General features: G+C 73.1%; 43 protein-coding genes, 1 tRNA gene and 4 pseudogenes (2 of these 48 cut by a window edge). 26 read left to right on the forward strand and 22 right to left on the reverse strand.

The genetic code is table 11. From position 1 onward, the window contains the following. Positions 1 to 367, forward strand: the 3' end of a protein-coding gene (locus DBP14_RS00520; protein WP_129305082.1) for a glycerol-3-phosphate dehydrogenase/oxidase. Its footprint begins 1,211 nt before the window's first position; only the last 367 of its 1,578 coding nucleotides appear in the window; its start codon lies beyond the left edge, outside the window; it ends in the stop codon at positions 365 to 367. Between the two features lie 21 nt (positions 368 to 388). Here the strand turns inward: DBP14_RS00520 and DBP14_RS00525 are convergent, their stop codons facing one another. Beyond that, entirely contained in the window at positions 389 to 1,045 is a 657-nt protein-coding gene (locus DBP14_RS00525; RefSeq protein ID WP_129305083.1) for a family 16 glycosylhydrolase, read from the reverse strand. A 197-nt stretch (positions 1,046 to 1,242) separates the two neighbouring features. On the opposite strand from DBP14_RS00525, the gene DBP14_RS00530 reads away from it, so the two are divergent. The 6 genes and pseudogenes from DBP14_RS00530 to DBP14_RS00550 all read left to right on the forward strand — a co-directional run bounded on the left by DBP14_RS00530 (position 1,243) and on the right by DBP14_RS00550 (position 6,639). Further along, complete coding sequence (locus tag DBP14_RS00530; RefSeq protein WP_129305084.1) at positions 1,243 to 1,527, forward strand: hypothetical protein; 285 nt, start codon at positions 1,243 to 1,245, stop codon at positions 1,525 to 1,527. Positions 1,528 to 1,702: 175 nt separating this feature from the next. Further along, a complete protein-coding gene (locus DBP14_RS00535) occupies positions 1,703 to 2,491 on the forward strand; it encodes a polysaccharide deacetylase family protein (protein ID WP_129305085.1) in 789 nt (262 codons plus the stop codon). A 303-nt stretch (positions 2,492 to 2,794) separates the two neighbouring features. Further along, positions 2,795 to 3,550: a GNAT family N-acetyltransferase gene (locus tag DBP14_RS00540; protein WP_129305086.1), complete on the forward strand. Its 756-nt coding sequence runs from the start codon at positions 2,795 to 2,797 to the stop codon at positions 3,548 to 3,550. A gap of 165 nt (positions 3,551 to 3,715) precedes the next feature. Next, positions 3,716 to 3,810 (forward strand): annotated as a pseudogene (locus DBP14_RS35885). 65 nt (positions 3,811 to 3,875) lie between these two features. After that, positions 3,876 to 4,877, forward strand: a complete 1,002-nt coding sequence (locus tag DBP14_RS00545; RefSeq protein WP_129305087.1) for an aminoglycoside phosphotransferase family protein — start codon at positions 3,876 to 3,878, stop codon at positions 4,875 to 4,877. Positions 4,878 to 4,947: 70 nt separating this feature from the next. After that, positions 4,948 to 6,639, forward strand: a complete 1,692-nt coding sequence (locus DBP14_RS00550) for a N,N-dimethylformamidase beta subunit family domain-containing protein (protein WP_241740747.1) — start codon at positions 4,948 to 4,950, stop codon at positions 6,637 to 6,639. A 205-nt stretch (positions 6,640 to 6,844) separates the two neighbouring features. Here DBP14_RS00550 and DBP14_RS00555 read toward each other — a convergent pair whose 3' ends face one another. Then, a complete protein-coding gene (locus DBP14_RS00555; protein ID WP_129305088.1) occupies positions 6,845 to 8,890 on the reverse strand; it encodes an NAD(+) synthase in 2,046 nt (681 codons plus the stop codon). Positions 8,891 to 8,930: 40 nt separating this feature from the next. Beyond that, entirely contained in the window at positions 8,931 to 9,635 is a 705-nt protein-coding gene (locus tag DBP14_RS00560) for an SDR family oxidoreductase (RefSeq protein ID WP_129305089.1), read from the reverse strand. A gap of 182 nt (positions 9,636 to 9,817) precedes the next feature. Here DBP14_RS00560 and DBP14_RS00565 point away from each other — a divergent pair, with 182 nt between their 5' ends. Then, complete coding sequence (locus DBP14_RS00565; RefSeq protein WP_241740748.1) at positions 9,818 to 10,966, forward strand: sigma factor-like helix-turn-helix DNA-binding protein; 1,149 nt, start codon at positions 9,818 to 9,820, stop codon at positions 10,964 to 10,966. A 75-nt stretch (positions 10,967 to 11,041) separates the two neighbouring features. Here DBP14_RS00565 and bla read toward each other — a convergent pair whose 3' ends face one another. Then, positions 11,042 to 11,956: a class A beta-lactamase gene (bla, locus tag DBP14_RS00570; protein ID WP_129305090.1), complete on the reverse strand. Its 915-nt coding sequence runs from the start codon at positions 11,954 to 11,956 to the stop codon at positions 11,042 to 11,044. A gap of 143 nt (positions 11,957 to 12,099) precedes the next feature. Between bla and DBP14_RS00575 the strand changes: the two genes are divergently transcribed. After that, complete coding sequence (locus DBP14_RS00575; RefSeq protein ID WP_129305091.1) at positions 12,100 to 13,083, forward strand: LysR family transcriptional regulator; 984 nt, start codon at positions 12,100 to 12,102, stop codon at positions 13,081 to 13,083. Then, positions 13,080 to 14,015, forward strand: a complete 936-nt coding sequence (locus tag DBP14_RS00580) for a serine hydrolase (RefSeq protein ID WP_129305092.1) — start codon at positions 13,080 to 13,082, stop codon at positions 14,013 to 14,015. Before DBP14_RS00575 ends, DBP14_RS00580 begins: the two co-directional genes overlap by 4 nt. 271 nt (positions 14,016 to 14,286) lie before the next feature. Here DBP14_RS00580 and katG read toward each other — a convergent pair whose 3' ends face one another. Both katG and DBP14_RS00590 read right to left on the reverse strand, forming a co-directional pair. Further along, complete coding sequence (gene katG, locus DBP14_RS00585; protein ID WP_129305093.1) at positions 14,287 to 16,521, reverse strand: catalase/peroxidase HPI; 2,235 nt, start codon at positions 16,519 to 16,521, stop codon at positions 14,287 to 14,289. A 33-nt stretch (positions 16,522 to 16,554) separates the two neighbouring features. Continuing rightward, a complete protein-coding gene (locus DBP14_RS00590) occupies positions 16,555 to 16,992 on the reverse strand; it encodes a Fur family transcriptional regulator (RefSeq protein WP_129305094.1) in 438 nt (145 codons plus the stop codon). A gap of 321 nt (positions 16,993 to 17,313) precedes the next feature. Here DBP14_RS00590 and DBP14_RS35890 point away from each other — a divergent pair. From DBP14_RS35890 to DBP14_RS35895, 5 genes and pseudogenes are all read left to right on the forward strand, one after another. Continuing rightward, positions 17,314 to 17,408, forward strand: a pseudogene (locus DBP14_RS35890). An 83-nt stretch (positions 17,409 to 17,491) separates the two neighbouring features. Further along, the gene (locus DBP14_RS00595; protein WP_129305095.1) at positions 17,492 to 18,388 is read left to right on the forward strand and encodes a hypothetical protein; all 897 of its coding nucleotides are present in this window, start codon (positions 17,492 to 17,494) and stop codon (positions 18,386 to 18,388) included. Positions 18,389 to 18,443: 55 nt separating this feature from the next. Continuing rightward, a complete protein-coding gene (locus tag DBP14_RS00600; RefSeq protein ID WP_129305096.1) occupies positions 18,444 to 19,346 on the forward strand; it encodes a Ku protein in 903 nt (300 codons plus the stop codon). A gap of 235 nt (positions 19,347 to 19,581) precedes the next feature. Next, positions 19,582 to 20,778 carry an acyltransferase gene (locus tag DBP14_RS00605; RefSeq protein ID WP_129305097.1) on the forward strand — a complete coding sequence of 399 codons (1,197 nt, stop codon included), beginning with the start codon at positions 19,582 to 19,584 and terminating at the stop codon, positions 20,776 to 20,778. A gap of 96 nt (positions 20,779 to 20,874) precedes the next feature. Then, positions 20,875 to 20,972 (forward strand) — tRNA-Cys (locus DBP14_RS35895). Positions 20,973 to 21,029: 57 nt separating this feature from the next. On the opposite strand, the gene DBP14_RS00610 is transcribed toward DBP14_RS35895, so the two are convergent. The 6 genes from DBP14_RS00610 to DBP14_RS00635 form a co-directional block, all read right to left on the reverse strand. Continuing rightward, positions 21,030 to 21,272 (reverse strand): chaplin, encoded by a 243-nt coding sequence (locus DBP14_RS00610; RefSeq protein WP_129305098.1) that lies wholly within the window; start codon positions 21,270 to 21,272, stop codon positions 21,030 to 21,032. 201 nt (positions 21,273 to 21,473) lie between these two features. Then, on the reverse strand, positions 21,474 to 23,747 hold the full coding sequence (locus DBP14_RS00615; protein WP_129305099.1) for a catalase: 2,274 nt from the start codon (positions 23,745 to 23,747) through the stop codon (positions 21,474 to 21,476). A gap of 316 nt (positions 23,748 to 24,063) precedes the next feature. Next, a complete protein-coding gene (locus DBP14_RS00620) occupies positions 24,064 to 25,527 on the reverse strand; it encodes an aminotransferase class I/II-fold pyridoxal phosphate-dependent enzyme (RefSeq protein WP_129305100.1) in 1,464 nt (487 codons plus the stop codon). 144 nt (positions 25,528 to 25,671) lie between these two features. Beyond that, positions 25,672 to 28,215 carry a discoidin domain-containing protein gene (locus DBP14_RS00625; protein ID WP_129305101.1) on the reverse strand — a complete coding sequence of 848 codons (2,544 nt, stop codon included), beginning with the start codon at positions 28,213 to 28,215 and terminating at the stop codon, positions 25,672 to 25,674. Positions 28,216 to 28,421: 206 nt separating this feature from the next. After that, entirely contained in the window at positions 28,422 to 30,230 is a 1,809-nt protein-coding gene (locus DBP14_RS00630) for an RICIN domain-containing protein (protein WP_206739178.1), read from the reverse strand. A 125-nt stretch (positions 30,231 to 30,355) separates the two neighbouring features. Continuing rightward, entirely contained in the window at positions 30,356 to 31,522 is a 1,167-nt protein-coding gene (locus DBP14_RS00635; protein ID WP_129305102.1) for an FAD-dependent oxidoreductase, read from the reverse strand. Positions 31,523 to 31,904: 382 nt separating this feature from the next. Here DBP14_RS00635 and DBP14_RS00640 point away from each other — a divergent pair, with 382 nt between their 5' ends. Beyond that, complete coding sequence (locus DBP14_RS00640; protein WP_206739179.1) at positions 31,905 to 32,912, forward strand: Ppx/GppA family phosphatase; 1,008 nt, start codon at positions 31,905 to 31,907, stop codon at positions 32,910 to 32,912. A gap of 434 nt (positions 32,913 to 33,346) precedes the next feature. On the opposite strand, the gene DBP14_RS00645 is transcribed toward DBP14_RS00640, so the two are convergent. Next, complete coding sequence (locus DBP14_RS00645; protein WP_129305103.1) at positions 33,347 to 36,010, reverse strand: glycosyl hydrolase; 2,664 nt, start codon at positions 36,008 to 36,010, stop codon at positions 33,347 to 33,349. Positions 36,011 to 36,143: 133 nt separating this feature from the next. Beyond that, complete coding sequence (locus DBP14_RS00650; RefSeq protein ID WP_129305104.1) at positions 36,144 to 37,229, reverse strand: GNAT family N-acetyltransferase; 1,086 nt, start codon at positions 37,227 to 37,229, stop codon at positions 36,144 to 36,146. Positions 37,230 to 37,633: 404 nt separating this feature from the next. Here DBP14_RS00650 and DBP14_RS00655 point away from each other — a divergent pair, with 404 nt between their 5' ends. The 6 genes and pseudogenes from DBP14_RS00655 (at position 37,634) to DBP14_RS00680 (ending at position 44,926) form a co-directional block, all read left to right on the forward strand. After that, positions 37,634 to 38,062 carry a PaaI family thioesterase gene (locus DBP14_RS00655; RefSeq protein WP_129305105.1) on the forward strand — a complete coding sequence of 143 codons (429 nt, stop codon included), beginning with the start codon at positions 37,634 to 37,636 and terminating at the stop codon, positions 38,060 to 38,062. Between the two features lie 804 nt (positions 38,063 to 38,866). Continuing rightward, positions 38,867 to 40,822, forward strand: a pseudogene (locus DBP14_RS00660) (TIM-barrel domain-containing protein); the annotation flags it as partial. Positions 40,823 to 41,100: 278 nt separating this feature from the next. Continuing rightward, on the forward strand, positions 41,101 to 42,324 hold the full coding sequence (locus DBP14_RS00665; protein ID WP_129305106.1) for a carbohydrate-binding protein: 1,224 nt from the start codon (positions 41,101 to 41,103) through the stop codon (positions 42,322 to 42,324). Between the two features lie 108 nt (positions 42,325 to 42,432). After that, complete coding sequence (locus tag DBP14_RS00670; RefSeq protein WP_129305107.1) at positions 42,433 to 43,206, forward strand: polysaccharide lyase family 7 protein; 774 nt, start codon at positions 42,433 to 42,435, stop codon at positions 43,204 to 43,206. Between the two features lie 117 nt (positions 43,207 to 43,323). After that, entirely contained in the window at positions 43,324 to 43,788 is a 465-nt protein-coding gene (locus DBP14_RS00675) for a hypothetical protein (RefSeq protein WP_129305108.1), read from the forward strand. A 157-nt stretch (positions 43,789 to 43,945) separates the two neighbouring features. After that, complete coding sequence (locus DBP14_RS00680; protein ID WP_129305109.1) at positions 43,946 to 44,926, forward strand: hypothetical protein; 981 nt, start codon at positions 43,946 to 43,948, stop codon at positions 44,924 to 44,926. Positions 44,927 to 45,006: 80 nt separating this feature from the next. Here the strand turns inward: DBP14_RS00680 and DBP14_RS00685 are convergent, their stop codons facing one another. Next, a complete protein-coding gene (locus DBP14_RS00685) occupies positions 45,007 to 48,381 on the reverse strand; it encodes a pyruvate carboxylase (protein WP_129305110.1) in 3,375 nt (1,124 codons plus the stop codon). Between the two features lie 72 nt (positions 48,382 to 48,453). Next, on the reverse strand, positions 48,454 to 49,413 hold the full coding sequence (locus DBP14_RS00690) for a hypothetical protein (protein WP_241740749.1): 960 nt from the start codon (positions 49,411 to 49,413) through the stop codon (positions 48,454 to 48,456). 259 nt (positions 49,414 to 49,672) lie between these two features. Between DBP14_RS00690 and DBP14_RS00695 the strand changes: the two genes are divergently transcribed. Further along, positions 49,673 to 50,662, forward strand: coding sequence for an aldo/keto reductase (locus DBP14_RS00695; protein ID WP_129305111.1), 990 nt, complete (start codon positions 49,673 to 49,675; stop codon positions 50,660 to 50,662). 335 nt (positions 50,663 to 50,997) lie between these two features. Next, positions 50,998 to 51,462: pseudogene (locus DBP14_RS00700) on the forward strand (MFS transporter); the annotation flags it as partial. A gap of 250 nt (positions 51,463 to 51,712) precedes the next feature. On the opposite strand, the gene DBP14_RS00705 reads toward DBP14_RS00700, so the two are convergent. The 5 genes from DBP14_RS00705 to DBP14_RS00725 all read right to left on the reverse strand — a co-directional run bounded on the left by DBP14_RS00705 (position 51,713) and on the right by DBP14_RS00725 (position 55,292). After that, the gene (locus DBP14_RS00705; protein ID WP_129305112.1) at positions 51,713 to 52,456 is read right to left on the reverse strand and encodes a metallophosphoesterase; all 744 of its coding nucleotides are present in this window, start codon (positions 52,454 to 52,456) and stop codon (positions 51,713 to 51,715) included. After that, the gene (locus DBP14_RS00710) at positions 52,453 to 52,740 is read right to left on the reverse strand and encodes a BON domain-containing protein (RefSeq protein ID WP_129305113.1); all 288 of its coding nucleotides are present in this window, start codon (positions 52,738 to 52,740) and stop codon (positions 52,453 to 52,455) included. Before DBP14_RS00710 ends, DBP14_RS00705 begins: the two co-directional genes overlap by 4 nt. Further along, entirely contained in the window at positions 52,737 to 53,414 is a 678-nt protein-coding gene (locus DBP14_RS00715; protein WP_129305114.1) for a nucleotidyltransferase family protein, read from the reverse strand. The genes DBP14_RS00710 and DBP14_RS00715 overlap by 4 nt, the downstream gene beginning before the upstream one ends. A 112-nt stretch (positions 53,415 to 53,526) precedes the next feature. Beyond that, on the reverse strand, positions 53,527 to 54,342 hold the full coding sequence (locus DBP14_RS00720; protein WP_129305115.1) for an SAM-dependent methyltransferase: 816 nt from the start codon (positions 54,340 to 54,342) through the stop codon (positions 53,527 to 53,529). A gap of 74 nt (positions 54,343 to 54,416) precedes the next feature. Further along, positions 54,417 to 55,292, reverse strand: a complete 876-nt coding sequence (locus DBP14_RS00725; RefSeq protein WP_129305116.1) for a helix-turn-helix transcriptional regulator — start codon at positions 55,290 to 55,292, stop codon at positions 54,417 to 54,419. Positions 55,293 to 55,720: 428 nt separating this feature from the next. Here DBP14_RS00725 and DBP14_RS00730 point away from each other — a divergent pair, with 428 nt between their 5' ends. Together DBP14_RS00730 and DBP14_RS00735 are read left to right on the forward strand one after the other, a co-directional pair. Further along, positions 55,721 to 56,431 carry an ATP-binding protein gene (locus DBP14_RS00730; RefSeq protein ID WP_241740750.1) on the forward strand — a complete coding sequence of 237 codons (711 nt, stop codon included), beginning with the start codon at positions 55,721 to 55,723 and terminating at the stop codon, positions 56,429 to 56,431. Positions 56,432 to 56,703: 272 nt separating this feature from the next. After that, positions 56,704 to 57,501 (forward strand): SAM-dependent methyltransferase, encoded by a 798-nt coding sequence (locus tag DBP14_RS00735; RefSeq protein WP_129305118.1) that lies wholly within the window; start codon positions 56,704 to 56,706, stop codon positions 57,499 to 57,501. A 14-nt stretch (positions 57,502 to 57,515) separates the two neighbouring features. Here DBP14_RS00735 and DBP14_RS00740 read toward each other — a convergent pair whose 3' ends face one another. Next, a protein-coding gene (locus tag DBP14_RS00740; RefSeq protein ID WP_129305119.1) for a flavodoxin family protein crosses the window boundary here: on the reverse strand, positions 57,516 to 57,671 show its 3' portion. The gene runs 306 nt beyond the window's last position; 156 of the gene's 462 nt are visible here — the last part of the coding sequence; its start codon lies beyond the right edge, outside the window; the stop codon is at positions 57,516 to 57,518.

Consider the following 57,671-nt stretch of genomic DNA (forward strand, 5'->3'; position numbering starts at 1 on the left):
GGACGCGGCGGTCGCGGCCCGCGGTCTGTCCGCCGGCCCCTCCCCCACGGCCGGGCTCCCGCTGGTCGGCGCCGCCGCGCCCGAGCGGCTGCGCGGCCTGCCCGCCCCGCGCCGGCTGGTCCGGCGCCACGGCACCGAGGCGGTGGCCGTCCACGCCCTGGCCGCCGGCGATCCGGCCCTCGCCGAGCCGGTGCTGCCCGGACACCCGGTCACCCGCGCGGAACTCCTCTGGGCGGCCCGGCACGAGGGCGCCCTGGACGAGTCCGACGTGCTGGACCGCCGCACCCGCATCGGCGTGGTCCCGGAGGACCGGGCGCGGGCGCTGGAGGCGGCCCGGGAGTCGCTGGCACGGGCGGCGACGGTCTGACCGCCGCCGGCCGGGGTGTCGTCACGTTCCGGACTCCGGCGGGCTGACGGTGAGTCGGCTCACCTCGTACGACATCTCGGTCGTCCCGGGGTCGGGCGCCGGATGGTAACGGCCCGCGCACACGGACAGGTTGACGATGAGGTAGGCGTGCCAGCCGTGGCCCACGCCCCGCCGGTCGGCGAAGACCTGCTCGCCGTTCACCCACCAGACGACGGAGTGGACGCCGAACTCGGTGCGCAGGTCCACCCAGGCGTGGGGGTGGACGGCGTCGTCGCGGAACGAATGGCCCGCGCACCGGACGTGGTTGGTGAACTCCAGCAGGCCGGGGTTGTCCGGGTGGTACTCGAAGACGTCGATCTCCTGGTCGCCGTCGCGCCAGGTCCAGATGGCCGGCCAGGCCCCGGTCTCCTCGGGCAGCCGCACCCGCGCCTGGAGCACGTCCCCGGACCGCACCATGAAGGCGTCCTCGCTGCCCTCCGTGGTCAGCAGTCCCGTGTTCCACTTGCCGTCCGGGCGCTTCCTCGCCCGGAAGACGCCCGAGCGGCTGTAGTCGGGGTCGGCCACCAGGTGGTCCAGTTTGTCGTCGCCGGGATTCTCCGGGCCGCCGTCCGGGTAGGCCCAGGACCGCCCGGCGACCCACTGCCGGGTCGAGCTGAAGTCCGCTGTGAACACCCGCATGGCCGAAGGTTCACCGCCCTCGGCGCCGCCATGCGGACACGCCGGAAGAGCGGGCCGGTAACCACTCGTCCGGGTGACATGTCCGGGGCCTCGGGGGCGGGGACGCGTCCAGCCGACGCGTCCAACCCGGGTACGCCCCGCGGCGACACCCGCGCGGGGCGGCCCCCGCCGGACGCGATGATGGGAACCTGCGCCCCATGAACAACCTCCCTCCCAGCATCGACCAGTACGTCGACCAGGTCACCGCGGGTCCCGGCGGTGTGCTGACCTACGAGGCCGGCGTCCTCACCGGCACGCTCACCGTCGCCACGATCCTCCAGGCGCAGGGCCGTACCGTGCGCGTCGTCCTCCAGCAGTCCGGCGGCGAGACCTGGTACACCCTCGCCGGCAGCCCCGCCCCCATCCCGGCCGGGGGCCTCGCCGCCTACCACCGCGACCTGCTGGGCCGCATCCGCCGAGGGGGCGGCACCCGCGCCACCTAGTGCGTGTCGTCCCGGCGGAGGCGGAACTCGGCCACCCGGGCGGCGGGTTGACGCCACCATGTCCGCAATCGCTCGTTCAATTGTCCGTGATTGGTAACAGAGGGATCCGGCAGGGGTTCTGCCCCGTCCTCGCAGGTGCACGGATTTCATCGGGACGGCAAGGGGCGGGGCGAACATGGCGCGTCATGGCGGGCGGGGCTGGTACGGCCGGGTGGTTGCGGCGGCGGTCGGGGTGACGGCGGTGGCCGCCGCCACCTCGGTGTGGACCGCGCAGGCCGGCCAGAGCACCGGCGGCCATCGCCCGCCGGCCGGGGCTCACGCCGAAGCCCCGGCCCGGCACCACGCGGCCGAGCCCGCGACCGTCTCCCCCGTCATCGCGCACTCCTCGGACGGCGGGGCCCACGCGGTCAACATCACCATCGACGACGGCCCGGACCCCGTCTGGACGCCGCAGGTGCTGCAAGTGCTCCGGGAGAACGGGGTGAAGGCGACGTTCTGCATGATCGGCCCGCAGGCGCAGGCGCACCCCGACATGGTGAAGAAGGTCGTCGCGGCCGGCCACCGGCTGTGCGACCACACGGTCTCCCACGACGTGACCATGGACCACAAGTCCCAGGCGTACCAGTCCAAGGAGATCCTGGACGCCGAACGCATGATCACGACGGCGTCCGGCGGGGTGCGCCCGCAGTACTACCGCGCTCCCGGCGGCGCTTTCACGCCGTACAGCCGGCACCTGGCCGCCTCGCACGGAATGCGGCCGCTGGGCTGGAACATCGACTCCAAGGACTTCGAACGGCCCGGCACGGCGGCCATCGTGGCCACCGTGAAGAGCGAGATCACCAACGGCCCGACCCTGCTCTTCCACGACGCGGGCGGCGACCGGTCCGAGACGGTGGCCGCGCTGCGGCAGGTGCTCCCCTGGCTGAAGCAGCAGGGGTATTCTTTCGGCTTCCCGGTCCGCTGACGCCGACTCATCTACGGTCGGGCGGCGGACGCCCCAAGCGGCGGTGGGCCGGACGGTCCGCCGCCCCCATTGATCTTCTGCCTCCGTGCATGGAAGAGTGCGGCACGTCACCTCACCGCCCCCACCCCTGGCGAAGGACTGAAGCCAATGTCCCCGGCGTCCCGCAGCGGCCGCCGTCGGCGCTGAACCGCCTGCCCTCCGGCAGCGGCCCGGCGCCCTCAGGCACTCCCACGGCGGCCCCACGACAGCGGTGCCCGGCGCACCGCCTCCGGCTCTCCTGCCATCCAACGTGAGGTCATCATCGTGGACACCGATGTCCAGAGCTTTGCCGTCGCCCACCTGCGCCATCGTCCCGAGGCGCTCGAACTGTGCTGCTTCGTCGCGGGTTTCGACCCGACGTCGACCAGCCCCTACCTCAACTACGCGACCCCGCTGCCCGGCGCGCGTCCCGGCGGCCGGGACGTCGCCACGCTCGTCGAGGCGTTCCGCGACCGGGGACTTCGGCCCCGGCTGGAGTTCGCGCCGGACGCCGCACCGGAGGTGGAACCCGCTCTGCGGCGGGCTGGGTTCGTCACCGAGGCCGTGCACGAGTACCTCGTGTGCACGCCCTCCACGCTCGCCCCGCCGCCGGCCGCCGGATTCCGGGTGGAGACGCCGGCCGACGACGAGGAGTACCGGGCGATCGACGCCGCGCTGGCCGAGGCGTTCGCGGGTGACGCCGTCGCGTCGCCGGAAGGCGCCGCGCGCCTGCGGCGCGTCCAGGACGCCGGCGGTGCCGTGCGCTTCGTGCGGTCGCCGGACGGCGGGTGCGCCGGGGCGGCGATGTGCTCGGCGCCGGCCGAGGGCACGGCGGAGCTGGCCGGGGTGGGCACCCGACCCGCCCATCGGGGCCGTGGTGTCGCCGCGGCGGTGACCGCGGCGCTGGCCGGTGCCATGTTCGCCCGGGGCACGCGCTCGGTGTGGCTGGAGTACTCGGGCGAGGGGTCACGACGGGTCTACGAGCGCGTCGGCTTCCGGCCGCGCGGGACCCGTCTGTACCTGGTGTTCGGGGAATCGTGACGAGGTGACCGGCCCGGGTCCCGCCGGGGGGAGCGGGATCCGGGCCGGAAGAGCCGCAAGCCGGGGCACCGCGCGCGGGACGCGTCAGCGTCGTGCAAGCGCCGCGTCAGCGGGGGCTGCCACTGTTGTCCATGTGAACGGCACGGGGAACCGGGCCGGGAACGAGGAGAGGTGCCCGGAGTGGTTGATCGGGGACCAGGGAGCTCAGCTCACGGTCGGGCCTTTCGAGGCCCACGCAGGTTCGAATCCTGCCCTCTCCGCTCACGTACGGCAGGGACGCGGAAACCCGCTGGTCGGCCGCGGCCCGGGGTGCTGGGATGGCGCCATGCGACACGAGGCGTCGACGACCGTCGACCGGGGCCGGTACGAGGATGCCGTGACCCCCTGGGAAGAGGAGTCCTGGCGGACCGCGGCGTTCCGCTGGGTGGAGGACGAACTGGCCGCGCGCGGACGGCGGGTGGACGGCGCCTGGCAGGTGCGGGTGCGTCCCTGGTCCGTGCTGGTGCGGATCCCGGTCGCCGGGGGCGGGCCCGTCTGGTTCAAGGCCAATCCGCCCGCCAGCGCCTTCGAGGGCCCGCTGACCGCGGCCCTGGCCCGCCTGGTCCCCCGGCACGTGCTCCGGCCGCTGGCCGTCGACGCCGGGCGCGGCTGGTCCCTGCTGCCCGACGGCGGTGCCCTCTTCCGGGACGTGCTCGCGCGGGACGAGGCCGGCCCCGGCGCGTGGGAGGACCTCCTGCGGCAGTACGCGAGCATGCAGGTGGTCCTCGTCCCGCACGCCCGGGACCTCGAACTGCTCGGCGTGCCCAGTGCCCGGACCACCGCCCTGCCCGCCCTCTTCGACACGCTCCTCGCGGAGAACACCGCGCTCTCCCCCGAGCAGCGTGCCCGGCTCGGCGCGCTGCGGCCCCGGCTGGTGGAGTGGTGCGAGGAACTCGCGAGCCTGGGCATCCCCGACACCCTGGACCACGCGGACCTGCACGACGGGCAGTTGTTCCATCCCGAGCCGGGCCGGTTCACCTTCTTCGACTGGGGCGACGCGGCCGTCTCACACCCGTTCTGCAGCCTGCTCATCCCGGCCCAGTGGGCCGCCGAGCGCCACGGCCCCGCGATCCTGCCGCGGCTGCGGGACGCCTACCTGGAGCCGTGGACGGGCCACGGCCTCACGGCGGCGGAGCTGCGCAGCGCGGTCGGCCCGGCCTGGCGCCTGGGCGCCCTCGGCCGGGCGCGCGCCTGGGGACGGCTGTTCCCGACGGCGACGGACGCCGGCGCCGTGGCGGGGCACGCGGCCGAGTCGCTGATGCAGTTGTTCACGGAGCCGGCCCTGTAGCGGTTGCGCCGTACGGACCGGTCTCGGGACGCTGGACCGGGGGCCGAGCCGGGCGCATCCGGGAGGCGACGTGAGGCCAGCGCAGGACACCGGGGCGGCGGGCGGGCCCGAGCGCGGCTTGGGCGGGCCCGAGCCGGGTCCAAACGGCCCCCAGCTTGGTCCGGACGGGCCCCAGCCTGGTCCGGACGGGCCCGAGCCGAGCCCGGGCGAGCCCCAGCCCGGCCCAGGCGGACCCCACCCGGGCCGGCGGCGCTTCCTGGCCCTCGGTGCGGGCCTGGGACTCGGTACGACCGCCGCGTGCACGGCGCACCGGCGGCCGCCCGGCCGGGACCGGCGTGCCGGGCGTGCCCGGCCGGAGGCGGAGCGGGACGCCCCCGGCACCGCCGACTGGCGCCTCGGCCCGCCGGGGCCGCCCGACGCGATCACCGGCTACACCGACCGGGTGAGCGTGACCCCGGGTGAGGAACTCGGTCTGCACGTGTCCACCACCGCCGGTTCGTTCCGGGTGTCGGCGTTCCGCGTGGGCTGGTACGGCGGTCAGGAGGCCCGCCGGATATGGACCTCCTCCCGGATACCCGGCCGTACCCGGCCGGCCCCGCGAGTGCTGCCGGACACGCGCACCGTCCGCGCCGACTGGCCCCCGACACTCTCCGTGGACACCACCGGCTGGCCCGAGGGCGCCTACCTGCTGCGGCTGGAGGCGGACAGCGGCCACCAGCGGTACGTCCCGCTCGTCGTCCGCTCCACCGAGGCCGCCGGCCGCACGGTCCTGGTGCACGCGCCCGCCACCTGGCAGGCGTACAACCACTGGGGCGGCGCCAGCCTCTACGCCGGCGCGTCGGGCGCGTACGCGACCCGCTCGCTGGCGGTCAGCTTCGACCGGCCCTACGACGGCAACGGCGCGGAGAAGTTCCTGGTGTACGAGCGGGCCGCCGTGGTGCTGGCCGAGCGGCTGCGCATCCCCCTCGCCTACACCACGGGCGTCGACGTCCACCGCGACCCCTCGGTGCTGGCCGGGGCGCACACGGTCGTGTTCCTCGGGCACGACGAGTACTGGACGCCCGAGCGGCGGTCGTACGTCACCGCGGTCCGGGACGCCGGGACGAACCTGGTCTTCCTCGGCGCCAACACCTGCTTCCGGCGGGTCCGGCTGGAGGACTCCGGGCGGCAGGGAAACGGCCGTACGGTCGTCTGCTACAAGACCGCCTACCGTTTTGACCCCTGCTATCCGTCCCGGCCGGCCGAGGTGACCACCGACTACCGGCTGGCGCCCGCCGCCTCACCCGAGTCGTCGCTCACGGGCGTGCTCTACGACGGCTATCCGGTCGACGCCCCCTATGTCGTGCGCGCCGCCGGCCACTGGGTGTACGAGGGCACGGGTGTCCGCACCGGGGACGGCTTCGCCCATCTGGTGGGCGTCGAGTACGACCGGGTCTCCCCCGCCTTCCCCACCCCGGCGGCCCTGGAGATCACCGCCCACTCCCCCGTCGTCTGCGAGCGCCGTGCCGGTCACAGCGACTCGGCGTACTACACGGCCCCCGGCGGCGCGGGCGTGTTCGCCACCGGCACCATGCGCTGGGTGGAGGGTCTGCTGGCCGGGACGGGGACGCTCGGCCGCGACCACGGCATGGACGCGCGTACCCGTGCCTTCGTCACGCGGACCACGGAGAACGTGCTGGCCGCGTTCGCGCGGGGCCCGGCGGTGCGCCACTGCCCGCCGCCCCGCCCCAACGTGACCGACGTGTACGGCGCCCCGTCCTGACCGCCCGTCAGCACCGGGTCAGCGGCGCGTCAGCCGCTCCTGGCACTGTTGTCCATGTGAACGGCACGGGGAACCGGGCCGGGAACGAGGAGAGGTGCCCGGAGTGGCTGATCGGGGACCAGAGCACAGCTCACGGTCGGGTCTTTCGAGGCCCACGCAGGTTCGAATCCTGCCCTCTCCGCCCTGCCGCACGCTCAGGGGCCCGCTACTCCCCGACGCCCGGGACGTCCCAGCGGGCGAGGTCGCGCAGCCACGCCTCCGCCGTGCCGTCGGAGGGCGCGCGCCAGTCGCCGCGGGGCGAGAGCGAGCCGCCGGCCAGCACCTTCGGCCCGTTCGGCATGGCGGACCGCTTGAACTGCGCGAAGGCGAAGAAGCGGCGGCAGAAGTACTCCAGCCAGTGCCGGATCTCCGGCAGGCCGTACGCCTCGCGCTTGTTCTCGGGGAAGCCGGGCGGCCAGGCGCCGGCGTCCTTGTCGTGCCAGGCGTGCCAGGCGAGGAAGGCGATCTTCGAGGGCCGGAAGCCGTGCCGCAGGACGTGGAACAGGGTGAAGTCGTGCAGCGCGTAGGGGCCGATCTTCGACTCGGTGGACTGCAACTCCTCCCCCGGCACCAGTTCGGGGCTGATCTCGGTGTCGAGGATCGCGGCCAGCGTCTCGTTCGTGTCGCCCTCGAACTGGCCGCTGCTGATCACCCAGCGGATGAGGTGCTGGATCAGGGTCTTCGGCACGCCGGAGTTGACGTTGTAGTGGCTCATCTGGTCGCCGACGCCGTACGTGCACCAGCCGAGCGCCAGTTCGGAGAGATCGCCGGTGCCGAGGACGATGCCGCCGCGCTGGTTGGCCAGCCGGAACAGGTAGTCGGTGCGCAGTCCGGCCTGCACGTTCTCGAACGTGATGTCGTAGACGGGCTCCCCGGACGAGAAGGGATGGCCGATCTCCTGGAGCATGAGGCGGGCCGTCGGGGAGATGTCCAGCTCGGTCGCGGTGACACCGAGGGCGCGCATCAGCTTGTGGGCGTTGCCCTTGGTGTGCTCGCCGGTCGCGAAGCCGGGCAGGGTGAAGGCGAGGATGTCGCTGCGGGGGCGGCCTGCCCGGTCCATGGCCTTGGCGGCGACGATCAGCGCGTGCGTGGAGTCGAGGCCGCCGGAGACGCCGATGACGACCTTCGGCCCGCCGATGGCCGCGAGCCGCTGCTGGAGGGCGGCGACCTGGATGTTGTAGGCCTCGTAGCAGTCCTGGGCGAGCCGGTCGGCGTCGGCCGGGACGAACGGGAACCGCTCGACGCGGCGGCGCAGGCCGAGGTCCGTCGCGGGCGGGTCGAGCCGGAACCGCACCTCGCGGAAGCCGCTGGTCCGGGCGGCGTGGGTACGGCGGTTGTCGTCGAACGTGCCCATCCGCATGCGGGCCTGGCGCAGCAGGTCGAGGTCGATGTCGGCCACCGCGTACCGGTCGCCCTGCGGGAACCGGTCGGTCTCGGCGAGGAGGACACCGTCCTCGTAGATCATGGTCTGTCCGTCCCAGGACAGGTCGGTGGACGACTCGCCCAGGCCGGCAGCCGCGTAGACGTAGGCGGCGAGACAGCGCGCGGAGGCGGAGCGGCACAGCAGTCGGCGGTCCTCGGCGCGGCCGACGGTGATCGGGCTGCCCGAGAGGTTGAGCAGGACGGTCGCCCCGGCCAGGGCCGCCTCGGCGCTGGGGGGCACCGGCACCCACATGTCCTCGCAGATCTCGGTGTGCAGGACCAGTCCGGGCACGTCCTCGGCGGCGAAGAGCAGGTCGGTGCCGAAGGGCACGGCGCTGCCGCCGACCGTGAGGGTGCCGCCGCGCTCGTCGTCACCGGCGGCGATCTGCCGCTTCTCGTAGAACTCGCGGTAGTTGGGCAGGTAGGACTTGGGGGCGACGCCGAGGATCCGGCCGCGGTGCACGAGCACGGCGCAGTTGTAGACGCGGTGGCGGTGGCGCAGCGGGGCGCCGACGACGAGGACGGGCAGGAGGTCGGCGGAGCCGGCCACCACCGTCTGCAGGGCGGTCTCGATCTCGTCGAGCAGCGCGTCCTGCAGCAGGAGGTCCTCGATGGAGTAGCCGGACAGGCACAGTTCGGGGAACACGGCGACGGCGACGCCGTCCTCGGCGCAGTGGCGGGCCTGCCGCAGGACGGCCTCGGCGTTGGTGTGCGGCTCCGCGACGGCCGCGTGGCCGGTGCAGGCGGCGACGCGTGCGAAGCCGTGCTGGTAGATCGACGAGAAGTTCACCCGGTCATTTTATGATCAGTCGCCGCCGGCGCCCCGGGGATCACTTGTGGAACGCCTCCTTCTTGATCAGGCCGAGCATGGTCGGGGTGCCCTGTGTGGTGCGTACGTCGAGGAAGTCGTGGACGTGGCCGTCACCGGTGGCGGTGGCGGTGGCCGTGCTCAGCAGGGCATGCGCGAGGTCCGCGCGGGAGGTGTAGCGGCCGGGCAGCCGGGCGGGGGCGATCTCGTAGTCGCTGACCTCGGCCGCGTCGAACAGTCCGCTCGGCCGGATGACCGTCCAGGCGAGGCCGCTCGTCCGGACGACGTCCTCCATGCGCCGCATGTCGTCGTAGACGGTCCGGCCGACGACCCGGGAGAAGAACGGTTCCAGCACCCTGCTGAAGAAGAAGCCCTCTCCGGGCGCCGGCACGTCGAACAGGATCGTGGAGGTCACGCAGACGAGGCGGTCGACGCGGTGGCGGGTCATGGCCCGGCTGATGTGGGTGGCGCCGGCCGAGTACACGGTGACGGGGGCGCGGCCGTAGGGGACGCCGAGCGTGGAGATCACCGCGTCCTGCCCCTTGACGACGTGCTCGACCGCCGCGGCGTCGAGGACGTCGGCCTCCTCGACGCGCAGCCGGGGGTGGCTCAGCGGGAAACTGTCGGGGTGGCGGGTCACGGCGGTCACCTCGTGTCCGGCGGCGACGGCCTGCTCGGTGGTCTGCCGTCCGGTGGGTCCGTTGGCTCCGAAGACGACGAGTCTCATGGCGTTCTCCTCTGGTGGCGGTGTCCGGTCGCTGCCGTTGGAGAGGGAGCGGCGTCCCGCGGGTGTGACATCGCGGGCGCCGGATGAGACGTGCGGCACACCGGGGCCGGAGGACGTCACACGGGCGCGGGTGCGGGCCCTCTCAGGTGGGGAGGAGTTGTCAGCGGAGGCGAGGAGATGTCATGGCCGACGACCGGACGGATGCCGGGGCGGACACCGCCACGCGGGTGTTCCTCGACCACCGCGAGCTGCTGTTCGCCATCGCCTACAACATGCTGGGCACGGTCACGGACAGCGAGGACGTGCTCCAGGAGACCTGGCTGTCATGGGCGGGGCGCACGGCCCGTGCGGAAGTCCGGGGCGGGGGTGCGGGCGGCGCCGGAGCCGAGGGGGCTGGGGCGCCGGCGGACCCGGCCGACGGCGAGGGCGCGGTGACCGGTGGGGGCGCGGTGGCCGGTGCGGGCGGTACGGGCGGCGAGGGCCCGGCGGCCGGTGCGGGCCTGCCGGCCGGTGCCGGCGGCGGGCGGGCTGCTGGGGCCGCGCCCGTGATCGAGCATCCGCGGGCCTACCTCGTGCGGATCGCGGTGCGGCATGCCCTGGCGCGGCGGGAGAGCATCGCCCGGCGGCGGGAGACGTACGTCGGGCCGTGGCTGCCGGAACCCCTGGTCACGGGCGGCACCGCCGGCGATCCGGACGCCGCCGACGAGGCGGTGCGGCAGGAGTCGGTGTCGCTGGCGCTGCTCGTGGTCCTGGAGACGCTGACCCCCCTGGAGCGGGCGGTGTTCGTCCTGCACGAGGTGTTCGGCTACGCCCACACCGAGATCGCGGACATGCTGGGCCGCTCCCCGGCGGCCGTACGACAGCTCGCGCATCGCGCCCGGGGCCATGTGCGGGCGCGCCGCCCCCGCTACCGGGCCCACCCGCGGGTGCGGCGGCAGGTCACCGAGCGGTTCCTCGACGCGACGATCGGTGGCGACCTGGGCGCGCTCATGGAGATCCTGGCGCCGGACGCGACCCTGTGGACCGACGGCGGCGGCAAGGCTCCCGCGGCGCCGCGGCCGATCCGTGGCCGGGACAAGGTCGCCCGCGCCCTGACCGGGTTCGCCGCGCGTTCGGCGGAGGGGCTGGAGCTGCGGCACCGGGACGTCAACGGGGACGCGTCCGTGGTCGTGTTCGCGGACGGCGCTCCGCACGCGGTGATGGTGATGGACCTCGATCCGGACCGCGAGCAGGTCCGGGACGTCTACCTGGTCACCAACCCGGACAAGCTCTCGACGGCCGGCGGCCGGGCGGAGGAACGCGCGCCGGGGCGGCCGGCGCGCGGGGTCTGAGCGGGCCCGTCCTCAGCCGCGCGAGGTCTGCGCGGGCCCGTCCTCAGCCGCGTGAAGCCCGGCCGGCGGGCGTCCTCACTCGCCGGGCGCCAGGACGCGGGCCGCGAGCCGTGCCGCCTCGGCGATCAGGTCGTCGTCCACCGGCGCCTTCTTGGCGGGCTTCGCCGACAGCACGGCCAGGACGAGCGGCGTCTTCCGGGTGGTCCAGGCGATGCCGATGTCGTTGGCGCTGGCGTAGTCACCGGTGCCGGTCTTGTCGGCGACGGTCCAGTCCTGCGGCAGGCCCTTGCGGAAGCGTTTGGCGCTGGTGGTGTTCCCCTTCAGCCAGGTGAGGAGCTGCTCGCGGTCCGCGGGGGCCAGGACCCGTCCGAGCGCCACCTCCTCCAGGCTCCGCCCGACGGCCTCCGGGGTGGTCGTGTCGCGGAGGTCGCCGGGGATCGCCGAGTTGAGGTCGGTCTCCCAGCGGTCGAGGCGGGTCACCTCGTCGCCGATCGACCGCATGAACCGGGTGAGACCCGCGGGACCCCCGATCTGACGCAGCAGCAGATTGCCGGCGGCGTTGTCGCTGTACTGGATGGCGGCCGCGCACAGGTCCCCCACCGCCATACCCGCGTCGACGTGTTCCGCGGTCTTCGGCGAGTTGTCCAGGATGTCGCGCTGCGGGTAGTGGATCACCCGGTCCAGCGGCGCGCAGTCCGCGTGGTCACGGAGGACGGCGGCGGAGGCGAACGTCTTGAACGTCGAGCACATCGCGAACCGCTCCCCCGCACGGTAGGAGACGGTGTCCCCGGTGCGGACGTTGCGGGCGTACACGCCGAGGCGTGCGCCGTAATTCTGTTCCAGGTCGAGCAGCGCGTCGTCGGCCCGGAGCCGCCGGGACGCCCCGGTGGCCGCCGAGCCGGGCGCGGCCGGAGTGAGCAGCGAGGTGGCGGAGAGGGCGAGGCCGGCCCGGAACAGGCGGCGGCGCGGCATCGAGATGGGACGGGCCATGAGCGAGGACCTCCTCGTCATGCGTCGCCGGGGCGGACCGGTCGACGCCGTGGATCTTCGGTGCGCACAGCGAAACAGCCCGACCCCACCCATGTCCAAGAGTCAACTTTGAAGCTGCCATGCCTAATTGATATGAATGGCGAGTGGATCTTCTGGCGCATCTCGAGGCGTACGTCGCCACGGTCGACGAGAACGGCTTCTCCCGCGCGGCCGACCGGCTCGGCATCGCCCAGCCGCTGCTCAGCCGGCGGATCAAGACGCTGGAGGAGCACTTCGGCGGCCTGTTGTTCGACCGTTCGCGACGGCAGGTCACGACGACCGAGTTCGGCGTGCTGCTGCTTCCGTACGCCCGGGACGTGCTGGAGCGGGCCGAGCGGTTGCGGCAGGCCGCACGGGCGGCGCGGGGCGCGCGGGTGCACACGGTCGGGGTGCCCGCGGACTGCGACGCGGGGGCGCTGGGGCGGCTGATCCGGTCCGGCGCGGACCGGGGGTTCACCCTGGGGGTGCGGGAACTGCCGCCCGCCGCACGGGCGTCGGGGCTCGACGACGGCTCGCTCCGGTACGCGCTGGTGCGGGTCGCCCCGGAGAACGCACGGCTCCGGGTGCCCCTGGGTCTGGCGTCCTCCGATACGCCCCGGCCGGCGGCGGGCCGGGGCCGCCCCCGGACGGTCCACCTGGAGGACCTGCGGCCGCGCCGGGAGGCTTCGGACCCGGTCGGCGAACTGCCGTTCGCCCAGCCGCTGTTGCTGATGGAGGAGGACCAGGTGCCGTACCTGCGCGACCGTCTGGCGCGGGCCGTCGCCCGTGCCGGGCTGCCCGAAGGCGTGGTGCGGCCGGCCGACGCGGCGGCCTCCGCACTCGCCGAGACGCTGGCCGGCCGGGCGCGCCTGCTGTGCACCGAGCCGTTCGCCCGGCGTCACGCGGCAGCGTGGACGCCACTCGCCGACGCCTCCTTGCACCGCGGGTACGACGTGGGCGCCGCCCGGGACGGACACGGCGGCACGGGCACGCCGGGCTGGCTGGTGACGCTCCTGGCGGCCGCCGTGGGCGCCGTACCGGCCCCGCCCGGGGTGCCGGGGCCCGGTGCCGCCGTGGACGCCTCCGCGCGGCTGGCGGCCCGCGGATGAGCGCCGGCGAGCTCCGGCGCCCGGCCTGCGTCGCCGGTGACGTCGCACTGCTCGACGTCGCCGAAGCCGTCGCCGCCGACTGGTCGGCCCTCGGGGTGCGCGGCTCGTTCCTCGCCCGCCACATCGACACCGGCGAGCACCTCGGCTTCGACGTCGACGAGGTGATACCCCTCGCCTCGGTGGTGAAGGTCCCCCTCGCCCTGGTCGTACTCGACCGCATCGCGCGCGGGGAGCTGGACGCGGCCCGCCCGGTGACCGTGGACCCCGCCGGGAGCAGCGTGGGACCCACCGGGCTGGCGGCGTTCCGCCACCCGGCCACGGTGGCCGTCGGGGACCTGCTGCTGATGATGCTCTCGGTGAGCGACAACGCCGCCGCCGACGCCCTGTTCGACCTGGTGCCGGTCGCGGAGGTGGACGCGCGCCTGCGCGACCTGGGGTGCGAGGGCCTGCGGGTACGGCACCGGATGAACCACATGTACGAGTGCGCGGCCGGGGCGGCGGGGGACGACTTCTCCCTCGCCCTCGAACTCGCCGTGTCGGACGAGCGGGCGGGGCGGCACACCATCGAGACGCTCGACCCGGCGCACGCCAACACGGGGAGCGCGGCCGCGCTGGTCGACCTGGTGGAGCGGGTGTGGCGGGACGAGGTGTCGCGCCCGGAGGCGACCGCCGAGCTGCGGCGGCTGATGGGCCACCAGGTCTTCACCCAGCGCCTGGCCGGCGAACTGCGCGCGGACACGCTGAGGGTGAGCGGCAAGACCGGCACGTTCCTGCACCTGCGGCACGAGGTCGGGGTGGTCGAGGCCGCGTCCGGTGACCGCGTGGCACTCGCCGCCCTCACCCGCGCCGACCGCCGCGCGGGCCTCGCCCCGGACATCGACCTGGCGATCGCGGCGGCCGCCCGCCGCGCGTTCGAGGCACTGCGCCGCTGAGCCGCGAACCGACGCCGGGACCGACGGCGGGTGCGGGGAGAGCTCGTGAACGGGAGAGGACCGGGGGCGGATCGGCGTGAACCCGCTGGGTCCGGCACGGCACGGTGCGCGGGCGGCCAGGGCCGCCCCCGCGCAACACGCGCCGCGGGGAGGCGACGGCGGATTCGCGCGGGCCACCCCGCTGGCCGCGTCCGGGGCGCCTCACGAGGCGCACGCGCGAGGGCGCCCTGGCCGGCCTGTGCGGCCGGGCGGGCGCCCTCGGTGTGGTGGATCAGACGAGGTCGAACCGGTCCAGGTTCATGACCTTGTCCCAGGCGGCGACGAAGTCCTTGACGAACTTCTCCTTCGCGTCGTCGGAGGCGTAGACCTCGGCGAGCGCGCGCAGTTCGGAGTTGGAGCCGAAGACGAGGTCGGCGCGGCTGCCGGCCCACTTCAGCTCGCCCGTGGCGGCGTCGCGGCCCTCGAACGTGGTCTGGTCCTCGCTGGTCGCCTTCCACGTCGTCCCCATGTCGAGGACGTTGACGAAGAAGTCGTTGGTCAGCGAGCCGGGCGTCTTGGTGAAGACACCGAGCTGCTGCGACTGCGGGTGGTTCGCGCCGAGGACGCGCAGACCACCGACGAGGGCCGTCGTCTCGGGGGCGGTGAGGGTGAGCAGGTTCGCCTTGTCGAGCAGCAGGAACTCGGCCGGCAGGCGGTTGCCCTTGCCGACGTAGTTGCGGAAGCCGTCCGCGGTCGGCTCCAGCGCCTCGAAGGACTCGGAGTCGGTCTGCTCCTCGGTCGCGTCGACGCGGCCCGGGGTGAACGGCACCTCGACCTGGAAGCCGGCCTCCTTGGCGGCCTTCTCCACGGCCGCGCAGCCGCCGAGCACGATGATGTCGGCGAGGGAGACCTTCTTGGCGCCGGAGGAGGTGTTGAACTCCTGCTGGACGGTCTCCAGGGCGCGCAGCGCCACCGACAGCTCGTCGGGGCCGTTGACCTCCCAGCCGCGCTGCGGCTGCAGGCGGATGCGGGCGCCGTTGGCGCCGCCGCGCTTGTCGCTGCCGCGGAAGCTGGACGCGGACGCCCAGGCGGTGGTGACGAGCTGGCCCACGCTCAGGCCCGAGTCGAGCAGCTTGGTCTTCAGGGCCGCGACGTCGGCCGCGTCGATGGTCTCGCCCTCCGGCTGCGGCAGCGGGTCCTGCCACAGCAGGGTCTCCTCCGGGACCTCCGGGCCGAGGTACAGCGACTTCGGGCCCATGTCGCGGTGGGTGAGCTTGTACCAGGCGCGGGCGAACGCGTCCGCGAACTCCGCCGGGTTCTCGTGGAAGCGCTTGGAGATCGGCCCGTAGATCGGGTCGAAGCGCAGCGACAGGTCGGTGGTGAGCATCGCCGGGGCGATCTTCTTCGAGGCGTCGTGGGCGTGCGGCACCGTGCCCTCGCCCGCGCCGTCCTTCGGCTTCCACTGCTTGGCGCCGGCCGGGCTCTCGGTCAGCTCCCACTCGTAGCCGAAGAGGATGTCGAAGAAGCTGTTGTCCCACTGGGTCGGCGTGTCGGTCCAGGTGACCTCAAGGCCGGAGGTGATGGTGTCGGCGCCCTTGCCGGTGCCGAAGCTGCTCTTCCAGCCGAGGCCCTGCTCCGCGAAGCCGGCGGCCTCGGGGTCGTCGCCCACGTGGTCGGCGGGGCCGGCGCCGTGGGTCTTGCCGAAGGTGTGGCCACCGGCGATGAGGGCGACGGTCTCCTCGTCGTTCATCGCCATGCGGCGGAACGTCTCACGGATGTCGCGGGCCGCGGCGATCGGGTCGGGGTTGCCGTTCGGGCCCTCGGGGTTGACGTAGATGAGGCCCATCTGGACGGCGCCGAGCGGGTTCTCCAGCTCGCGGTCGCCGGTGTAGCGCTCGTCGCCCAGCCAGGTGGTCTCCGGGCCCCAGTAGACGTCCTCCTCCGGCTCCCACACGTCCGCGCGGCCGCCTCCGAAGCCGAAGGTCTCGAAGCCCATGGTCTCCAGCGCCACGTTGCCTGCGAGGACGAGCAGGTCGGCCCAGGAGATGTTCTGGCCGTACTTCTTCTTGACCGGCCACAGAAGTCGGCGGGCCTTGTCGAGGTTGGCGTTGTCCGGCCAGCTGTTGAGCGGGGCGAACCGCTGCTGGCCGGCGCCGGCGCCGCCGCGGCCGTCGCTGATGCGGTAGGTGCCGGCGCTGTGCCAGGCCATGCGGACGATCAGCGGGCCGTAGTTGCCGAAGTCGGCCGGCCACCAGTCCTGCGAGGTGGTGAGCACCTCGGCGATGTCCCGCTTCACGGCGGGCAGGTCCAGGCCGCGGAACGCCTCGGCGTAGTCGAAGTCCGCGCCGAGCGGGTTGGCCTCGGCCGGGTTCTTGGCGAGGATCCGCACGTTGAGCCGTTCCGGCCACCACTGGCGGTTGCCACCGCCCTGGGTCGGGTGCAGCGCGCGGCCGTGTGCGACCGGGCAGCCGCCGCTCGCCTCCTCCGCCTTCGGGTCCGTGACGATCGCGTCGTGGTTCTCGGTCATGACAATCCTTCCCAACGGGGCGGAAATCGGTGCTCAGGAACTGCGGCCGGTGGAGCAGGCGGGGCACAGGCCCCAGTAGACGACCTCGGCCTCGTCGATGGAGAAGCCGCGGTTGTCGGACGCGATCAGGCAGGGAGCCTCGCCGACCGCGCAGTCGACGTCGGCGAGGGCCCCGCAGGACCGGCAGACGAGGTGGTGGTGGTTGTCGCCGACGCGCCCCTCGAACCGGGCCGGACTGCCGGCCGGTTCGATGCGCCGGACGAGACCGGCCGCCGTGAGGGCATGCAGCGCCTCGTAGACGGCTTGCAGGGAGATGTGGCCCACGCGGGTGCGGACCCCGGAGGCGATCGCCTCGACGCCGAGGTGGTCACCGGCCCGGACGGTCTCCAGCAGCGCGACGCGGGCCGCCGTCACGCGCAGGCCGGCACCGCGGAGCTCGTCGGCGGTGGTCGGGGTCTGGGCTGCGGTCATGGCGTCGAACCTACCCTCATAAACACGAGAGATTCAAGAAAACGAATGATGCAATTTTGGCCGTGTCCCGGTCCCCCTGGTGTTCACCCGGACGCCGGGCGGGATTCCCCGCGGACGCCGGGCGGGGATGCACCCCGGCCGTGGCGCCCGCCGGGGGCCTGGCCGCATCATCCGGCCGGGCGCCGCCGGCGCGGGTGCGGCAAGCCGGTCGGTCGTCCGAACGGGTGAGCAGCCGCCGCGTCAGCGTCGTGCAAGCGCCGCGTCAGCGGCGGCTGCCACTGTTGTCCATGTGAACGGCACGGGAAACCGGGCCGGGAACGAGGAGAGGTGCCCGGAGTGGTTGATCGGGGACCAGGGAGCTCAGCTCACGGTCGGGCCTTTCGAGGCCCACGCAGGTTCGAATCCTGCCCTCTCCGCCCAGCTCGATACACAAAAGGCGCATAAAGCCCATTCGGCGCGAAACCCGGAGTCCACTTCCAGGCGCACGAGAGGGGCACGGGTGGATCTGGACGCCGTCGCCGACGAGCTGTACGGGGTGCGGCCGGAGGACTTCGTCGCCGCGCGCGACCGGCGTGCCGCCGAGGCCCGCGACGCCGGCGAGCCGGACCTCGCCAAGGAGATCGGCACGCTGCGGCGGCCGAGTCTGGCCGCCTGGGTCAGCAACCTGCTCGTCCGCCGGCAGGCCGACGAGGTACGGCCCCTGCTCACCCTCGGCGAGGACCTGCGCCGGGCCCACCGGGAACTCGACGGCCCGCAGCTGCGCCGACTCGCACACCAGCAGCGGGAGGTGATCGGCACGCTCGGCCGGCAGGCCCGGCAGCTGGCGGCGCAGGCGGGACACCCGGTCGGTGAGGGCGTCCAGCGCGAGGTCGAGGAGACCCTGCACGCCGCGCTCGCCGATCCCGGTGCGGCCCGGGAGTGGGCGGCGGGCCGGCTGGTGAAGCCGCTCAGCTCCACCGTGGGCTTCCCGGCCGCCGACGAATCCGCCGTGGGGCGCCGCCGTACCGCTCCCCCGGCTCCGGCGCCCGAAGGGACCGCGAAGCGATCCGGCGGCGGCGAGGAACGCCGGCGTACGGCCGAGCAGCGCCGGCGTCTCACCGAGGCCCGCCGGGCGGCCCGGGACGCCGAGCGGGAGCTGCGCGCCCGGCAGGACGAGGCGGCGTCCGCCGACCGTGAGGCCGAGGACGCCGCCCGGCGGCTGACGGAGGCGGAGGAGCGGCTGCGGGACCTGCGGGAGCAGACGCGCCGCGCCCAGGAGGAGCAGCGGCGGGCCCGGGCCGGTGACCAGAGCGCCCGGGAGCGCGCCCGGGAAGCCGACCGGGCCGTGCGCGAGGCCCGGCGGCGGGCCGAGTCCGCCGCGCGGGCCGAGGAGCGGACAGCGGCGGCGGCCGGCTGAGGTGCGGCGGGCGGCCGTTCCGTAAGGGCGGGGCCAGGACAGGAGGCGAGAGGCGATGGCGAGACCGATCTGGACCGGCGTCCTGACCTTCGGGCTGGTCACCCTGCCCGTGGGCCTGTACACCGCGACCGAGGACCACACCGTGCACTTCCACCAGCTGCAGCGCGGCACCTCGGACCGCATCCGCAACAAGCGGGTCAACGAACGCACCGGCAAGGAGGTCGACTCCCAGAAGATCGTCAAGGGGTACGACCTCGGGGACGGCGAGTACGTCGTCGTCGAGCCGGAGGAGCTGGAGGAGATCGCGCCGGGCCGCTCCAAAGTGATCGACATGGCCGGGTTCGTCGATCTCCGCGAGGTCGAGCCCGTCTATTTCGACCGCACCTACTACGTCGGGCCGCGCGGCAAGGAGTACCTGACGGCGCTGCGCGCCCAGCCGAACGCGCTGGTGCTGCACACCCTGCACTGGGCCGACGAGGTGCGGGACCCGGCCGGGGTGGTGACCGATCTGCCGGACCGGCGCGGCAAGGCCGGGGGCCGCGAGCTGAAGACCGCCGAGCAGCTGATCGACGCCCTCTCCATCGACTGGGAGCCCGGGGAGTACCGCGACACCTACGAGGAGCGCGTGAAGAAGCTCGTGGAGGCCAAGCGCGAGGGCGAGGAGATCGTCGGCGAGGCCGAACCGCCCGAGGCGACCAACGTCGTCGACCTCATGGAGGCGCTGCGGCGGAGCGTGGAGCAGTCCGGGTCCGGCGGCAGCCGGGGCAAGCGGTCCGCGGGCAGCGGCGGCAAGCAGTCGGGCGGCCGGCGCCGCGACAGCGGCAAGGGCCTTGACCTGGGGTCCCTGCCGAAGGCGGAGCTGTACGAGCGGGCCGGCGCGGCGGGGGTGCGGGGCAGGTCGAAGATGACGCGGGACCAGCTGGTGGAGGCACTGTCCGGGAAGGGGGCGGCGGCCTGAAGCACCGCGCCCCGAGCAGGGGTTGACCACCCTCACCGCCGGCCTGGGACCGGCCCCGTCAGCGTCCCGCGGCGCCTCACTCGTCCGGGTGCACCCCGCACCGCCGTCCGTGGCGTCCTGCCCGCCGTGTCGTTCGGCAACAGTGTGATGTTTTCGACGTGACGTGATTGAAGCGGGCCAAACGGGCAACGTTCCCCTTCATGCCCCCCGCGAACCCCCTCCGGCAGGTGATTCGATGACCACGGCGACGACCCGGGCCACCCGGACGCCGCCCGCCCGCGCAGGCGCGCCCTCGGCCACGACGTCCCCGCCCTCCTCCAGACCGTCGCTGCCGTCCCTCACGGGGCTGCGGTGGATCGCGGCGTCGCTGGTGTTCGGTCTGCACGTGCACAACTTCAACTTCTTCGGCGGCACCGGCCAGCGCCTGGTGACCTGGGCGTTCGGCGCCGGTTCCACGGGGGTGTCGTTCTTCTTCGTGCTGTCCGGCTTCGTGCTGACCTGGTCGGCGCGCCCGCACGACAGCGCGCCGGCCTTCTGGCGGCGGCGCATCGCCCGCGTCTACCCCGTGCACCTGGTCACGGCGGCGCTCGCGCTGCTCATGGCGTACACGCTGTCCGGCCTGGCGAGACCGACGCCGGCGCAGGGCCTGGCCAACCTGCTGCTGCTGCACTCCTGGCGGGACTCCTGGTGGCAGGTGCTGGACCCGGTCAGCTGGTCACTCGCCTGCGAGGCGTTCTTCTACGCCGCCTTCCCGCTGCTGTTCGTGCTGCTGCGCCGGGCCGGCGTGCGCGGCGCCGCCGCGCTGGCCGCGCTGTCGGTGGCCGCGGTGGCCGTCCTGAGCTGGGCGGACTTCCACCACTGGACGACGCTGCAGCTGTACTCCTTCCCGGCCGCCCGGCTGCCGGAGTTCGTGCTCGGCGCGGCTGTGGCCCGGCTGGTCCTGCTGGGCCGCTGGCGCGGGCCCGGCCTGGCGGGCTCGCTGGCGGTGGCGATCATCGGCTACTTCCTGGTGCCGCAGGTGGCCCACGGCTATGCCGCGACCGTCTGCACCATCGTCGGGTTCGCGCTGCTGATCCCGGCCGCCGCCCTGGCGGACATGAACGGCCTGCCCTCGCTGTGGCGGCACCCGCGTCTGGTGCGGCTGGGCGAACTGTCGTTCGCCTTCTATATGGTTCACCTGCTGGTGGTGCACGCGGCCGCGAACGTGCTGGGCCCGAAGCCGCAGTTGCACCTTCTGCCCGCGGTGGCGGTGACCGCCGTCGTCTTCGCCGTGGCCCTCGGGCTGTCCTGGGTCCTGTACGAGGCGGTCGAGCGGCCGGCGCGCCGGCTGCTGCTGCGCCGGCGCCGGGCCGGCGGCACGGCTCCGGTGCCGGGCCCGAAGACCGAGACGGTTTCGGCCGGCCGGGAGGCCACCGCCACAGCGGGTGACTGAGACGCCGTACCGGCGAGCGGTGTCAGCGGCGTGTCAGTGGCCGCTGTCATGGTTGATCCAGTGAACGGCCCCCGGGGAACCGGGGGCCGGGAGCGAGGAGAGGTGCCCGGAGTGGTTGATCGGGGACCGGTGGGCGCAGCCCACGGCCGGGTCTTGCGGGACCCACGCAGGTTCGAATCCTGCCCTCTCCGCCACCTGGCACGCCCGTGCGCCGGCCCCCGGGGATGAGGGGCCGGCGCACGCGCGCGGTGTCACTGGGAGACGCAGGTGTTCCCGGTGGCGGGGTTCAGCAGACCCACCACGTTGATGCTGTTGCCGCAGGCGTTCACGTCGAGGTCGACCGGGATCTGGACGACGTTGCCCGAGAGCACGCCCGGGCTGTTGGCGGCCACGCCCGTCGTGGGGGCGGGGTCGGCCGCGTGGGCGGCGGTCGCGCCCGTCAGGGCGAGGAAACCGGCGAGAACGGCTGTGGTGGCGAAGCTGCGCAGACGCATGAGGTACCTCACTGCTAGGCGTTGGGACACCTCCATCTCACCGGCACCCGCCCGAACCCGCCCGCCCGGTTACGCCGTCCGCCGCGAGCTCCACCGAACCGGCCCAATGCGGCTCGCGGCCGCGCCCACTCGCCCCGAGGCAGCGCGACGCCCCCGTGCCGGCCGGGGGACTCCGGCAGGCGACGGGGGCGGTCGGTGGGCTCAGGCGGTGGTGGGGAAGCGGTCCCAGACGCGGTGGGCGGCCAGCAGCGGGGTGAGCCGGTCCAGGGCGTCGGGGCCGGAGTCGGCGGTGACGATGCCGGGGGCGCCGGCGGGGATGCCGGCGGATTCGAGGGCGGTGTGGCCGCCGTTCCAGGTGCCGATCGCCTTGCCGTGGCGGAAGGCCTCGGACACCAGGAGGCCGATCCGCGGGTCGTGCGCGTTCCCCCGGGTCGGGTCGGCCTTGGCGTCGCGGGCGCCGTAGGCGTCGTCGCCCACGGCCGGGGAGCCGGCGAGGAGGATCGCGTCGAACTCCACGGACCGCGCGGTGACGTAGGTGCGCTGCACGTTCAGGGCGTCCGGGCCGGCGCCGAGGGTGCCGCCTGTCGGGGCGATGACGAGGGGGACCATGCCGCCGTCGAGGACGGACTGCCGTACGGCGCGTACGCCGTCGAGGTCGGCGTCGGGTCCGGCGACGATGCCGATGACCCGGCCGTCGGTGGGCCAGGTGCGGCCGACCTGCGAGAGGGCGGGACTGGGCGCCACGTCGGTGAGCGGCTCGGTGGGCTTCGGCTCGGGCAGGCCGAGCCCGGCGGCGACGCCCGCGCACAGCTCGGGGTCGATGTTCGCGAGGACCTGCAGCCCGCGCTCCCGGACGGCCTGTTCGTAGCACTTGCCGAGTTCGAAGGTGTAGGCGCCGATGATGTGTTCGCGCTCGACGGGGCTCATGCTCAGCCAGAACCGGCGGGCCTGGCTGAAGTGGTCGGCGAACGTCTCCGGGGCCTCGCGGACCTTGGTCGCCTCCGGGATGCGGACGGGGGCCTCGACGAACGCGCCGTTGTCCGCGCCCGCGGTGAACGGGCAGCCGCCGTCGAGGGAGTTGGGCCGGTAGGGGGCCACTCCCCGGTGCACGGCCGTCTGGTGCATGCCGTCGCGCAGCATGTCGTTGACCGGCGCGTGCGGCCGGTTGATCGGGATCTGTGCGAAGTTGGGGCCGCCCAGCCGGCTGATCTGGGTGTCCAGGTAGGAGAACAGGCGCCCGGAGAGCAGCGGGTCGTCGGTGATGTCGACGCCGGGGACGAGGTGTCCGGGGTGGAAGGCCACCTGCTCGGTCTCGGCGAAGAAGTTCGACGGGTTGCGATTGAGCACGAGCCGCCCGATCGGCTGCACGGGGGCGAGTTCCTCGGGGACGATGTTCGTCGGGTCCAGCAGGTCGATGCCCTCGAACATCTGGTCAGGGGTGTCGGGGAAGGTCTGGATGCCCAGTTCCCACTCCGGGTAGGCGCCGGCCTCGATGGCGTCGGCGAGGTCCCGGCGGTGGAAGTCCGGGTCGACGCCGCCGATGATCTGCGCCTCCTCCCACACCAGGGAGTGCACGCCCAGCTTGGGCTTCCAGTGCCACTTGACCAGCGTGGTGCTGCCCTCGGCGTCGACGAGGCGGAAGGTGTGGATGCCGAAGCCCTCCATGGTGCGGAAGGAGCGCGGGATGCCCCGGTCGGACATGTTCCACAGCACGTGGTGGGTGGCCTCGGTGTGCAGGGTGACGAAGTCCCAGTGGGTGTCGTGGGCGCTCTGCGCCTGCGGGATCTCCCGGTCCGGGTGCGGTTTGGCGGCGTGCACGATGTCGGGGAACTTGACGGCGTCCTGGATGAAGAAGACCGGGATGTTGTTGCCGACCAGGTCGAAGACGCCCTCGCTGGTGTAGAACTTCGTCGCGAACCCGCGTGTGTCGCGGACGGTGTCGGCGGAGCCGCGGGAGCCGAGCACGGTGGAGAACCGTACGAAGACGGGGGTCTCCACGTCCTTGGCGAGGAAGGCCGCCTTGGTCACGGAGGTGGCGGTGCCGTAGCTGGTGAAGATGCCGTGGGCGGCGGCGCCGCGTGCGTGGACGACGCGCTCGGGGATGCGCTCGTGGTCGAAGTGCGTGATCTTCTCGCGCAGGTGGTGGTCCTGCAGCAGCACCGGGCCGCGCGGGCCGGCCTTCAGCGAGTGGTCGGTGTCGTACAGCCGGGCGCCCTGGGCGGTCGTCAGGTAGTCGCCGCTCTGCGCCATGCGGGCCTGTGCGGCGCCGGTGGGCTGTCCGGTCGGCGAGACCGTGTCGGGGCCGCTCTGGTCGGGCTTGGGCGGCAGGGGCTCACGGGGTTCGGTGGGTTCGGCGACCGACGGCGACTCGGGGCCCGGCTTGCCGGGGATGCCGTCCTCGGGGCCCGTGCCGTCACCCTGCACGGCCTGGGCGACCTTGTCCGCCGCCCGCTTCAGGGGGTTCGTCTCGCTCATCGCTACGGGTTTCCTTCGCTGGTCACGGGGGTGTTCGGTCGCGACGCGAGGCCCTGCGGCGAGGATCGTGCCGTCGTACGGCGGCGTACGGCCGTCTCGGCACCGGTTCGGCACAGCCGTCGGCCCCCGGAGAACCGGGAACCCGCGGGCCCCACTGCCGGGCGGGTCCAACTGCCGCCCGCCGGAGTTTGGTTGAGGAAGGGCCGGTGTCTTGACCCGGAGGACAGGGGGTACCCGGCTGCCCGCATACGACACCTTAGGCGCTGCGGTCCCGGCCCGCAGGGCGGGCGCCGCCGGGTCGGGGACGGGCCCTGGCTCAGGGACGGGCCATGACCCGGAAGGTGTCCAGGGACGGGTCGGCCGCGTCGGGGATCATGAAGCCGTGGGCGACGCCGCTGCGCAGATAGTCGACGACCTCCCCGGTGATCACCTCGCCGGGCGCCACGACCGGTACGCCGGGCGGATAGGGGCTGATCATCTCGGCGGCGATCCGGCCGGCGGCGCGCTCGGCGGGCACGTGCTCGGCGGCCGCGAAGAACGCCTCGCGCGGCAGCCGCGCCTGCTCCAGTTCGAGCACGTGCGGCGCGGGCAGGCGGACGGACGGCTGCCGCTCGATCTCGCCCGCGTGCTCCGTCAGTGAGCGCAGGGACTCCAGGAGGACCTTCTCGGTCTCATCGTCGTCGGAGTGGGTGAGGGAGGCGCTGACCCGGCAGCTGTCGGAGCCGCCGACGTCGACGTGGCAGTTCGCCCGCAGCCACTCCGCGGCCCGCATGCCGCTGATGCCGAGGTCCCGGACGTCGACGACGAGCTTCAGCGGGTCGAACTCGGCGGCCAGCCCCTCGTCGATGATCTCGCCGCCCATCACGGACAGCCCGGGCAGCTCGTCCAGCCGGGCGCGCACTCGCTCGGCCCGCTCCAGGGCGGCGCCGAGCAGTTCGCGGCCCTGCTCCGCCATCTGCCGCCGCCAGCCGTCCAGGGCCGCGTAGACGAGGCTGGAGGCGCTGGTGGTGCCCAGCAGGTCCTCGCGCTGTTTGAGCACCTCGGGGGCGACCCGGTCGTGCTGGAGGTGGAACACCGAGCTCTGCTCGATCGCCCCGCCCATCTTGTGGACGCTGGTGACGACCAGATCGGCGTCGGCGTCCATGCCCCAGGACGGCAGGCCGGGGTGGAAGGGCAGGTGGGCGCCCCACGCCTCGTCCACGATGAGCGGTACGTCGACGGCGTGGCAGACGTCGGCCACGCCCCGCACGTCGGCGCAGGTGCCCCATTCGGTGGGCGTGATCAGCAGCATGCCCTTGGCGTCCGGGTGCTCGTCGAGGCGCCGGCGCACGTCGTCGGGCTCGGGCGGGTGCGCCATGTGCCGTCCGGTGTCGAACTTCGGGTGCACCCAGATCGGCTCGACACCGTTGATGATCACCGCGGCGATCACCGACTTGTGCGCGTTGCGGGACAGCAGCAGCTTCTCCCCCGGGCCGGCGACGGCGCACATCGCGGTCCTGACCGACAGGGAGCTGCCGCAGGTGGAGAAGAACGCGTGCTCGGCGCCGACGGCGTCGGCCATCAGCTCCTGGGCCTGCTCCAGGACTCCCTGGGACTCCCGGCGGTCGTCCAGGCCGTTCAGCATGAGCACGTCGGAGCGGAAGACGTCGAGGCCGAGGACGTCGGTGACCCGGGGGTCCACGCCCCGGCCCTGTTTGTGCCCCGGTGGCCCGAACACCACGTCACCGCGGCTCCGGAACTTCTGCAGGGCCTCCAGTACGGGTACGCGCGAGTGATCCATGGGTGTCCTCCTCGGCCGGCTTCGCGGGCGTTCGGTGTCGCACCGGCCGTGTTGCACTCGCCGCGCACTCCAAACTCCGGGTGCCCGTGTCCGCCGTCCCGGGACCGGCCTGACAGGCCCCGGGACGGCGGGCGGACGCCGGGGTCAGGGGAACGACGTCACCTTGGACGGGACGGTGCTCGTGCCCGAGGTGGCGGGACCGGTGTCGTTGACGACGTGGGCGTACTGGCCCTTGCCGCCGAGGGAGATCACCATCAGGTCGTGCATCCGGATGCCGGGCCCGGCCGGGACCTGGAAGCCGCGGTCCTGGACGATGCCGGGGTCGGCCGTGTAATTGCAGTAACTGCCCAGGCCCCACGCCTCGTGGGTGGTCACCGAGTCGGCCACCTTGTAGGCGGCGTAGCCGACGCTGCCGTCGTGGGTGACGGCGGCCGCGTTCGGGGCGTCGTAGGCCTTCTCGTTCTGGAAGAAGACGGTCCGGCCCCGTTCGCCGCTCCAGTAGACGTCGTACTTGTTGAAGTGTTCGACGAACAGGCCGGTGGCCAGCACGTCGTCGCCGTCGACCCGCAGGCCGTAGTCGGCGCGGTTGGTCTCCCAGCCGACTCCGCTTCCGTGGTCGGCGCGCCAGATCCAGGTGTGGTCGACGATCACGTCGTCGCTGTCGATGACGACCGCGTCGGTGGCGAGGGCGGGTCCGGCGCCGCCGACGCGGATGAACACGTCCTGCATGGTGGTGGGGTCGGCCGCGTGGTCGGCGCTCGAGCCGGGCGTGCCGATCCGCAGGAGCGTGTCGGACTTGACCGGTCCGGCGTCGATGAGGAAGCCGGCGAGCCGGACGCCGTCCACGTCGGCGACGTGCATCGCGTCGACGCCGTTGTCGGGGACGAGGGTGGCGAGGCCCAGGCCGAGCACGACGGTGTCCGGGCGGGTGATGTCTATGGTCCGGTCGAGGTGGTAGATGCCCGGGGTGAACAGCAGGTCGAGGCCCTGATCGAGCGCCTGGTCGATGGTGGCGGCGGTGGCGCCGGGCTTGACGACGTAGAACCGGTCGAGCGGGATCGAGGTGCCCGCGTCGGCCGGCCAGGACACGCCGCGCGCGTTCGTGCGCTTCGCGGGGACGAACACCTTGTAGGCGGAGCCGTCGAGGTAGAGGAACGGCTTCTCCCGGGAGACGGGTGTGGTGTCGAGGGTGGTGTACGGGCCGCTGTCGAAGTTGGTCGCGGGGGCGCCCTGGACTCCGGAGAAGGTCATGTTCCACACGCCGTTGGTCCAGCCTCCGACGGAGCTGTCCCGGGTGTACCACTGCTGCTGGGAGTACGGGCCGACGGTGCCGTCGATCTTCGAGTCGGCGATGTAGCCGCCGGAGGCCCAGCCGTAGCCGTTCGGGGCGAGGTTGAGGCCGCCTTCGACGTGGATACGGCGGAAGGGCGCGGCCTGGGCGACGGCCCAGCGGTCGGTGCCGTTCGACGGCCTGATGGCCAGGTTCTCCGCCGAGCGCCAGAAGTTCTGGGTGGCGTTGCCGGCGTTCCAGCCCGCGTCGACGGTGACGTCGCCGTTGATCTGTGTGTCGTCGGGGTTCAGGCCGAGGCCGGAGACGGAGGTGTAGAAGCCGATCTGGGCGTTGACGCCGTTGTAGGTGCCGGGCTTGAGCAGGAACTGGTAGCGGCCGGTGCCGAACTGGGCGGATTCCTGCTGCCGGAAGACGTCGTCGAACTTCTGCTGGAGGTTCGGGGTGGAGGGGTCGACGACGATCACGTGGGGGCCGAGGTCGCCGCCGCCCTGGACCGGTGGGGTGCCGGTGGTGGAGGTGTGGACGGCGAACTCCCACAGGGAGTAGCCGTAGCCGGTGCCGCGGGCGGTGCCGTGGACGCGGACGTAGCGGCCCGGGCCGCTGACGTCGTAGGAGGCCGTGCCGCCGGTCGCGCCGGTGACGGTCTTCAGGGTCGTCCAGGTCTGTCCGTCGGTGGAGGCCTGGAGCTGGAAGTCCTTGCCGTAGGCGGTCTCCCAGTTCAGGTCGATGCCGCACAGGTCCTGGACCGAGCCGAGGTCGACCTGGAGCCACTGCGGGTCCGCCGCCTGGCTGGACCAGCGAGTGTGGGTGTCGCCGTCGAAGGCGGCGGAGGCGGGGGTGCCGGCGTTCTCGGTGGAGGAGGCGGTGGCGGGCCTGCCCCGGGCGGCGTCGGAGGTGTCGCAGCCGGGCTGGGTGGCGGCCGGGGTTCCGAACACCTGGAACTCCCAGAGGGAGTAGCCCCACGGCGTGGCGCGGTGGATGCCGAGCATCCGGATGTACCGGCCCTGGCCGGACACGTCCAGGGTGTCGGTGCCGCCGTCGCCGCCGGTGACGGACTTGAGGTCGGTCCAGGTGGTGCCGTCGTCCGAGATCTGGACCTTGTAGTCCTTGCCGTAGGCGGTCTCCCAGTCGAGGACGACCTGGGTGACGGACGCGGTGGTTCCCAGGTCGACCCGGAGCCACTGGTCGTCGGTGGCGGCCGAGGACCAGCGGGTGCCGGTGTCGCCGTCGACCGCGGCGGGGGCGGTGGTGCCGGGGTTCTCCTCGGAGGAGGCGGTGGCGGTCCTGCCCTGGGACAGGGGGGTGTCGGCCGCGGCGGCGGCCGGTGGATGGGTGACCGGCAGGCAGAGCAGCGCCGCGGTGACGGCCAGCGCGGCGCCCAGGGATCTCAGTCTCATTCGACGGCTCCATGAAGCTGGGGAGGTCATGGGTCATGGGGCATGAGCCATGGGGAGGTCAAGGAGCTGACCCGAGTGCTTAGTTCACGGTTTGATTTAAGTGATGAATCAGAAGCGCGGCAAGCCTTCGGAGCGAAAATCACGGACCGCGGCCCCGGGCGGAGGTGTCCGCTCGGGGCCGCGTGACCTGTCGTCAGGCCGGTCGGTCAGTGGCCGGGTGCCCGGCCGTGGCCGCCGGCCGGGATCAGGGTCAGGGTCTGCTCGGCGGCGGTGCGGCCTGCGCCGACGGGACTGCCGCTGTGGTCGGTCCAGGACCGCACCGGGGTGGTCTCGGCCTGCCGGCCGGGGGTCGCGGAGAGGCCGAGGGTGAGGCCGCTGTAGCGGTTGACGAGGCGGCAGGTTCCGTCGTGGGAGGCGCTGGGGATCACGAACCACTGCTGTCCGACGGCCGGTCCGCCGGCTGTGGCCGGGGTGACGGTCGGCCGCGCGCCCCAGGCCCGGCCGGAGGCGGCCGAGGAGTCGACGCCCAGGAGGTGGTGGCGGGCGTCGGCGATGGTGAAGGCGCCGTCACCGGTGGGCGTGAAGGTCCACACCGCGCGCGCCGAGCGGGTGCCGGCCGCGACCGAGGTGGTGGCGGAGCCGTGCCGGGCCGCGGCCAGGACCCGGCCGGCACCGCCGGCGATGCGGTAGGCCGTGCCGGTCCGCACGGGCGGCGCGGACCGCCCGGAGGAGTCGACGGTGACGTCGACGTACTCGCCGTAGGCACCGTTCGAGCAGCCGAACGAGCAGTACGAGCGGAAGGTCCGGCCGACGACGGCCGACCCGGTCCGGTTGGCGCCGTCGAGGAACCAGCGGTACCAGGACGCGTCGGTGTAGCCGCCGGTGTCACCGATGCGGCGCCACTTCGGGTGGGCCAGGTCGTCGGTGGCGTAGAAGTACTGCGGTGAGTCACCGCTCTGGTCGACGGCCTGCGGTTCGCCGATGTAGAGGCCGAGGTACGCGTCGTAGGCGATGTTCATGACGAACAGCGGGGAGGTCGGCGGCATCTTCCCGGCCGCGATCTGCTCGGCGGCGGTCCCGGTGTTCGCCGGGTCGTACTCGTCGGCGGCGGGGGTGTATCCGGTCGGGTGGCCGGCGTCCACGGGGACGAGGTTGCTCTCCTTGCCGCCGGTGCCGGGCTGCGACCAGGAGCCGTCGTACCACTTGCGCCACGAGCCGGGCGCCATCTTGGCGGAGATCGGCGCGCGGGCCACGTGCTCGTAGAACGCCTTCCAGCCACCCTTCTTGTCGACGATCCGGGAGCCGTAATACACGTAGAAGTAGCCGGAGGCCGTGTCGACGAAGAGGCGCTGGTCGCCGTCGCCGTAGGAGTACGTCTGGTTCGGGAAGGCCGTGGTGTCGCCCCGCTTCGTGCTGTACGGGGACGTGAGGACGTGGTCCTCGATGGTCCAGGTGCGGCCGCGGTCGGTGGAGACGGCGTAGTCGATGGCGTCGTAGTGCAGTCCGTCGCCGAAGGGCTGCGGCGTGAACTCGTTGTGCACGAGGCCGTACCAGTCACCGGTGTCGGGGTCGATCCACACGCCGGACAGGTCGCAGTAGTTCTTCTGGGCGTAGCCCGAGCCGCTGGGGGCGTACGTCGCCTCGCGGCCGGTCGGGCTGTTGTCGCACCGCCAGGTGGTGTCGTCGTTCCGGTCGTCGGGGTCGGCCGGGTTCACCGCCTTGCTGAGCCTGTCGTCGAACGTGGCGGTGTCGAAGTCGGTGCCGGTGTAGAAGTCCCAGGAGCGGGGGTCGGCGGCGCCGTACAGCGCGGCGGACTGCTGGTAGTGGAAGGTGCCGTCCCGGTCGGTGAAGGGGGTGGCGGGGGTGTCCGTGGGGTTGGCGAACGGTACCGGTGTCCCCACGGTCACGTCGTACACCGGGGTGGCCGCGGACGCCGGGGACGGTGTGCCGCCGCCCAGGGCCAGGGCGACGGCGGCCGCGGCCATGGCGCCGCCTGCTCTGCGGAAGAGTCGCACGGGTGCTCCTAGTTGCGTTGCGAGAGGTGCCGGACCAGTCGCAGGAACGATCCGGCCCGGCGGTGCTTTCCGGCAATGGACTCCAGTGCTCCGTCTCTTGCACTTTCGCGGGCGGCTGCGGCCGCTCAGCCCAGGGAGGTGTCCCAGGCGAGTTGGCGGTGCAAGGTGTCGTCGTCCGTGCGCGGGGCGGGAGGTGACGTGGCGGGGCTGCCGGGGGCGTGGCCGGCCCGGGAGATGCCGCCGCTGACGGTGATGTTGCGCTCCACGCGCGGGCGGCGGCAGGCGTCGTACAGGGTGAACGCCGTGTGCGGATCGGGGCTGTCGCGCAGCGCCTTCGCGAGGATCACGGCGTCCTCCAGGGCCGTCGAGGCGCCTTGTCCGGTCGCCGGGGAGGCCGCGTGGGCCGCGTCGCCGACGAGGAGGGTACGGCCGCTGTGCCAGGGGGTGCCGAGCGGCATCTCGGTGGCGTTGGTGACCATGACGGTGCCGGTGGGGGCGGCGACGATCCCGGCGGCCGGCGTGCTGTCCTCGCGCAGCAGCGGGATGAGTTGGTTTCGCCACACGTCAGGTGCGGGCCGGGCGAGTTCGCGGGTGGTCAGGGGTTCACCGGCGACGCGGGCGAACCAGTACGTCTCCCCCGCCGGGGACACCGCGAAGCCGAAGGCCGCCGCGCTGCCCCGGACCATGGTGATGTGACCGGTGCCGTCAGTCGCCGGGGCGGTGCCGGTGCAGCCGTAGAAGACGCGCTGACCGGCGTAGCCCGGCCGGCTGCCGGGGGCGATCAGCCGGCGGACGGTGGAGTTCAGTCCGTCCGCGCCGATGAGCACGTCGGCCGTGGCGGTGGTGCCGTCGGCGAAGCGGGCGGTGACGCCGGCCGGGCCGTCGCTCAGGGACACGAGCCGGGCGCCGTGACGCAGCGGGATGCCCCGGCGGACGGCCTCGGCCTGCAGCGCCGCGTTCAGCTCGCCGCGGCGCAGGCAGCGGTAGCGCAGGGCCGGTTCGGCGACGTCGCCCAGCGGGGCGTGGGCGAGTTCGGTGCCGCGGGCGTCCAGGACGCGCAGCGAAGTCAGCGGAAAACCGACGGCCGTGACGGGGTCGGTGGCGTCCAGCTCGGCGAGGGCGCGCATGCCGTTGCCGGCGAGCGTCAGGAAGGCGCCGATGTCCTCGGCCGCGTTGGGGTGCGCCTCGAAGAGGGCTGCTTGCCAGCCGGCCTTGCGCAGGGCGATCGCGGTTGCTGTGCCTGCGATGCCGGCGCCGATGATCACTGCGCGTTTCGCGTTCGCCGTGGGCATGTTGCGCTCCTGTCGCCGGGGGTTCTTTATCCAAGGGGAGGGGTGGGGGGTGTGGGTGTTCGGGGGCCGAGATCAGGACAGAGGGGGTGGGGGCTGGGGCGCCTAAGGGGGTGGGGGTGCGGTTTGTGTGCGGGTGCGGGTTGGGTGTGGCTTGTCGCGCAGTTCCCCGCGCCCCTTTGGGGCGTGTTGGTGGGGGCCGGGGTCGTCAGGGGAGGCCCTGTGGCGGTAGAGCACGAGGGGGCGCGTGAGGGCGTTTCTGGGGCGGGCGGATGGCGATCGCGGTCGAGGGGAAGCCGAGTGTGCCTCTGACCGCCCCGTTGCGCGCCGTCCTACTGGGTCTCAGGCGTGGATCTTTCGGTGGGAAGTGGGTACTCCCCCGGCCATGCGGGTGAGTGTGGTGGACGCGGGGTCGAACACGGTGCGGCTGGTGGTCGCGGACGTGGAGGGCGGTGTTCCGCTGCCGGTGCACACCGTCAAGTGGAAGCTGCGGCTGTCCGAACAGGTCGGGCCGGACGGCGCTCTCGGCGACGAGGCGGTGGAGGGGCTCGTGAAGGCCGTCGCCGCGGCGGAGGCGACCGCGCGGCACTGGAAGGCCGCCGGCCCGCTGGCGTTCGCCACCGCTGTCGTGCGCGCCGCGCCGAACCGGGCGGAGGTACTGCGCCGGGTGGAGGCGGGCGCCGGGGTGCGGATGTGCACCCTGCCCGGTGAGACCGAGGCGGCGCTGACCTTCCTCGCGGTCCGCCGGTGGCTGGGCTGGAACGCGGGCCCCCTCGCGCTGCTGGACATCGGGGGCGGCTCCCTGGAGGTGGCCTTCGGGCGCGGCCGGCTGCCCGACTTCGCCGCCTCCTTGCCCCTCGGCGCGAACCGGCTGACGCAGGAGTTCCTCGCCGCCCAGGACCCGCCCGCACCGGGTGAGGTGAAGACGCTGCGCCGCCGGGTCCGGCACGAGTTGCGGGACGTGGCCGCCCGGATCCGCTGGGAGGGCCCGCGCACGGCGGCCGTCAGCTCGCGCACGTTCCAGCAGCTGGCCCGCCTGTGTGGGGCCGCGCCCGGGCGGCAAGGGCTGTTCGTCCCGCGGGAGATGCGCCGCCGGGACCTGGGCGGCGCGGTGCGCACCCTGGCGGGGCTGCCCGCCGCCGAGCGCGCCGGGCTGCCGGGCATCTCCGCGCCGCGCGCCGGCCAGAGCCTGGCCGGCGCGGTCGTGGGGCACACGGCGCTGAAGCTCATGGGGCTGCGGCGGGTCGTCGTCAGCCCGTGGGCGATCCGCGAGGGCGTGCTGCTGCGCTACATCGAGGACGGCGCCGGCTGGTGGACCGATGTCAGCGCCGCGGACAACGCCCCACCTACGGCCCGGCCCGCGGCACTGCGCATCGCGGCCTCCCCGGTGTAGGGCGGGGCGCGCCCGGACACGGGTGGCCCGGTGCAGGCCGGGGCGCGTGCGGACACTGGTAACTGCCGTGCAGGCCGGGCGCCCGCGGACGCGGATGGCCTCCGCGCAGACCAGGCCCGCCCGGGCAGGGGTGGCCCCGGTGCAGGCCGGGCGCCCGCGGACACGAGGGTGCCCCCGGTGCAGGCCGGGGGCGGGCGGACACGGGTGGCTACCGTGCAGGCCGGGCCCGCCAGGCACGGGTGGCCCCCGTACAAGCCAGGCCCGCCCAGGCACGGGTGGCCCCCTTGCAGGGCGAACGCCCGCGGACACGGGTGGCCCCCGTGCAGGGCGAACGCCCGCGGACACGGGTGGCGCCGATATAAGCCGCGGCGGGCGCGGACAGATGTGCCCCCGCCGCGGGCGAGCGGCGGGGGCGTCTCTGGGGTGGGGTGGGGTCAGTCCAGGTCGCGTACCTTGAAGGTGTAGATGCCGCGGCCGTGTGTGGCCGCGTACAGCGTGCGGCCGTCGGGGCTCGTCTTCAGCTGGAGCACGGCGACCGCCGGGAGGTTGCCGACGCGCTGCCAGTGGGTGCGGCCGGGGGCCCGGTAGACGACGCCGAGGTCGGTGGCGGCGGCGAGGCCGCCGTTCGCCGTGACGACGGCGGAGTCGGCGGGCACGTCGGGCAGGTTCGCCGAGACGTCCTTCCAGGTGGTGCCGCCGTCGGTGGACTCGAAGACGTGGCCGACGCCCGCGCCGGGGCCCTCGGTCCAGGCCCGGGAGAAGCCGTTGACCGTGAGGAACACGTGGTCGGCGTTCTTCGGGTCGATGGCGAAGCCGCTGAGGTAGCGGTTGGGAACGGTGCCGTCGGCGGGCAGGCTGATGTCGTGCCAGCCGGTGCCGTCCGCGTTGCCGACGGCGATGCCGCGGGCGAAGCCCTGGTTGTTGCAGGGTCCGCACCAGGCCGCGTACACCTTGCCGCCGGAGGCGGCGACGGCGGTCGCGGTGCGGCCCTCGCCGAGGTCGTACAGGCCCTTCCACTCGGCGCCGCTGCGGATGGCGTAGCCGTGGGTCTGCGCCCAGATGTGGCGGCCGCCGGCGATCCAGGTGGAGCTGTTCTTCATGTCGGCCGCGAGCGGGGCGATGAAGCGGGCCTCGCTGGTGGCGTTGTCCGGCGGGGCGACGGAGTAGGAGGTCGCCTTGCTCGGGTCGGTGGTCCAGCTGCCGTCGTTGACGGCGCAGTTCTGGGTGACCTGGACGGCGAGGTAGACGTACTCCTGGGCGATGTCGCACCCGTTGGCGGGGTCGGTGAGGGTGTCGCCGCCGTCACCGCCGAAGTTGGAGCCCATGATCCTGTCGTTGCTGCGCAGGATGGACTGGCCGTTGTCCTGGAGGCCGCCGGTGACGGACACCCCGCCGTGGTCGAGGTCCTTGCCGATGCCGACGGAGTAGTACTGGAGGGTGTCGATGGTGCCGTCGTTGAGGGACGTCCAGTCGGTGGCGTGGCCCTGGGCGTCCTGGGAGCCGTCGACCGGGCGCTTGTAGGCGCCGCCGTCGTTGCCGACGTACACGTAGGACGTGCCGTGGTAGCGGCCGATGGCGACGCCGTGCTGGTCGGAGTGGGTGGTCGGGTTGCAGTCGCCGGTCTGCTCGGCCGGGTCGATGCTCCAGCAGGAAAAGCCGAAGTTCCAGTACGGGCCGACGGTGGACCAGGTGCCGCCGCCGTCCTTGGTCTCGTAGACCTCTTCGAGGCCGGCGTACACGTGCTCGGCGTCGTCCGGGTCGACGGCGAGGAACTGGTTGTACCAGGCCTGGACGCCGGGCATGTAGCCGGGCGAGTTCAGCGCCGAGTTGTCGGCGGCCAGGCCCTTGTAGTCGGCGATCTTCGTCCAGGGGCCGGTGGGCGAGCCCGACTTGGAGACGAAGATGCCTTCCAGGCCGCTGTCCGGGTTGGTGTTGAGCTGTTCCGGGGACTCGTCGATCGCGTAGTAGCGGGAGCCGTCGGCGGAGCGGGCGAAGGTCACGTTGCCCACGTTGTCGGCGTCGGCGGGCAGGTCGCCGAGGCCGCTGGTGATCCGCTTCCAGGTGCCGCCGGACTTGGTGTAGAAGCCGTTGTAGTCGTCGCCGCTGCGCCAACCGACGGCCAGGACCACCTTGGAGGGGTCCTGGGGGTCGATGGCGATGTCGTTGGCGATGTTCTTGTACGGCGCGTCGGGGTCGCCCGCCTTGGAACCGCCGGGCAGGAAGTCGGGGTTGGGGGCGAACTCCAGTTTCCAGTGGCCGCCGAGCCGCTTCGTGGAGTGGCTCCACACGCCCTTGCTGGTGGCCGCCCACACCTTGCCGCCGCCGAAGCGCAGCTCGTGGATGGTGGTGCTCTCCAGTTCGTCGCCGCCGACCCGGCGGCGGGCGGAGAACGTGCCGTGGTGCGGGTGGGCGAGGACGTAGACGCCGCTGCCGAGGTAGGCGTCCGAGTTGGTCGACGCCTCGCCGGTGCCGAGCCAGAGGCGGCCGCCGCCGTCGACGGCGAGGGCCCCGGTGGACTGCGAGGGCAGCCGGTCGCTGATCGGCGTCCAGTGGCCGCCGCCGGTGCGCGAGCGCCACACGCCGCCGCCGGCGCTGCCCGCGTACACGTAGCCGTCGTCGTCGGCGGCCATGGCGGCCATGCGTCCGGTCACATAGCCGGAGCCGCCGCTGGAGTTGGAGTCGAAGTCGCGGTAGCGCGGGTCGTCCGAGTTGTACGGCAGGTCGGTGACGTTGCGCCAGTGGCCGCCCGTGTCCCGCAGGTTCTGGAGGCTGTTCCAGGCTGCTCCGTACGCGCCGGGGGCGACGACGCCCGGGGAGGTGCGGGCCTCGGCGTACTGGTCCGCGCCCTCCGCGATCTCGTCCGCCTCGTTGCCGCCGTCGTCGTCCTCGGCCTGCGCGAGGGGCGCCTTGGAGGAGGCGGCTCCCACCGTGTGCACGCGTTCCTTGGCAAGCTGGGCGAGGGTGCGGGGCCCGAACGGGCTGCCGCCGCCGTGGCCGGCGGCGGAGGCGGAGGCGGACGGGGGGATGGTGACGAGAGCGGCGGACGCGGTGAGTGCGCAGAGCGTGAACCATCGTCTTCTGTGGGCGGGCAGGGACACCTCAGGCCTCCTGGGAGGGCATCGACAGTGCGACGCAGGAGACCTGATCACGCGAACGGGAGTAGGTCCAGCATTTGGGACACTCTTGACGAGAACCTGCCACAAATGAGCTCTAGGGCACGGATACGCGGGTTCAGGCGCGGCCTCGGGTGCGCAACCGGCCCGCCGTACGCAGCAGTTGATCGGCCGGTTCGCGCAGCCGGGGGTGGGCCAGCACCGTGTTGCGCAGGCCGCGCACGGGCCTGCGCCACATCCGCTGGGCCAGGGCGACCGGGTGGGCGCGGGCGGCGAAGCCCTCGCCGACGCGCAGTTCCCGGGTCTTCAGCCAGTCCTTGTACTCCTTGTCGCCCCGCCCGAGGTCGACGAGCGTGACCCCGTTGCGGGCGGCCGCCTCGGCGGTCCGCAGGTGCATCATCAGGCCGGGCGAGTAGGAGGGCAGGCCCGGGTCGTAGGCGGTGAACCAGGCTGCCAGCACCGTGCTCGACCGGGGTCCGAAGTGGGCCGCCACCGGCCGGTCGCCCGCGTACAGCACGGACAGCACGCCGGTGAAGTGCTCCTCGCGCACCCGGAACAGATGGTCCACCAGGTCGACGATCCACGGGCGGGAGAACCGGTCCATGCGGCCCGTCCTGCGGTACTGCGCGGACTTCCACCGCATCAGGGTGCGCAGCACCCGCGGGTCCCGTTCGTCGAACTCGAACCGCACCTCGCCGATGTCACGCCCCAGCCGGCGCTCCTTCTGCAGGGTCTTGCGGGCCAGCCCCGGATAGGTGCCGCGCAGCCATTCCGCGTAAGCGCCGTCACCCGGTTTGACGTCGATCACCGGGGAGGCGAAGGTGCCCGTGACGTGCGGCGCGAACGGCCGCTGCTCCTGGACGAGGTGGTCGAACTCGAAGATGCTGAGCCCGCACGCGCGCAGCAGGTCCCCGGTGTCCCAGGTGACCCCGGGCCGGTGCACGAGGGCCTGGCAGTCGGAGAGGCCGAGTCCGACGGCCCGGCCGGTGCCGACGGGGGTGCGCTCGTACGGCAGGAAGCCCACCGCCTCCCCGCCCTCGTGCAGCACCGCCACCCGCGCCCCGCGCCGGGACCGGGCGACGCCCGCGGCGAACTCCGGGGCCAGGAACGGGTTGGCGTACTCGGGCGACTCGTCCATCGCCCGGTGCCAGGCGGCCCGGAGATCGGGTGTCAGGTCGCCGGGTCTGTGGATGGTGATCTCCACGTCAGCTCGACCGCCCTTCCGTGACCGGAGCCGGTGAGGTGTGTGGATCATGGCTGCTGGCTCGCATGGCGACCGCTCCCCCCATGACGCGCCGGGCGCGTCCTGCCCTTCGCTGACTGTCTGTCCCCTCCGTGCGTCCGCGCCGCGCGGTCCTCCCCGACCGGGACGTCCGAACCGTACTGCAAGGGGCTCAAACGTCGCGAAACAGTACGCACGCTGTCAAGGGTGCCTCAGACGGCGGAAGATCCGCCACGGTTTCCACCGAGCCGGGAGGAAGTTTGACCTGCCCGTGGCGCGTTCCCGCCCGTCGGCCCCGGACCGGCCGGTCCGCGCTGGCACACTGCCTCGCGGCACCCGGCGCAGGCCGCCGGTGCGACCGTGGCCCTGATGAAAGGCGGTACCCCATGTCCCCCTCCGAGCAGGCCGCCCCGGCTCCCGCCGAGCTGCTGGCCGCGATGCCGTTCGCGGGCGCGCTCGGCATCGAGCTGCACGAGGCCACGGCCGGGCGCGCCGTCGGCTCGCTCGCCTGGTCGCCGGACACGTGCACGGTGGGCGGCGCGCTGCACGGCGGGGCGCTGATGGCGCTGGCCGACAGCGTCGGGGCGGTGTGCGCCTACCTGAACCTGCCCGAAGGGGCGTCGGGGACCTCGACGGTGGAGTCCAAGACCAACTTCCTGCGGGCGGTCACCGCGGGGCGCGTGCACGCCACCGCCCGGCCGCTGCACGTCGGGGGCACCCTGCTGGTGGTGCAGACCGATCTGCGCGACGACCGGGACCGGCTGGTCGGGCAGACCACGCAGACGCAGATCGTGCTCAGGAAGAACGCCGGCTGACGGCACCGGAGTTCGGGCCGGTCTCCGCCACGGGGCGGGGGCCGGCCTTCGTCGTGCCCCGGAGTGAACCCGCTCGCGGTATTGACATGAACCTGCACTAGCAACGAGTCTTCGTGCGTGAAGTTGCTCGAATGATGCTCATTTCGCGCGCATCCGCGCAGCAACAGCACGCAGGCAGAAGCGAGAACTGGTGCGATGGGAGCTGTTTCCGCCGTGCGAAGAATCCGACACCGTGTGCCGTGGCCGGCCTGGGTCCCCCTGGGGCTGGCGACCGCCCTGGCCGGGACCGTGCTCGCCGTCCCGGCCCCCCGGGCGGCCGCCGCCACCGAGACCGGCGGCACCCTGGACGCCGCGCACAGCAGCGTCAGCTGGCAGAGCCCGGTCTACGCCAAGGGCACCGGCGGCGGCACCGAGAGCTGTCCGGCCGCCGCCGACGACCCCGACGACAAGGTCTGCGACCGCTTCGACCTGACCGTCTCGGTGCCGAAGGGCTACTGGGACGACAACCCCGAGGGCGGCGTCCCGCTGTCCGTCAAGTGGGAGAAGCCCTCGGACGACTTCGACCTGTACGTGTACGACGACCAGGGCAAGCAGGTGGCCTCCAGCGCGGGCACCGCCGACCCCGAGGCCACGGTGATCCCGCGGGCGTCGGGGACGTACCACGTGCTGGTCGTGCCGTACGACGTGCACGACAACTCGTTCACGGGCACCGCCTACCTGCCCGCGACCGAGGACGCCGGCGACCTGACCTCCTTCTCTGGCGGCGACGGCAGCTACACGATCCGGGCGGGCGAGCTCATGGCCCGCGCCGACTTCCTCACCGACGGCCGGCTGCGCCTGCAGGCCGATCCGTCGGGCTCGCTGAGCGACCCGGCGGGCACGGCCATCGTGCGCGAGCAGCAGGCCCGGGAGCGGCACACCTCGTCCTTCGACGCGGGCGACTACTACGGCGTCCGGACGCCGAAGGCCGTATTGCGCGTGTACAAGAAGCCGCTGCGGTTCGGTCTGTACAAGCCCGACAACCGCACCCGGATCTGGCAGGAGGACAAGCCGCTGCGCTGGTCCACCGGCGGGATGCGGCAGAGCCTCGACCGGGGCGCCGACGAGCAGTTCTTCGGCGGCGGCGAGCAGAACGGCAGCTTCTCGCACCGCGACCGGACGATGTACGTGTCCAACAGCTTCGACTGGAACGAGGGCGGCTACAACAACTCCCAGCCGTTCTACCTCTCCAGCGCGGGCTACGGCGTCTTCCGCAACACGTTCGCACCCGGCGTCTACACCTTCGGCGACCCGGTGACCACCGGCCAGCAGGAACGGCGCCTGGACGCCTACTACTTCCTCGGCGACGCCAAGCAGGTCATCGGCGAGTACACGGCGCTGGTCGGCAAGCCGTTCATGCCGCCGGTGTACGGCCTGGAGCCGGGCGACTCCGACTGCTACCTGCACAACGCCAACCGGGGCGAGCGGCACACCCTGGACGCGCTGAAGGTCGCCGACGGCTACACCGAGCACCAGATGCCGCTCGGCTGGATGCTGGTCAACGACGGCTACGGCTGCGGCTACGAGAACCTGGAGCAGACCGCCAAGGGCCTTCAGGACCACCACGCCCAGCTCGGCCTGTGGACCCAGGACGGCATCGACAAGCTCGCCGACCAGGTCAAGGCGGGGCAGCGGGTGGCGAAGCTGGACGTGGCCTGGGTCGGCAACGGCTACAAGTTCGCGCTGGACGCCTGCGACGCGGCGAAGAAGGGCATCGAGGACAACAGCGACGCCCGCGGTTTCGTGTGGCTGCCGGTGTCCTGGGCGGGCGCCCAGCGCTGCGGGGTGATGTGGAGCGGCGACCAGAAGCTGTCCTGGGACTACATCCGCTGGCAGATCCCGACGTACGCCGGGGCCACCATGTCCGGCATCGCGTACGACACCGGTGACGTGGGCAGCATCTACCGCCACGATCCGAAGATGTACGCGCGCGACCTGCAGTGGAAGGCGTTCCTGCCGGCCATCATGACCATGGACGGCTGGGCGACGGACATCAGCACGGGCAAGCCCGCCGACCAGCAGCCCTGGCTGGACGGGGAGCCGTACACCTCGATCAACCGCACGTACCTCCAGCTGAAGGAGCGGCTGCTGCCGTACATGTACACGCTGTCGGCCCAGGCGGCGAAGACGGGGGTGGGCGCGGTGCGCCCGCTGTGGCTGGAGTACCCGCACGACCCGAACACGCTGGGACCGGACGCCAAGTACGAGTTCCTGTCGGGCAAGGACTTCCTGGTGGCACCGGTGTACCAGGACTCCGACACCCGCGACGGCATCTACCTGCCGAAGGGCACCTGGACCGACTACTGGACCGGCCGCACCTACCAGGGGCCCACCACGGTCAACGGCTACCACGCACCGCTGGACACCCTCCCGCTGTTCGTGCGCGAGGGCGCGGTCGTGCCCATGTGGCCGAAGGGCACGACGAGCTGGCAGACCCGCGACCGGCACGAGCTGGACTGGGACCTGTACCCGGCGCCGCACGGCACCAGCCACTACACGCTGTACGAGGACGACGGGGTGACCCGTGCCTTCGCCAAGGGGGCCCACTCCACGCAGCGGGTGTCGGTGCACGCCGCCCACCGGACGACGACCGTCTCGGTGGGGGCCGCCAAGGGCGACTACACGGGCAAGGTGGACGCACGGACGTACACCTTCACCGTGCACGGCGCCTCCGCGCCCGCGCGGGTCCTGGTGAACGGCCGTCAGCTGCCCGCGTCCGCCTGGTCGTACGACCCCGGCACCCGGGTGACGACCGTCCGCACCCCGAGTCTGCCGCTGGGGCACGGCTTCACCGTGCGGCTCGTCGGCTGAGGACCGGTGCCCGCGTCCCGCTCGGGGCGCGGGCACCGTCGTCTCCGGCGAGACAGCCGGACCTTGGGTAAAGATTTCGTATGGTCTAGTCCAAAGTGGAATTTGGTCTAGTCCAACTTATTGACGTGGCCTCAACACCTCCCGGAGGCTGGGGTTCCTCCCCACCCCACCTCTCCAGGAGGCACGCAGTGAGACGTCTTCACGCATGTCTGAGCGCGGCGGCGGCCGTCGGACTCGCCGCCGCGGGCACGACCGCGTTCGTCGCGGGAACGGCCTCGGGCGCGACCACCACCGCACTGAGCAACCGCTGGTACGCGGCCGCCCCGTATCTGATGCCGCTCGACAACGACCCGCCGTCCGCGTCCGCGATCATGGACGCCACCGGCCTCAAGGCGTTCCAGCTGGCCTTCATCCTGGCCCCCAACGGCGGCGGCTGCTCCCCGACCTGGGGCGGCACGGCCTCGGTCTCCTCGGACACGGCCGTGAAGTCGGTGATCGACACGATCCGCGCGAAGGGCGGCGACGTGTCGGTCTCCATCGGCGGGTACGGCGGCACCAAGCTCGGCCAGGCCTGCTCGGACGCGGCGGCCACCGCGGCGGCGTACCAGCAGGTCATCACCAAGTACGGGCTGCACGCCATCGACTTCGACCTGGAGGAGCCGGAGTACGAGAACACGGCCGCGATCAAGAACGAGATCGGCGCGGCGAAGATCCTCCAGCAGAACAACCCGGGCCTGTACGTGTCGGTGACGACGGCCGGGACCGCGGACGGCACCGGCTGGTTCGGCAAGCAGATGCTGCTGGAGGCCAAGTCGCAGGGGTTCACCCCGAACAACTTCTCCATCATGCCGTTCGACGGCGGTTTCAACGGGGCGGCGAGCCAGACCGGCGCCCTGACCAAGTTCAACGGGATCCTGCAGTCCACGTTCGGCTGGAACGAGGCCACCGCCTACGCCCACGAGGGCTTCTCCGGCATGAACGGCCGCAGCGACACGGGCGAGTACTTCACGCAGGCCGACTTCCAGACGGTGCTGGACTACGCGACGAGCCACAACATGGACCGGTTCACGTTCTGGTCGCTGAACCGCGACCGGCAGTGCAGTCCGCCCGACAATGGCGGCCGCACGTCCGGGACCTGCTCCAGCGTGGCGCAGAACTCCTGGGACTTCGCCAAGTACTCGGTGAAGTTCGCCGGCGCGACCCCGCCCACCACGCCGCCCTCCACGTCGCCCACCCCGACACCGACCCCGCCGGGCACCTCCTGCGACTCCGCCTGGAACTCCTCCGCGGTGTACACGCAGGGCGACGAGGTCTCCTACGGCGGGCACAACTGGAAGGCCAAGTGGTGGACCCAGAACGAGACGCCGGGCGCCTCGCAGTGGGGGCCCTGGGAAGACGAGGGAGCCTGCTGACCCTCTTGACGTGTCTGGTTCAGACCTTTAACTTCTCGGGTCATCGGTGACCAAGGATGCGTTCAGTGTTCACATCACTGAACGCATCCTCGACGAAGGGACCCCCACATGACCCGTACCCGACTCATCGCGCTGACGACGGCCGCCGGCCTCGGCCTCGCGCTCGCCACCCTCGGCAACGACGCCCAGGCGGCCGACCCGCACGTCGCCCCCGGCGGGAACTTCGACCTCTCGGTCTGGCAGCTCCAGGAGCCCGTCGGCTCCCCCGGGCACCCCACGACCGTCTCCTCCTCCCGGCTCCAGGGGGCGGACGGCTACCAGGACGCGTACTTCTACACCGACAAGCGCGACGGAGCGATGACGTTCTGGGCGCCCGAGAAGGGAGTGACGACCCCTCACTCCAACTACGCGCGCTCCGAGTTGCGGGAGATGGACCGGGACGGCGGCGCCGCCGACTGGCCGCTGGCCGGCTCCCACCGGATGAGCGCCACCCTGCGCGTGGTATCCGTGACCAAGAACGTGTGCGTCGGGCAGATCCACCTCGGCTCCGGGGGCTCCTCCACCAAGCCGCTGCTGGAGCTGTACTACCGCGCGAACGGGGACATCGTCCTCGGCACCGAGAACTCGCCGTCCGGCGGCCAGACCTCGCACCCGGTCGGGCACGTCCCGGTCGGCAAGACCTGGCGCTACACCATTGCCGTCTCCGGCGGGAACACCATCGAGCTGACGGTGAACGGCAGCACCACCCGCTACGGCATCCCGTCGTCGTTCAAGCCGTACAAGCAGTACTTCAAGGCCGGCTCCTACAACCAGTCCTCCTCGGACAGCACCAGCCGGGGCGCCCGGGTGGCGTTCTACGGGCTGACCGTCCAGCACGGCTGAAACGCGGGCCGGAAAAGGCTGGAACACGCCCCCACCTGCGCGACTGGTGCATTCGGCCCCGCGGTCGTAGCGTCGACTTGCACGCGGTCGGAGACGGCACGACGGGTGGGAGCGACCATGCGCGGAACTATGGCAAGTGCGGTGATCACCCTCGGCGCGGGCCTGATGCTGACCGCCGGCATGACCACGGCCTCGGCGGGCGCGCCCACGGCCGCCCACCGGGCCCCGTCGGTGCGACCGGTGCTCGTCGAGTGCCTGGGGCACGGCGACGTCCGCCCGGCCGACTTCATCCTGGCCTGCGGCGACGGCAACAGCCGCCTCACCGGACTCCACTGGACCCAGTGGGGTCCGCGAGCGGCGACCGGCACGGGGATCAACGAGGTCAACGACTGCAAGCCGTACTGCGCGGCCGGCCGCTTCCACTCGTACCCAGTGACCGTCCGGCTCGACGACCCCAAGCCGTGGAAGAACCACCCGGGCGGCCGGTACTACACCCGGATGAGCCTCACCTACACCGCCGACCGGCCCGACGGCTTCAAGCCGGTCATGACCTTCCCGCTCTTCGACTTCGCCGGGCACTGACGGCCGCCCGTCACCCGGGCGCATGCCACCCATCCCTCTGCCGTGGGCCGCGCGGGCGACCCTGCGGCCCGGCTCCCGCCCTCCGTGACCGGGGCGGCGTCATGTTGGTGTGACCCCGTAAGGCCGGCGCCCCGCGTGCCGTACGAAGAGAGGTCACATGCCCCGACTCCCCCGCCTGGCCGGTGTCGCCACGGCCGTGCTCGCGCTCGGTCTGGTCGCGGCTGCTCCCGCCACCGGTGCCGAGCCCCTCGTCACCGACGCGCGGATCCTCACCCACTTCGACCTGGCCGCCGGGCAGACGCCCGAGAACATCGCCCTCGAACGCGACGGCTCCGCCGACCTCACCTTCGCGTACGCCCGGCAGATCGCCCACATCACGCTCGACGGCGACCTGGAGATCCGGGCGACCCTCCCGGACGTGGCGAACCCCGACACACCCGTCGTGCACAGCGCCCTCGTCACCGGCATCGCCCGCGCCCACGACGGCACCCTCTACGTCAACTACGCGACCGGCACCAGCAGGACCGGCGTGTGGCGCATCCCCCGCGACGGCGGCACGCCGGTGCAGATCGCCCGGCTGCCCGACGACGGGCTGCCCAACGGACTGGCCCTCGACGAGCGGCACGGCGTGCTCTACGTCGCCGACTCCGCGCTCGGCACCGTGTGGCGGGTACCGCGGTCCGGCGGCAAGGCCACGGCCTGGGCCAGGGACACGGCACTCGACCCGCTGCCGGCACCCCCCGCGAGCGGCTTCGGCGCCAACGGCATCAAGATCCACGGCAACGCCGTCTGGGTGTCCGACACGGACCGCGGCACGCTGCTGCGCATCCCGTTCGGGCCGGGCCGCTCCGCCGGCGCCGTCGAGACCCGGGCGAGCGGACTGGCCGGCATCGACGACTTCACGTTCCCCGGGCGCGGGGACAGCGCGCTGGCCGCGCTGAACGACACCAGCAGGGTCGTCCTGGTGCGCCGCGACGGCACCCGCACGGTCGCGCTCACGCAGGCGGACGGGCTGTCCAACCCCACGTCGGTGGCGGTGCGCGGGCGGACCGTGTACGTGCCGAGTGCCGCCTACCTCACCCAGCGGGACCCGAACCTGCTGCTGGCCCGGCTCCGCCACCTGCTGGGCCGGGTCTGAGCCCCGCTCACGCGGGCCGCGCGCCGTGTCCGGTCTCCCGGTCGCGGCGCGCGGTCGTGTTCGTACGGCTGGGGCTGGGGTCAGGCGATCTCGACGAGCAGGTCGCCGCCCTCCACCTGCTGGATGCGGTTGATGGCCAGCCGGGACACCCGTCCCGCCTTCGGCGCGGTGATCGTCGCCTCCATCTTCATCGCCTCGATGGTGGCGACCGTGGCGCCGGCCGCGACCTCGTCGCCCTCGGCCACCGCGAGCGTCACGACACCGGCGAACGGCGCCGCCACATGGCCCGGGTTGCCGCGGTCGGCCTTCTCGGTCACCGGCACGTCCGAGGCAGCCGCCCGGTCACGTACCTGAATGGGCCGCAGCTGTCCGTTCAGCGAGGACATCACGGTGCGCATGCCCCGCTCGTCGGCCTCGCCGACCGCCTGCAGCTCGATCAGCAGCCGGACGCCGGGCTCCAGGTCGACGGCGTACTCCGTGCCCGGGTTCAGGCCGTAGAAGAAGTCCTTGCTGTCCAGGACGCTGGTGTCGCCGAAGGACTGGCGGTGCGTGTCGAACTCGCGGGTCGGGCCGGGGAACAGCAGCCGGTTCAGGGTGGCCCTGGGCTCCTTGGCCAGCCCGTCGCGGTCCTCGGCGGACAGTCCGGCGACCGGCTTGGCCTCCCCGCGGCCCCGCAGCGCCTTGGTGCGGAACGGCTCGGGCCAGCCGCCGGGCGGGGTGCCCAGTTCGCCGCGCAGGAAGCCGATCACCGAGTCGGGGATGTCGAACCGGTCGGGCGTCGACTCGAAGTCCTCGGGCGAGACGCCCGCCCCGACCAGGTGCAGGGCGAGGTCGCCGACCACCTTGGACGACGGGGTGACCTTCACCAGGTGGCCCAGGATGCGGTCGGCCGCCGCGTACATCGCCTCGATGTCCTCGAAGCGGTCGCCGAGCCCGAGGGCGACGGCCTGCGTGCGCAGGTTGGACAGCTGGCCGCCGGGGATCTCGTGGTGGTAGACGCGGCCGGTCGGGGAGGCGAGGCCCGCCTCGAACGGGGCGTAGATCCTGCGCACGCCCTCCCAGTACGGCTCCAGGTCGCCGACTGCCTGGAGGTCCAGGCCGGTGGGCCGGTCGGAGTGGTCGGTGGCGGCGACCAGCGCGGACAGCGACGGCTGGGAGGTCGTACCGGCCATGGAGGCCACCGCGCCGTCCACGGCGTCGACGCCGGCCTGGATCGCGGCGAGGTACGTGGCGAGCTGGCCGCCGGCCGTGTCGTGGGTGTGCAGGTGCACCGGCAGGCCGAACTCGCGGCGCAGCGCCGAGACCAGGGTGGCGGCGGCCGGGGCGCGCAGCAGGCCGGCCATGTCCTTGACGGCCAGTACGTGCGCGCCGGCGTCGACGATTCTCTCGGCCAGGCGCAGGTAGTAGTCGAGGGTGTAGAGCCGCTCGTTCGGGTCGCTGAGATCGGCGGTGTAGCAGAGGGCGACCTCGGCGATCGCGGTGCCGGTCTCGCGTACGGCGTCGATGGCGGGACGCATCTGGCCGACGTCGTTGAGGGCGTCGAAGATGCGGAAGATGTCGATGCCGGTGGCGGCGGCCTCCTGGACGAAGGCGTCGGTCACCTCGGTCGGGTACGGCGTGTAGCCGACGGTGTTGCGGCCGCGCAGCAGCATCTGCAGGCAGATGTTGGGTACGGCCTCGCGCAGCGCGGCCAGCCGCTCCCAGGGGTCCTCGGCGAGGAAGCGGAGGGCGACGTCGTAGGTGGCGCCGCCCCAGCACTCCAGGGAGAGCAGTTCGGGCAGGGTGCGCGCGACGGCCGGCGCGACGGCGAGGAGGTCCTTGGTGCGCACGCGGGTGGCGAGGAGCGACTGGTGGGCGTCGCGGAAGGTGGTGTCGGTGACGCCGATCGTGGGCGACTCGCGCAGGTGCCGGGCGAAGCCGTCCGGGCCGAGTTCCACCAGGCGCTGCCGGGAGCCGGCGGGCGGTTCGCCGGCGGCCAGCGGCGGCAGCTTGCCGGTCGGGTCCAGCAGGTGGGGTCGTTCGCCGTGCGGCTTGTTGACGGTGACGTCGGCGAGGTAGGTGAGCAGCTTGGTGCCGCGGTCGGCGGAGTGACGGGACGTCAGCAGGTGCGGGCGCTGCTCGATGAAGGAGGTGGTGATCCGGCCGGCCTGGAAGTCGGGGTCGTCCAGGACCGCCTGGAGGAAGGGGATGTTGGTGGAGACGCCGCGGATGCGGAACTCGGCGACGGCGCGCCGGGCGCGTCCGACGGCGGCCTTGAAGTCGCGGCCCCGGCAGGTGAGTTTGACCAGCATGGAGTCGAAGTGGGCGCTGATCTCCGTGCCGGCGTGGGTGGTTCCGCCGTCGAGCCGGATGCCGGAGCCGCCCGGTGAGCGGTAGGCGCTGATCCGGCCGGTGTCCGGGCGGAACCCGTTGGCGGGGTCCTCGGTGGTGATACGGCACTGCAGGGCGGCCCCGCGCAGGGTCACCGTGTCCTGGGAGAGGCCGAGGTCGGCGAGGGTCGCGCCGGCGGCGATGCGCAGCTGGGACTGGACCAGGTCGACGTCGGTGACCTCCTCGGTCACCGTGTGCTCGACCTGGATGCGCGGGTTCATCTCGATGAAGACGTGGTTGCCGTCCCGGTCGAGGAGGAACTCCACGGTGCCCGCGTTGCGGTAGCCGATCTCGCGGGCGAAGCGGACCGCGTCGGCGCAGATCCGCTCGCGCAGCTCCGGGTCGAGGTTGGGCGCGGGCGCCAGCTCGATGACCTTCTGGTGGCGGCGCTGCAGGGAGCAGTCCCGCTCGAAGAGGTGGATGACGTTGCCCTCGCCGTCGGCGAGGATCTGCACCTCGATGTGGCGGGGGTCGACGACGGCCTTCTCCAGGAAGACGGTCGGGTCGCCGAACGCGGAGGCGGCCTCGCGGGAGGCGGCCTCGATGGACTCGCGGAGCTGCGCGGGGTCCTCCACGCGGCGCATGCCGCGCCCGCCGCCGCCGGCGACGGCCTTCACGAACACCGGGAAGCCGATCTCCCCGGCGGCGCGGACGAGTTCGTCCACGTCGTTGGAGGGCGCGGAGGAGCCGAGGACGGGCACGCCGGCGGCCCGGGCGGCGGCGACCGCGCGGGCCTTGTTGCCGGTCAGTTCCAGCGTCTGCGCGCTCGGGCCGACGAAGGTGATGCCGGCTTCCTCGCAGGCGCGGGCCAGTTCGGGGTTCTCGGAGAGGAAGCCGTAGCCCGGGTAGACGGCGTCCGCGCCGGCCCGGCGGGCGGCGGCGACGATCTCCTCCACGGAGAGGTAGGCGCGGACGGGGTGGCCAGGTTCCCCGATCTCGTACGCCTCGTCTGCCTTGAGCCGGTGCAGTGAGTTGCGGTCCTCGTGCGGGAAGACGGCGACCGTGCGCGCGCCGAGTTCGTACCCCGCCCGGAACGCTCGAATCGCGATCTCTCCACGGTTGGCGACCAGCACCTTGCGGAACATCCTGGATTCCCTTCAGCCTGCCGGCGACGAACACCATGGTGTCAGCCGTACCTGCCGTACGTTGCGGCAAGGCTAGGGGGTGCCCGCACGTGTCGAAGTGCGAAAACCGTCACATTGACGTGGTGGGGACATGCCAGTTTCGGGGGTACCGGGGGTCACGGAGGTCTGCTCGGGCGCGGTGCGGGCGTGGACGACGACGGTCCCGGGCCGGATCACCGGCGGGACGGAGGCGCGCCCGGTCCGGCCGGGCCGCCACAGAGCCCGCGACAGGGCCCGTGGGAGGGCGCGGAGGCGGTCGCCGCGGTCGCGCAGCAGACCCAGGACGATCGCCGTGCCGACGGCGATCAGGTGCTCGCGCCCGGCCAGGTTGGGGACGGCGATCGACTCCCACACCATCGATCCGCCGGTCAGGGTGAACACCACGGGCGCGCGGCGCACCACCGAGAGGTAGGTGAACAGGCCGACCACGGCGGCCGACGGCCCGGTGTCGAGGACCTTCCCGCAGTCGGCCGGCAGCCCGAGGCCCCACCAGCCGGGGCCGAGCGCGATCATCAGGCGGGCGGTGAGGGTCCCCGCCAGCGTCGTGACGTACGCGACGGCCAGGGTCCGGGCCCGGCCCAGCGCGAGTTCGGCGAGGGCGAAGGCGAGGAACAGCTGGGTGATGCCCGCCCAGACCGGCAGGTCGAGCGCCGGGACGTAGAGGGAGACGGGGGTGCGCAGCAGGGACAGCCAGAGCGGCAGGTCGGCGGTGACACCGCCGAGCCGGCGCACCCAGAGGGCTCCGGTGGGGTGCTGGGCGATGTCGTGGAAGAAGATGACGCCGGCCGCGGCGGCGAACGCCAGCGGGAGCCCGGACAGGCCGCGGCGGGCGAGGCGGTGCACCGGGTCGACGACGATGGCGTGCCATTCGCCGCGCAGGGTGCGCGCGGTGAACCGGGCGGCGCGGACGAGGACCGCGCGTAACCGGTCCCGGCGCCGGTCGGCGCTCATGCGGCCGGACGGCCCGTCGGCCCGGCAGCCCGCGACACGCACATCGCCCCCCTCCGCCCCGGGCATCCGTTTGGTCCGTTCGAGGCGTTCCGGTCGTGATCCGCCCGTTTCCTGCGCCATCGTAAAGATGTACCGCTCTCATCCGGCTGAACCTCCGCCTTCCAAGACGTGGCGCGCCGCGGTCGAGTTGCCCGGCGTGACGCGCGGGGCGGCCCGGCGGGCACGCCTTGACCTGGAGCGCGCTCGAAGTCGTAGCGTCCGGGCGGTACGAAGATCGAGTGCGGAAAGGCTGGAACACGACATGCGACAGCGCAGTCTGCGGGACCTCCAGGTATCGGCCATCGGCCTCGGCTGCATGGGGATGTCCGCCTTCTACGGCTCGGCCGACCAGGACGAGGGCATCGCCACGATCCGGCGCGCCCGGGAGATCGGGGTGACCTTCCTCGACACGGCGCAGATGTACGGCCCGCTGACCAACGAGTCACTGATCGGCGAGGCGATCCGGGGGCACCGCGACGAGTACGTGATCGCGACGAAGTTCAACTACCGGATGGACGACGCGGTGCCGGGCGACATCGGCACGGTGGGCCGGCAGGACGGCTCGGCCGAGCACGTCCGCAGCTCGGTCCACGGTTCGCTGGAGCGGCTGGGCACCGATCACATCGACCTGTACTACCAGCACCGGGTGGACCCGAACGTGCCCATCGAGGAGACGGCCGGCGCGCTCGGGGAACTGGTCGCCGAGGGCAAGGTGCGGCACATCGGGCTGAGCGAGGCGAGCGCGGAGACCATCCGGCGGGCGCACGCCGTCCACCCGGTGACCGCCGTGCAGAGCGAGTACTCGCTGTGGACGCGGGACGTGGAGGCGGAGGTGCTGCCCGCCTGCCGGGAGCTCGGCATCGGCTTCGTGCCCTACTCGCCGCTCGGCCGCGGCTTCCTCGCCGGCCGCTTCAGCTCCCCGGAGGAGCTGGACGAGGGCGACTTCCGCCGCAGCAACCCGCGCTTCGCCGACGCCAACCTGGAGGCGAACCTGCGGCTGGCCGCCAAGGTCAAGGAGATCGCCGCCGAGAAGGAGGTCACCCCGGCCCAGCTGGCGATCGCCTGGGTCCTGGCCCAGGGCGACGACCTGGTCCCGATCCCGGGCACCAAGCGCCGCACCTACCTGGAGCAGAACGCGGCCGCGGTCGACATCGAACTGACCAAGGACGACATGACCCGCATCGACGCGGAACTCCCCGAGGCAGCAGGCGCCCGCTACGACGAGGCAGGCATGCGATCGGTCAACCGCTGACGCCCGCCGTTCGCGCAGTTCCCCGCGCCCCTTCAGGGGCGCGGGGAACTGCGCGACAAGCCACAACGGGCCCGCAGCCGACAACGGCCCGGACGAGACCTGTGAGCGACCACACGCACTTGGGCAACTCCCGCTAGGGCACAGCACCTTGGCGCCCAGACAACACCTCACGCGCGCCACCCCGACCACACCTTCAAACGCCCTCTGCCACCATGGTCCGCGCCGTGCCCGACCAGGCGGACCGCCCCTGCAGTGTCGCAGGTCACAGGAATCCCGCCGGTCCGCCCCCGCGTCTCCTGGTTGTCGAGTACCCCACCGTGCCCTCTGCCCCCGCCCTGCCCACCCCCGCGCCCAATCCCGCCCCCGCGGCACCGCGTACCCGCGCGTCGCGCTCCCCGTGGCGGTCCCTGCGGCACCGCAGCATGCGCTGGTGGTCGGCCGCGAACTTCGCCTCCAACACCGGCACCTGGATGCAGCTCACGGTGCAGAACCTGCTGGTGCTGCAGATCACCGGCTCCGCCGCGGCGACCGGCCTGTCGATGTCCGTGCAGGCGGCGCCCGCCCTGTTCATCAGCCTGCTGGGCGGCGCCGCCGTGGACCGCTGGCCCCGCAAGCTGACCGTCGCGGTCAGCCAGGCGCTGCTCGGCGCGGTCGCCTCCGTGACGGCGCTGCTCGTGGCGCTGGACCGGATCGACATGACGTCGCTGCTGGTGCTGGCCGCCGTGACCGGCGTCATCGCCACCGTCGACGGCCCCGCGTGCGCGCTGCTCGGCAACGATCTCGTGCCGGTGGAGGACGTTCAGTGGGCGGGAGCCCGCGGCGCCCTGATTGCCGGCGGCCTGCTGATCGCCGGCGCCATCGCCGCGGGCCTTCTGAAGCACCGCACCACGAAACCGACCCGCCTGACCTTCCCGAAGCAGGACAGCGGCCTCCCGGACCGAGAATCCCTGAGCACAGCGGCCTGACGCAGACACCCGGCCTCATACGCCCTGCCTCATACGCCCGCTTCTCGACCCACCGAGTCGGGCGGTGGGTGGGCAAAGGCCGGGGTCAGGGGGCCGACGGGGCCGCTCGGGTCGGCAGGTGGTACACGTGGAACGCCTGCCCGATCACCGGCTGCGCCACGTTCCGTACCCGCACTCCCCCACTCGTCATCCCGTGCTCGGTCCCCGCATGCGCATGCCCGTGCACCGCGAGGTCCGCGCCCCCCGTGTCGATTGCCTCGGCCAGCAGATAGCTCCCGAGGAACGGATAGATCTCCGCCGGCTCCCCCGCCAGCGTGTCCGCGACCGGCGAGAAGTGGGTCAGCGCGATCCGCATGTCGCAGTTCCTCTCGTCGAGGTCCTTCAGCGCCCCGAGCAGCCCGTCCGCGCACCGGCGCGTGTAGCGGACGAACTCCTTCATCAGCGGCTCCCCGAACTCCCCGGCGCACCGCCCCACGAACCCGCCCCCGAACCCCTTGGTCCCGGCCACTCCGATGCGCGCCCCGTGGGCGGTGACCACGGCCGCCTGTCCTTCGAGGACGTGCGCGCCCGCGTCCCGGAGGATCGCGGTGACCTCCTCGGGGCGTTCGTCGTGGTGGTCGTGGTTGCCCAGGACGGCGACGACCGGCACCGCGAGGTCCTTGATCTCGCGGGCGACGACACCGGCCTCCTCGGGCGTCCCGTGCCGGGTGAGATCGCCGGCGAGGAGCAGGACGTCCGCGCACTGGGGCAGGGTCTCGAAGGAGGCCCGGAGCGTGCCCTGGCTCTCGGGGCCCATGTGGATGTCTCCGACGGCCGCGACGCGGATCATGTCAGGTCCTCCCCCTGGCCGGGCGAGGCGGTCCCGGCGACGAGGAGGTCGCAGTGGACGGGGTGCCCCGCCAGTTCCTCGCGGGCCATGGTCAGGATCTCGTCACGGCACTGGGTGGAGGGCACCGTGCCGGTCAGCTGGACGGCGTCGCCGCGTGCGACGAGCCGTACGCCCAGTTCCCCGAGCGGGCCGGCGGCCAGGTGCTCGGCGAGGTGCGCGACGCGGTAGTCCAGGTTGAGGTCCGCCGGCGTGTCCGGCGGACGGCGTGTGTCGTGGTCGGTCATGGCTCCTCCTGGGGATCGATCACGTTCAGCCGTTCGAGGAGGAAGAGGAAGGCGGCGGGCATGGGCTCGCCGCCGCAGGTCGCCCGCACCTCGTCCCAGTCGACCTTCTCGCGCACGGCGCGGGCCACCGGCAGCACGGCCCCGAAGTCGCAGTTGTGCTCGGAGAACGCGCTGATCAGGCTGCGCATGAGATCGGTCGGGGACAGGACGGGCATGAGGACCGAGTCGACGGGGAGGCACTGGGCGCGGCCGAGCATCTCCTGGGTGACGGGCTCGTGGGCCAGCGCGAAGATGACGTCGACATCCTGCCCCTGGCTGGTGGTCTTCACCAGCCAGTCCTCCGGCGGGGTGCGTACGGGCAGCCCGGCCTCGCGCAGGGTGGCGGCCACCGCGTCGGCGTCCTCGGGCAGCACGCAGAAGTCCGCGTCGTGCTGGAGGTGACGGCCGCCGCCGTGGGCGTACACGGCCACGCTGCCCGCCAGCGCGAAGGGGTGGCCCTTCCTCTTCAGGAGGGCTCCCACCTGTTTGGCGGCCTCCAGAATGGCCTGGCTGCGGTCGCGCGGCAGGTTCTGCGCGTCCGGTGCGGCCGGTGCGGGCTCCTGCCCCGCGGTGGCGAGGCGGAGTCCGGTGACCTCCGGCCGGACGGGGGCGGTGTCCTCCCCGTTCTGCGTCATGGCCTCTCCATTCACGGCGCCCTGCTGCCCCGGCGGGCCGGGCCGGCCCCGGGGACCATCGGGTACCCGGGCCGCCCGCACCGACACGGTTCCCGGCCGACCGGGCCCGCCGTCAGGGTTTGCGGGCGACCGCGCCGTACATCGCGATGTCCTCGTCGCGGATGCCCCGCTCGCCGGTGCCGTCCGGGTGCCACCGGTGGACCTGGACGACGCCCGGGTCGAGCAGGTCCAGGCCCTCGAAGAAGGCGTGGGCCTCGTCCAGGGTGCGCAGCCGCATCGGCATGCCGCGGGCGGCGTACTCGCGGGCCACGCGTCCGACCTCGGCGGGCGCGAAGTCGGCGGTGCCGATGGACATGGCCAGGTGACTGCCGGAGGGCAGCGGCTCCATCAGGCGGCGTACGACACCGACCGCGTCGTCCGCGTCGAGCATGAAGTGGACGATGGCGATCACGGTGAGGGCCACCGGCCGGTCCAGGTCGAGGGTGGCCCGCAGCTCGGGCGCCCGGAGGATGGCCGCCGGGTCGCGGAAGTCCGCCTCGACGTACGAGGTCCGGCCCTCGGGCGTGCTGGCCAGGAGGCCCTGGGAGAGGGTGAGGACGATGGGGTCGTTGTCGACGTAGACGACCCGGGACCCGGGGGCGACGGCCTGGGCGATCTCGTGCAGGTTCGGCGAGGTCGGGATGCCGGTGCCGATGTCCAGGAACTGGCGCATCCCCGCCTCCTCGGCGAGCCGGCGCACCGCGCGGTTCATGAAGTCGCGGTTGGCGCGCATGTGGACCGGGAGCGCGGGCCACTCCCGGGACATGGCGTCCCCGGCCTCCTGGTCGGCCGGGTAGTAGTCCTTGCCGCCCAGGATGTAGTCGTAGATGCGGGCGGAGTGCGCGTTCTCGGTGTCGACGCGGTCGGCCGGCCATCCGTTGTCGGTCAACGCCGTGGCTCCTCGGTCGGTGGTTCGGTGTGGGGCATCGGAGGTTCGCGGGATTCTCGTTCACAGCTCCTCGTTCACAGCTCCTCGCGGAGTGCGCCGAGCAGGCTCTCGGTGCTTCCCGCGGGTGCCGCCTGGGCGCCCAGCCGGTCCAGGGCCTCGCGGTACACCACGACCTCGTCGCCCTTGTCCAGGTAGACGGCGCCGACGAGGCCGCCCAGGTGGACGATGTCGGGCAGTTCGGGGGCCCGGAACCGGAACAGGTGGAAGGCGCCCGCCCGCAGCGCGAGGTGCGGGCCGTTGGCGAACGGCATCAGCTGGAGCGTGACGTGGGGCAGCCGGCTCAGCTCCACGAGATGGTCGATCTGGGCGCGCATCACCTCGGGCCCGCCGACCGGCCGGCGCAGCACGGTCTCGTCCATCACGACCCACAGCCGCGGCGGGCCCTCGCGCGCCAGCAGATCCCGGCGGCGCCTGCCCAGGGAGACGCGGCGTTCGGTCACCTCGGCCGTGGCGTGCGGGTCGCTCGCGCCGAGCAGGGCGCGGGCGTAGTCCTCGGTCCGCAGCAGACCGTGCACGAACTGGTTCTCGTAGGCCCGGATCTGCAGGGCGGCCTGCTCCAGGCTGAGGCAGGCGGCGAACCAGTCGGGCACGACGTCGCGGTAGGTGTGCCACCAGCCCCGTTTGTTGGCCTCCCGCACCGACCCCAGGAAGGTGTCGATCTCCCGCCGGTCCGTCACGCCGTACACCTGGAGCAGTTTCTCGGCGTCCGCGAGGCGCAGCCGGGCCACCTTCGCCGCCTCCATGCGGCGGATGGTGGAGTGGCTGACGCCGATGACGGCGCCCGCCTGGTCGTAGCTCAGACCGGCCCGGGTCCGCAGGTCCTCCAGCTGTCTGCCGAGGATCATGCGCAGGACGGACGGGGCGCCGCCCCAGTCGGTCTCCTCGGTCACGCACTACCCCCTCACACAGGTCCCGGGGTCACCGTCTCATGCGACGGCTCCCCGCGGTCCCCTTCGATCACGTCGTGACGGAAGCAGCATGCTCGTGGCTGCTTGCAATTTTCAACTTGCCGGTTGCGAGGGGTTGTTGGCGGGTGCGAAAGTGGTCTCCCTGCTCCGGCCGACCAAGGAGCGGGCGGCACGGCCCAGTTGGGGGAGACCGGGCTGATCCACGGCCTCGTACGGAGGCGCGTCCCGTCGTCCGCGCCCCTGGCGGCCGGTTCTCCGACACCGACCCCCACGGCACGAGGCCGGACGAAAGGCGTACGGCGATGGCTCCGCGCTCTCTCCCCCGACCACTGCACGGACTCCCCGGGCAGCCGTACGCGGAAGCCGGGGCCGCATTCGCGGAAGCCGGTGCCCCGTTCGCGGACCTCCCGGTGCCCCCCGGTCCGGCGCACGCTTCCGACGCCCCGCGGCCCGGTCTCACCGCTGCCTTCGAACTGCCGGCGGCGCCCGCTTCGGTGGGCACCGCCCGCCGGGTCCTGCGGGACGTGCTGGCCGCGTGGGGCCTGCCCGGGGGCGCCCTCGACGACGCGGTCCTGGTCACGTCCGAGCTGGTGACCAACGCGCTGGTGCACGCGGCCGGAGAGCGGATCGTGTGCCGGCTGCGGGACGCCGGGGACCGGGTGCGCGTCGAGGTCGAGGACCAGAACCGGGGGCAGGCACGCCCCCTGCCCCGCCGGCCGGGGCCCGACGACCAGAACGGGCGCGGGCTGTTCCTGGTCGACGTGCTCAGCGTCGACTGGGGCGTGACGGTCGTGCCCGGCCGTACGGCGCGCGTGGTCTGGGCGGAGCTCGCGGCGACCGGGGCGAGACCCGGCGCGGCCGGACCCGCACCGGCCGCACCCCACCGACGGACCGCCCCCCACTCGTCCGAAGGACCCTCGGCACATGACCCCCATGACCTCCAAGACCTCCAAGACCCCCATGACGTCCATGACGTGCATGACCCGGCCGGCGCCCAAGACGCCCGTGACCGATATGATTCGCACACACCTCATGGCCCGCACACACCTCATGGCCCGCACACACCTCGTGGTCCGCGCGCACCACGTGAGCCGCATGAACCCGCCGGTTCCGGCGCCTGACCCGTCCGCGGACCCCTCCTGGACCGGCACCCGCCCCAAGCCGGGCCGAACGACCGCCACTCAGACCGGCCGCCCCGGCCCGATCGCCCGCCGGGCCCCCGCCGGCGACGGCCGGATCTGATGCCTGCCGGGCCGGGCCGGCGGCGTTCGCACCGGTTCTGCCGTAGATTCGCCCGCGCCGCGGGACGCCCGCGTCCACCGGGGGCCGAGCGATACCCCGGTGGACGGTCCGGCCGCGCCCGCACGGACATCCATCAGCAGGGAGAGGTGACGTGACAGACACCGGATTCAGCCCGGACCGCATCGACACCAGCAGGCCGCACTCCGCGCGGATGTACGACTGGTACCTGGACGGCAAGGACCACTACGCCGTCGACGCGGACGCGGCGCGGGAGGTGATGCGGCTGCTGCCCGGAGTCAAGGACATCGCCTGGGCGAACCGCGAGTTCATGCACCGGGCCGCCCGCTACGTCGCGGACCGGGGCGTCGCCCAGTTCCTGGACGTCGGCACCGGGATCCCCACCGAGCCCAACCTGCACCAGATCGTGCAGGACGTCACCCCGAGCGCCCGGGTGGTGTACGCCGACAACGATCCCATCGTGCTGCGGCACGCCGAGGCGCTGCTCCAGGGCCGGCCGGAGGGCCGTACCGCCTATCTGCACGCCGACGTCCGCGAGCCGGAGAAGATCGTCGAGTACGCCCGCGAGCACCTGGACCTGACCCGTCCGGTCGGGCTGTCGCTCATCGCGCTGCTGCCGTTCCTCACCGACGAACGGGACCCGTACGGCGTGGTCGCCACGCTCCTCGAACCCCTGGCGCCCGGCAGCCACCTGACGATCTCGCACATCACGTGGGAGGCCGACCCGGGCGTCTGGGAGGGCATCGACGCCGTCTACCGGTCCGGGGGCACCGAGTTGCAGGCGCGTTCGGCCGCCGAGGTGACGCGGTTCCTCGACGGCCTGGAGATCTGCGAGCCGGGCGTCGTGACGGCCACCCGCTGGTATCCCGAGCCGGGCATGCGGGTCCGCGCCGAGCAGCCCGTGTACGTGGCGGTGGCCCGCAAACCGTGACGCCCGGCCGGTGGTCAGGCGTCGGCGTCTGCCAGTCCGGCGGCCACCGTGGCACCCAGTTCCCAGCAGGCGTCCACGTCGGCCTTGCCGGGTTCGCCGGTGACGGTCACCGCCCCGGTGGCCCGGCGCCAGCCGAGGCCGGTGGTGATGGACTCGATGGCGCGGACGGC

Origin of the sequence: Streptomyces sp. L2, assembly GCF_004124325.1 — a bacterium.
Lineage (GTDB): Bacteria > Actinomycetota > Actinomycetes > Streptomycetales > Streptomycetaceae > Streptomyces.

What these genes read in the sequence shown, in the direction of transcription:
- DBP14_RS00525 (WP_129305083.1), bottom strand. Translation starts at nt 1,045, where the DNA reads ATGCGGGTGTTCACAGCGGACTTCAGCTCGACCCGGCAGTGGGTCGCC.
- DBP14_RS00530 (WP_129305084.1), top strand. Translation starts at nt 1,243, where the DNA reads ATGAACAACCTCCCTCCCAGCATCGACCAGTACGTCGACCAGGTCACC.
- DBP14_RS00535 (WP_129305085.1), top strand. Translation starts at nt 1,703, where the DNA reads ATGGCGCGTCATGGCGGGCGGGGCTGGTACGGCCGGGTGGTTGCGGCG.
- DBP14_RS00545 (WP_129305087.1), top strand. Translation starts at nt 3,876, where the DNA reads ATGCGACACGAGGCGTCGACGACCGTCGACCGGGGCCGGTACGAGGAT.
- DBP14_RS00560 (WP_129305089.1), bottom strand. Translation starts at nt 9,635, where the DNA reads ATGAGACTCGTCGTCTTCGGAGCCAACGGACCCACCGGACGGCAGACC.
- DBP14_RS00565 (WP_241740748.1), top strand. Translation starts at nt 9,818, where the DNA reads ATGGCCGACGACCGGACGGATGCCGGGGCGGACACCGCCACGCGGGTG.
- bla (WP_129305090.1), bottom strand. Translation starts at nt 11,956, where the DNA reads ATGGCCCGTCCCATCTCGATGCCGCGCCGCCGCCTGTTCCGGGCCGGC.
- DBP14_RS00580 (WP_129305092.1), top strand. Translation starts at nt 13,080, where the DNA reads ATGAGCGCCGGCGAGCTCCGGCGCCCGGCCTGCGTCGCCGGTGACGTC.
- katG (WP_129305093.1), bottom strand. Translation starts at nt 16,521, where the DNA reads ATGACCGAGAACCACGACGCGATCGTCACGGACCCGAAGGCGGAGGAG.
- DBP14_RS00590 (WP_129305094.1), bottom strand. Translation starts at nt 16,992, where the DNA reads ATGACCGCAGCCCAGACCCCGACCACCGCCGACGAGCTCCGCGGTGCC.
- DBP14_RS00600 (WP_129305096.1), top strand. Translation starts at nt 18,444, where the DNA reads ATGGCGAGACCGATCTGGACCGGCGTCCTGACCTTCGGGCTGGTCACC.
- DBP14_RS00605 (WP_129305097.1), top strand. Translation starts at nt 19,582, where the DNA reads ATGACCACGGCGACGACCCGGGCCACCCGGACGCCGCCCGCCCGCGCA.
- DBP14_RS00610 (WP_129305098.1), bottom strand. Translation starts at nt 21,272, where the DNA reads ATGCGTCTGCGCAGCTTCGCCACCACAGCCGTTCTCGCCGGTTTCCTC.
- DBP14_RS00615 (WP_129305099.1), bottom strand. Translation starts at nt 23,747, where the DNA reads ATGAGCGAGACGAACCCCCTGAAGCGGGCGGCGGACAAGGTCGCCCAG.
- DBP14_RS00620 (WP_129305100.1), bottom strand. Translation starts at nt 25,527, where the DNA reads ATGGATCACTCGCGCGTACCCGTACTGGAGGCCCTGCAGAAGTTCCGG.
- DBP14_RS00625 (WP_129305101.1), bottom strand. Translation starts at nt 28,215, where the DNA reads ATGAGACTGAGATCCCTGGGCGCCGCGCTGGCCGTCACCGCGGCGCTG.
- DBP14_RS00635 (WP_129305102.1), bottom strand. Translation starts at nt 31,522, where the DNA reads ATGCCCACGGCGAACGCGAAACGCGCAGTGATCATCGGCGCCGGCATC.
- DBP14_RS00640 (WP_206739179.1), top strand. Translation starts at nt 31,905, where the DNA reads ATGCGGGTGAGTGTGGTGGACGCGGGGTCGAACACGGTGCGGCTGGTG.
- DBP14_RS00655 (WP_129305105.1), top strand. Translation starts at nt 37,634, where the DNA reads ATGTCCCCCTCCGAGCAGGCCGCCCCGGCTCCCGCCGAGCTGCTGGCC.
- DBP14_RS00670 (WP_129305107.1), top strand. Translation starts at nt 42,433, where the DNA reads ATGACCCGTACCCGACTCATCGCGCTGACGACGGCCGCCGGCCTCGGC.
- DBP14_RS00675 (WP_129305108.1), top strand. Translation starts at nt 43,324, where the DNA reads ATGCGCGGAACTATGGCAAGTGCGGTGATCACCCTCGGCGCGGGCCTG.
- DBP14_RS00680 (WP_129305109.1), top strand. Translation starts at nt 43,946, where the DNA reads ATGCCCCGACTCCCCCGCCTGGCCGGTGTCGCCACGGCCGTGCTCGCG.
- DBP14_RS00685 (WP_129305110.1), bottom strand. Translation starts at nt 48,381, where the DNA reads ATGTTCCGCAAGGTGCTGGTCGCCAACCGTGGAGAGATCGCGATTCGA.
- DBP14_RS00695 (WP_129305111.1), top strand. Translation starts at nt 49,673, where the DNA reads ATGCGACAGCGCAGTCTGCGGGACCTCCAGGTATCGGCCATCGGCCTC.
- DBP14_RS00705 (WP_129305112.1), bottom strand. Translation starts at nt 52,456, where the DNA reads ATGATCCGCGTCGCGGCCGTCGGAGACATCCACATGGGCCCCGAGAGC.
- DBP14_RS00710 (WP_129305113.1), bottom strand. Translation starts at nt 52,740, where the DNA reads ATGACCGACCACGACACACGCCGTCCGCCGGACACGCCGGCGGACCTC.
- DBP14_RS00715 (WP_129305114.1), bottom strand. Translation starts at nt 53,414, where the DNA reads ATGACGCAGAACGGGGAGGACACCGCCCCCGTCCGGCCGGAGGTCACC.